Source organism: Flavobacterium sp. S87F.05.LMB.W.Kidney.N (assembly GCF_004366435.1).
Lineage (GTDB): Bacteria > Bacteroidota > Bacteroidia > Flavobacteriales > Flavobacteriaceae > Flavobacterium.
The window spans coordinates 564,002-621,672 of record NZ_SODX01000001.1 but is presented as its reverse complement, the minus strand read 5'-3'; the positions used below and the strand labels follow the sequence as shown (position 1 = coordinate 621,672).

Sequence of the window (57,671 nt, the reverse complement as noted above, 5' to 3'; positions counted from 1 at the left end):
ATTAAATTCTACAACAATTTTGCAATGGATTTTTTATATCCAAATACCAATAATATCTTAGTTTTTGCTGAAAATCATGACACGGATCGTATGAATGAAAAATTCAAATATGATTTACCAAAATACAAACTGGCAATGACTTTATTGGCAACCGTTCGTGGAATTCCGCAAATCTATTACGGTTCAGAAATTGGAATGGGCGGTGATAAAGGAAAAGGCGGTGATGCCGATATTCGTCAGGATTTCCCAGGCGGATGGGCTGGCGACAAAAACAACGCTTTCACTAAAGAAGGAAGAACGGCTGAACAAGCAGCTTACTTTGATTTCAGTGCAAAATTATTCAACTGGAGAAAAACAAACGAAGCAGTTCATTTCGGAAAAATGAAGCATTATATTCCAGAAAATAACACTTATGTATATTTCAGATATACTGATAATAAAACGGTTATGGTAGTTTTCAATAACAATGCAAAAGAGCAAGTTGTGAAAACAAATCGTTTCAAAGAAAGCATCAAAAACTTTAAATCAGGAAAAGATGTTATTAGTGGAAAAACATTTGATTTAAGTTCTGAAATTACTTTAGAGCCAAAATCGGCTTTGGTTTTAGAATTGGAATAACAATATTTTTTTCTCTCGCAGATTTAGGAGATTTAGCAGATAATTTTTAAAAAAATCTGCCGAATCTGCGAGATCTGCGAGAAACTATTTTTTCCGCCACGAATTCACGAATTATTTTTGACAATCTTGAGAATAAAAATTTGTGAATTCGTGGCGGAATCTTTTTATTATAAATCTTCGTTAAATTTAGAATAAATGAAAAAATACACTTTCCTTTTTTTATCTTTAGTATACTTAATAATGGGTTGTTCTGGCTCAAAATCAGTTACAATGAATAATACTTCGAAAACACCTTTCGTTTGGGAAGGAGCAAATGTTTATTTTTTACTTACAGATCGTTTTTACAACGGAGACACTTCAAACGACATCAATTTCAACCGAACCAAAACTCCCGCAAAACTGCGCGGATTTGAAGGCGGCGATATCATCGGAATCATCAAAAAAATCGACGAAGGATATTTTGAGCAATTAGGAATAAATGCGATTTGGCTTACGCCGATTGTTGAACAAATTCATGATGGCGTTGACGAAGGAACTGGACTTAGTTACGGTTTTCATGGTTATTGGGCAAAAGACTGGACTGCTTTAGATCCAAATTTCGGAACGAAAGAAGACCTAGCCAATTTAGTAAAAAAAGCACACGCAAAAGGCATTCGAATAATTCTGGACGGAGTTATCAATCATACTGGTCCAGTAACTCCAGAAGATCCTGTTTGGCCTTCGGACTGGGTAAGAACAGGCGTTGTATGCGACTACAAATCTTTTGAAAACACTACAATGTGTACTTTGGTAGAAAATCTTCCAGACGTAAAGACCGAAAGCACTCAAAATGTAGAACTGCCGCCTTTTTTGATTGAAAAATGGAAAAAAGAAGGCCGTTATGAAAAAGAAATCGCTTCACTAGAAGAATTTTTCAAAAGAACAGGATATCCAAGAAGTCCAAAATATTACATCATAAAATGGCTTACCGATTATATTCTAGAATTCGGAATTGATGGTTACCGCGCCGATACTGTAAAACATACCGAAGAAGGTGTTTGGGCCGATTTTAAAAAAGAATGTGAATATGCATTTGAAACTTGGAAAAAACATCATCCTCTACAAGTTTTAGATCAGAACCCGTTTTACACGATCGCTGAAGTTTATGGTTATGGAATAAGCGGTGGTCAGGATTATGATTTTGGAGATCGAAAAGTCAATTATTTTGAAAATGGTTTTAACAGCTTAATCAATTTTGAATTTAAATGGAATGCCGCTCAAAGCGATTATGAGACTTTATTTTCGAAATATTCAAATCATCTACAGAGTGATTTAAAAGGTTATTCTGTCCTTAATTATATGTCTTCTCACGACGACGGCCAGCCTTTTGATGCCAATCGCACAAGAGGTTTTGAATCCGGAACCAAACTTTTACTTGCCCCAGGAATGTCGCAAGTATATTACGGAGATGAATCGAATCGTTCCTTAGTAATTGAGGGAACTCAGGGAGATGCAACTTTGCGTTCGAATATGAATTGGGATGATATTAAGAAGGATCCCGATACACAAAGAATGCTGTGGCATTGGCAGAAGTTAGGGCAGTTTAGACGAAATCATCCTGCCGTTGGCGCTGGAATTCATTCCAAAATTGAGAGCGAATATTATGTGTTTTCAAGAATTTATTCTAATAAATCATTTACAGATAAAGTCATAATCGGTTTAGATTTACCGGAAGGCAGAAAAGAACTTCCTGTAAATTCAATTTTCGAAAACGGAACGAAAGTAAGAGACTTTTTCTCTGATCAGGAAACAGAAGTTATCGATGGAAAAGCAAGTATTGACAGTAAATACGGAATTGTTTTATTAGAACAGATTTAATTTTTTTCTCTCGCAGATTCGGCAGATATTAAAAAAGAAAATCTGCAAAATCTGCAAAATCTGCGAGAGATATAATTTATCTCATCTTTAAAATCATTTCAATGCTTTATCAAGTGATACTATTATTTTTCCTTTGCTCCTTTGTACCTTTGCAACTCTGAACCTTTATAAAATGAATATTTTAAAGATTGCACATCGAGGCGCCAAAGCCTACGAACCTGAAAACACTTTAAAAGCCTTTCAAAAAGCCTTAGACTTAAATTCAGACGGAATTGAACTTGACGTTCACTTAAGCGCTGACGAACAAATCATCGTAATCCACGACGAAACCGTAGACAGAACCACTAACGGAAAAGGTGTTGTAAACACTTTTTCTTTATCTGAATTAAAATCATTTTTGATTGATGAAAAATACCAAATCCCAACTTTAAATGAAGTCTTTGATTTGGTCGATAAAAAATGTTTTATCAATATCGAATTAAAAGGTTTAGGAACTCCAAGTAAAGTGGTTCAGTTAATTGAACAATATATTTCAGAAAAAAACTGGAGTTATAATCATTTTATAGTTTCGAGTTTCGATTGGAATATGCTGGAAGAAACTTTAAACCTGAATCCAAATATTGCAATTGGTGTTTTAACAGAAGAAGATCTTGATACCGCTATGGCTTTCGCCGAAAAAATAAAAGCAAAATCTATTCATCCTGATTTTCAATTATTGAATATCGAAAATGTAAAGAAAATTCAAGAAAAAGGATTTTTAGTTTTGCCTTGGACAGTAAACTCTGCGGAAGACATTCAAAAAGTAAAAAGTTATAAAGTAGACGGAATTATCTCTGATAATCCAGATAAAATATAAAGTTTAAATAGCCACGACCCGAGCGATAGCGAATAGGCGAAGCAATTCACGAATTTTTATTCTCAAAGATTGTCAAAAAATAATTCGTGAATTCGTGGCAACTCAAAAAATATGATTAAAAATTTCGACATAATAATTGTTGGCGGAGGCGCTGCAGGTTTTTTTTCGGCTATTAATATTGCAGAGAAAAATCCGAAACTAAAAATTGCCATTTTAGAAAGAGGAAAAGAAGTCCTTTCTAAAGTCCGTGTTTCCGGGGGCGGAAGATGCAACGTAACGCACGCTTGTTTTGAACCTAACGAACTGGTTAAATTTTATCCTCGCGGCGAAAAAGAACTTCGTGGGCCTTTTCATCAGTTTTGTTCCGGAGATACAATTGAATGGTTTGAAAAACATGGCGTAGAATTAAAAATTGAAGAAGACGGCAGAATGTTTCCCATTTCTAATTCATCACAAACCATAATTGATTGTTTTTTAAAAGCAACTGAAAAATTAGGCATAAAAGTGCTGACAGGGCAAAGCGTTCAGTCTATTTTCAAAAAAGAAAATCACTGGAAAATTGATACACAAAGTGATAATTTCGCAACAGAAAAATTAGTAATGGCAACAGGAAGCAACCCAAAAATATGGGAAATGCTTCAAGAACATGGACATGCAATTGTAAGTCCCGTTCCTTCCCTATTTACTTTCAACATCAAAGATTCCCGAATTAAAGAACTACCCGGCGTTGCAGCACAGGTTACCGTGAATGTAAAAGATACTAAACTGGAATCTACAGGACCTTTATTAATTACACATTGGGGAATGAGCGGACCTGCAATTCTAAAACTTTCGGCTTGGGGTGCACGCATTTTACACGATAAAAATTATCAGTTTACGATTTATGTGAATTGGCTAAATGATGTTGATTTTGAAGATGCTGAAAAAATCCTGAAAGACTTAAAACAGGAACATGCTAAAAAAGCCGTTTCTAAAAAATCTCCTTTTGATTTCCCTAATCGATTATGGGAAAGTCTGGTTCTGGCTTCAGGAATTGAAACAGAAACTAAATGGGCCGATTTATCTAAAAATCAATTGCAAAATTTAACTTCTCAACTCACAAAAGCCGAATTTAAAGTAAACGGAAAAAGCACTTTTAAAGAAGAATTTGTAACCGCAGGCGGAATCGATTTAAAAGAAATTAACTTTAAAACCATGGAAAGCAAAATCCATCAAAACCTTTATTTTGCAGGCGAAATTGTAAATATCGACGCTATTACGGGAGGTTTTAATTTTCAGAATGCCTGGACAAGCGGGTTTATTTTGGCTCAAAATATTTAATAGAATGAAATTTAAAGGAATTATTTTTGATTTAGACGGAACATTGGTAAACTCATTGGAAGATATTTCAGACGCAATGAATACCGTACTTACAGGTCTAAATTACCCGACTCATACTTACGATACGTATCAATATTTTATCGGTAGCGGTTTGCGAAATCTAGTCAGCAAGGCTCTACCAGCATCCAACAATTCTGAAGAACAAATTGAAAATTGTTTTGATTGTATGATCGAAACGTATCGTGAAGTTTGTACGATTAAAACAAAACCGTACGACGGTATTTTAGAATTATTAGACAATCTATCTTCTCAAAATATCAAATTAGCGGTTTTCTCTAATAAAGCCGATGAGCTTACCAAAAAAATAGCTGCAGAAATATTTCCAGATTATTTTGATGCTGCAGTTGGTTTAAGTACCGAAGAATTAAAAAAACCAAATCCGTTTGAGGCGTTGGAAATTAGCAAGAATTGGAATTTAAAACCAGAAGAAATTCTTTTCGTAGGTGATTCTGATATTGATATGCAGACTGCAGTAAATGCTACTATGTTTCCGGTTGGAGTTTCATGGGGATATCGAACAGAAGATGAATTGATAGCGAGCGGCGCAAAAGTAGTTATTCATAATCCTTCCGATTTAATTCAACTATTATAAAGAACATCAGTCACATTTTTTATTCAAAGTCTTACAAACTGAAAACTTTCAGAATTCGTTTTAACAAGAATTTACAGATTCTGTAAGTTTTCATTAAGACAATTCTAATAATTTTACTTTCAACTAAATACCACTAGATGAAAGTAAAATTACTCACCACAATTTCCTTTTTTACGTACCAGTTTTCTATTTCTCAAACAGAAAAATTACTTCACGGAAAAGTTATTTCTAATAATAATCCAATTAATAAGGTTGAGGTTATTAATAAAACAGCAAAAACCAGCACCAGAACCAATGAATTGGGAGACTTCTCAATTATGGTGAAAGAAAAAGACAGTTTACTATTTTTTGTTAAAGATTACTTTTTTACCAGATTAAAAATTTCTCAGGCAAATATGGATCAAAACAATATTATTGTCAACATGGTTGTGAAAGCAGAAGAATTAAATGAAGTTGTAGTAACCAACATCAAATTTCCTCATGTAGGTACGGCCAATGCCGATTCGAATGTAAACCCTTCTTCCTCTTTGCAAAAATATACTGGAGTTAACGACGGAACCATTGTCAATGGTATGAATTTTATTGCCATAGGAGGTTTCATTGCTGATTTATTCAAAAAAGAAAATGAAGCACCTAAAAAGAAAGTTCCTGAAATAAATTTCAAAAAACTTGTAGCTGCATCAATTCCTTCCTCTTTTTTACCACAGATTTAAAATTAAACGCAGATGAAGTTGATTTATTTATTGATTTTTGCGATGCAGATCCACAATCTAAAAAACTTTTAGAAAACAATAACGTATTAACTACAATGGATTTTTTGTATGCAAAAAGCGACGTTTTTAAGAAATTCAAAACAGAATCCCGTCAATAAAACTATTTATTCAACCACCAAATACCAGCATTCAAAACCGCTGCAAATCCAACCCAGGCCAAATACGGAATCAATAGATAACCAGCTGTTTTGTTGATTTTGATAAACTTTAAATAAGTTTCGTAAATCATAAGCCATAAAAGTGCAATTTCAACTAACGCAAGCATCGGATTTTTAAATCCGAAGAATAAATACGACCAAATTGCATTAAGAATAAGTTGAATTATAAAGAAAAGAAGTGCTTTTTTAACTTCTTCTGTCTGCTCTTTTATTTTATCCCAGACTAATCCCGCAGCAACTGCCATAAAAATGTAAAGAATTGTCCAGACCGGCATGAAAATCCAGTTCGGCGGATTAAAAATTGGTTTTTCAATAGTCGGATACCAGCTTTCTACACTTGGTCTTGTTACCAAACTGGCAGAATATCCTACTGCTAAACAAATGATTACAGCGATTACGATCTTAACTATTTTATTCATTGCATTAAATTTTGTATTCAAAAATAGTCAAAAGAAATTTTTAAACCATATAAGAAATATAAGTTCATTTTAGAAAACCCAACTTATATTTCTTAAATAACTTATATGGTGAAAAAATTTAAAAACTATCTTTGCCAAAATTTTACAATTCATGTTAACAGCAGCTGATTTTATACCAAATTCATATACTTCAACAATCGAAAACGGAAACTTTGAATGGAGCGCTCCAAGCAATATTGCCTTAGTTAAATATTGGGGGAAAAAAGACAATCAGATTCCGGCTAATCCTTCGGTAAGTTTTACGCTTAACAATTGTAAAACAATTACGAAATTGGGCTTTTCAAAAAAAGACAACCACGGAAATTTTTCTTTTGATTTACTTTTTGAAGGAAAACCAAAAGAAGATTTTAAACCAAAGATTCAGAAGTTTTTAGAAAGAATTGAAGTTTATCTTCCGTTTCTGAAAGACTATCATTTTACGATTGACACTCAGAATACATTTCCACATAGTTCCGGAATTGCTTCTTCAGCGTCTGGGATGGCAGCTCTGGCAATGAATTTTATGAGTTTAGAGAAATTACTGAACCCAGAAATGACAGAAGATTATTTCTATCAAAAAGCATCTTTTCTCGCTCGTTTAGGTTCTGGAAGTGCTTGCAGAAGCGTAAAAGGAAATGTTGTAGTTTGGGGAAATCAGGCCAATATTGAAGGAAGTACTGATTTATTTGGAGTTGAGTTTCCATATGCTATTCATGAAAATTTCAAGAATTATCAAGACACGATTTTATTGGTTGATAAAGGCGAGAAACAAGTTTCGAGTACTGTAGGACATGATTTAATGCACAATCATCCGTACGCTGAAAGACGTTTTGCCCAGGCGCACGAAAATTTAGATCAGTTAATCAAGATTTTTGAAAACGGTAATTTAGAAGAGTTCATCAAAGTTGTAGAAAGTGAAGCTTTGACTTTACACGCGATGATGATGACATCGATGCCGTATTTTATTTTGATGAAACCAAATACGCTGCAAATTATAAATGCAATTTGGAAATTTAGAAACGAAACTAAAACTCCGGTTTGTTTTACGCTGGATGCTGGTGCAAATGTGCATGTCCTTTATCCCGAAAACGTTACTGAAAAAGTATTACAATTTATTCAAGACGAATTAGTTGTATTTTGTCAGAATCGTCAGTACATTTGCGACAAAATTGGCGAAGGCGCAATCGCATTATAATTTTGCGTATCTTTAATTAAAATTTTGATTATGGACATTCAATTAGAAAAACTTGAAGCGATGAATATGTTGAAAGAAACTAATGATCCTTCAATCATTATGGCTGTTGCAAAATTGCTAAGAAAAGAGAAAAAAGACTGGTGGAATGAGTTGACAGATGAACAAAAAGCAGATGTAGCTCAAAGTGAATTAGAATTTGAAAAAGGAGAATTTACTAGTTTTGAAGAGGTGATGAAAAAATACAGGTAGTGAATCTTAAAGTAAATATTTCAAAAACAGCTGAAAAGAATTTAGATGCTGTTTTAAATTTTATTGAAAATAAATGGTCTAAGAAATCGAAAGAGATATTTTTGTTGAAACTTCAAAAAGCAATTTCAATAATAAGTATGAATCCTGAAATTTTTCCTAAATCATCAGTAAATAAAAAATATCGAAAATGTGTCATAACAAAACAATCAAGTCTTTTGTATAGTTTTGGCTCAAATGAAATCAGGATTCACAATATTTTTGACACACGACAAGACCTAAATAAAATAAAAAAAGACATAAAATAAATCATGAAAGGACCATTATTTTACTCAAAAATATTACTCTTTGGAGAATACGGAATCATCCGCGACTCTAAGGGACTTTCTATTCCTTATAATTTTTACAATGGTGCATTAAAGAAGTCTGAAGAGCCTTCTGCAGAAGCTATGGCATCAAACAAAAGCTTACAAAGCTTTACTGCTTATCTGGAAGTTTTACAGACACAACAGCCAGAATTGGTTACTTTTGATCTGGAAACTTTAAAAAATGATGTTGAAACTGGTATGTATTTCGATTCTAGCATTCCGCAGGGATACGGGGTTGGAAGCAGCGGTGCACTTGTTGCTGCTATTTATGATAAATATGCTACCAACAAAATCACAGTTTTAGAAAACTTAACACGAGAAAAACTATTACATCTAAAAAATGTCTTCTCTCAAATGGAGAGCTTTTTCCACGGAAAAAGTTCTGGTTTAGATCCGTTAAACAGCTATTTGAGCATTCCGATTTTAATTAATTCTAAAGATAATATTGAAGCAACCGGCATTCCGACTCAAAGTTTTGACGGGAAAGGTGCTGTCTTTTTATTAGACTCTGGAATAGTAGGCGAAACAGCTCCTATGGTTAACATTTTCATGGAAAACCTAAAAGACAAAGGTTTCCGTGCAATGCTAAAAAATCAATTTGTTAAATATACTGATGCCTGTGTAGAAAACTTCCTGCATGGCGATATGAAGTCTTTGTTTACGAATACTAAAAAACTTTCTAAAGTTGTTTTAAATCACTTTAAACCAATGATTCCAGAACAGTTTCATGGAATCTGGCAGCACGGAATTGACACAAACGATTATTACCTAAAACTTTGTGGTTCTGGCGGCGGCGGTTACATTCTTGGTTTTACTGAAGATTTAGAACGTGCAAAAGCATCTTTAAAAGACTATAAATTAGAAGTTGTTTATCAGTTTTAACTCTCTAAAAACGAAGTTATTTGAGTAGATTTTCATAAGTTTTCATCCTAAAAAGTTATTTATTATGAAAAGTATTTTAAAAATAATCAAAGCAACTTTTTTAGGAGGAATTTTGTTTTTAGTGCCTTTAGTTGTATTGCTTGTTATTCTTGAAAAAGGATATGGCATTATTCAAAAAGTCACTCTTCCGCTTGTAAACCATCTTCCGAGAGTACATGTTTTAGGAATTGCACTGCAAGAACTTGTTGGAATAATAATTATAATCATTATTTGTTTTGCTGCAGGTTTACTGGCAAGAACTCCAAAGGCTAAAAAACTGATTCATAAATTAGAAAATGGCATTTTAAGTTTTGTTCCAGGATATTCATTTATGAAAAACATGAATGAAAACATTATGGGAATTGAGTCTAATCAAGATTTAAAAGTAATTCTCGTTCCTACAGATGCCGGCTGGCAATTCGCATTTTTGATAGAACAAATAGACGAAAATACTTTTACAGTTTTTATTCCTGATGCTCCGAATCCGTGGAGTGGTTCTGTTGTTTTTGTTGATAAAAAAGACATCAGAAACATTGAGATTTCTCAAAAAGAAGCGCTCGCCTGCATAAGAAAATTAGGCTATGGCTCTAAAGAATTGTTAAAAAACAAACTGTAAATTTTTATACTCAAAAATATCCTTTAACTTCCCTTATCTAAACCTTTACAAACTATTTTATATGTTAAGCAGACAGCACAAACTTTTAGTAATGAAAATTGTTAGTCTGTTTTCTGTAGTTAGAGGTTATAATATTCCAATTATAGTTTTAGCACAGTATTTATCGGCTATCTTTATTTTGGCGCCAGAAATTAGAGCGCTGGATATTCTTCTTGATTTCCATTTATTTCTAATTGTTTTTGCTTCGGCGATTACGATTGCTTCGGGTTATATTATCAATAATTTTTACGACAGCCAGAAAGATTTAATTAATCGTCCGAACAAATCAATGCTGGACAGATTAGTGAGTCAAAAAACTAAATTATCGGTTTATTTTTCTTTGAATTTTCTTGCTGTTTTAATGGCTTTTATTGTTTCTTGGAGAGCATTTTTATTCTTCTCGGGTTATATTTTCCTAATTTGGTTCTATTCTCATAAAATAAAAAAATATCCAATTATCGGGAATTTAATGTCTGCATTGCTGGCTGTTACTCCGTTTTTTGCGATTTTACTCTATTTCTACAATAAAATTTCGTTTGAAGAAATTGAAAATCATATGAGTCATTTTGTGGTAATTTCGGCACATGCAGTTTTCTTGTTTTTACTTTTGCTGATTCGAGAAATGATTAAAGATTTGGAAAACTTAAAAGGTGATTTGGTAACGGATTATAGAACAATTCCTGTTTTGTATGGTGAAAAAATCTCTAAACAAGTTATTACTGCTTTAACGATTTTAACCATTTTACCTGTTTATGTTTTAATAAATATTTACGATGTGGGTTATATGGATATTTACTTTTATGCCTGCTTTGGGGTTTTGCTTTTTTTCTTGATTTATTTATGGAAATCGAATTCTAAGGAGCAGTTTTTAATGCTTCATAATGTTTTGAAATTCTTAATCGTTTCGGGTGTTTTCTGCATTGTTTTGATCAATCCGAGCGTTTTATGGCATGGGCGTGAATTGATTTCTAATTACTAATTTTTTATTCCACTGAGAACACCAAGAGTTTCGCAGAGATTCACGAAGATTGGTTGAGGTTGCTCTGTGTAAACTTTGTGAACCTTTGTGCAATAACTTATTCCAAAATATTTAAAAGAAGCCAATTGTTTGAAATCTAGCCCCGATTGAAGTGGAAATCTTTTTATTTTTTTCTTTAAAAAATAAAAAATTGGAACGGAAAGCGGGAAATAATGCCTGAAAAAAAGCCAATTGTGATGCTCCTTACTTCTTAAAATTTATTGCTATTAATCTAAGAACATTGAACTTAAGATTTATTAGCAGGAAAAAACTATCTTTGCACAAATTAATGATTTTATGAACAACAAGGAAGGCAATAATAAAAGAGGCGGATCTAGACCAAACAGCTCAAGATCAAACTCTAGTAAGCCAAAACCTCCTATGGCGAAACGTGCGCAAGGGCCGAAAAAAGTGAAACCGGAGGTTAAAGCCGCTAATGCTGCTGCGGAAGAAAAAGTAAAAAAACAAAATCAGGCTCCGAAAAGACAAAAGGCTTCAGATGAAATTCGTTTAAACAAATACATCTCGAATTCTGGTATTTGTTCGCGTCGTGATGCTGACATTTATATTCAGTCTGGAAACGTTAAAGTAAACGGTGTTCCAGTAACTGAAATGGGGTATTTGGTAAAATTGAATGATGTAGTAAACTTTGACGGTGTTACTTTGACTCCTGAAAAGAAAGAATATATTCTATTAAACAAACCTAAAAACTTTACGACAGCTCTGGATGAAGGTCAAGAATATCGTAACGTTCTAGAACTTGTTCGTGGTTCTACAAATGCAAAAATTGCTCCAATTGGAAGAATGGATAAAAATACGACTGGTTTATTGGTATTTACAAACGATACAGATATGATCCGTAAGTTTACTTTACCAAATCAAAAATCGTCTAAAATTTATCAGGTTTCTTTAGACAAAAACTTAAAGTTTGAGGATCTTGAAAAAATCAGCAAAGGTTTGGTTCTTGACGGACACCGCGTTTTTGTTGAGGAAATTAGCTATATTGATAATGAGCCCAAAAGCGAAATCGGACTTAAACTTCGTACTTCGAATGTAAAAGTGGTGCGTTCTATTTTTGAGTCTTTTGAATATAATGTTTTACGAATTGATCGTGTTGCATTTGCTGGTTTGACCAAAAAGAATCTTCCTAGAGGAAACTGGCGCTTTTTGACTGACCAAGAGATCATCAATTTGAAAAACGCTAAATAGTTTTTCAAATTTTGTTATAATATAATGAATCCTGTTTTCTTTGAAAATGGGATTTTTTTATTTTAGAAACTAAAGAAATTATGTCCGAAAAGGGTAAAAATTGATCTTCCGATAGATTGGTTTTTATCTTCTACTGTTTCGTAAGATGAAAAACCGAGTATGATTTTGATTCCAGGAGGAATACTGTTTAAAATGTCTCTTTTTTGGTCTTCGAGAAGTAATTTTAAACTTTCTAGTAATTGAAGATTATTTCTTAAGTAGGAAACTACAAGCAGTGCTGAAAAGTTAAGTATTTCTCTGGCTGTTTCGCTTTTAATACCGACTTCGTTTGAAACCATTTCTGAAATTCTTCCCTTTTTATTCGAGAACAACTCCTTAAGTAATGAATTTCCTTCTAAACGGTAACAATCATCAACTGATAAAATTCTACCTGCGTTAAAGTCAATTTCTTGGTAAAAAGTTGAATCTTCTTTTATCATTGAGGCTATTTCAGAATAAAAATCAGATTCTTCGGCTTTGTTGTAGAGTCCCATTAAAATTGTACCGATCGAGACATCAATTCCTTTTATTAAAAGGGCATCATTTTCAAAATAAAACTTGTTCAACTTGGAGACAACATTAGATGAAATAAAACGTCTAAGTTCAATTTGTAGGTTTGGGGTCATACGCGTTAACTTATTAAAGAAACATTATTTAAATTTGTTCAAAATAACCGATAAAGTGAGGCTTTTTATCGTTTATTGTGATAAAAATATAAAATAAATTAACATTTCCAAAAAATAAGTTAAAAATTTACATAGATAATAACCTCATGTTAACATAAAAAATGCGTAAACACCTGTAAACACAACCCTTTAGAACTCAAACACAAAAGACAAAAAAGTTAAGAAAATTTTGATGTTTTTATAAAAGGCAACGCAGAAGCTAGAAAAATGTTATATAATTAAAACAAAATGTTTCGATATTTCCACATTACGCTTAAAAAAATGCCCAAATAGACTACACAAAACATAAAATTAATAAAGCTCGAAGCAAGAAACCCAAGCAAGGAACCTGTTGCCGCTTTTAGTGCCCGTTTATGATTTTGTGAGTCGTATAACAATTCTCCGACAAGTGCTCCCAAAAAAGGTCCGATGATAACTCCAAAAGGAATTGGCGCCAAAATTCCGATAATTAAACCAATATTTGTCCCCCATATTCCATACGAACTTCCGCCGAACTTTTTTGTCCCCTGCGATGGGATTACGTAATCTAATATTGTTATGATTACCATTAAAACAAAAGTTATTCCTAAAACCCAATAATTATTTTCTACTGCTTTGGTTAGATATAGCAAAAGCAAACCCACCCAGCAGCTTGACAACCCAGGCAAAACAGGAAGAAAACTGCCAAAAATGCCAACAATCATGCATATAAAACCTAGTGTAACTAAAAGTAAATCCATATAGTTTTGATAAATTTGTTCTTACAAATTACTACTTTATTTTTTGCTATACAAACTTTAAAATTGTACCTTTAAAATATGAAGATTCCGCGTAATTGAAAGAATCTCTAAAAAAAATAATTGTATTTTTGTTTATTCATTCAACATTAAAATCTTGAGGCCGTTTTCACTTTTTTTCATCTGTATTATCTTTAATTCTTGTCAATATTTTGAGAAGCAGGTTCCGTCTGAAAAAGAATTACTTCAAAAAGAATTGAAATCGATCAACTGGAAAGAAGTAGACGAATACCCATCTGTCTCAAACTGTGAAAAAATAGCCGATAAAAAACTTCGCCAGCAGTGCTTTTTTGATGTAATGTCTGATCTCATTGAAGAAAAACTTAATGTTGATACTTTATCAATTATGTACCCAGAATTGGACACTATTGAAGTAAAAGTAACAATTTTTCCAAATGCAACTATGAAGTTTGAGCCTCAGTTTCCTAAAGATTCTGTTGCCTATGATACTATAAAAATTGACAGTATTCTGCATGCGCGTCTTGTTGATTTTCCAAAAGTAAATCCAGCTATAAAACGAGGCATTCCCGTAAAAACACAATTTATTCTGCCTGTAATTTTGAAAGCAAAGGAATAGTTTTACCCTTTTATATAAAGTTATTTCATAAAGCGCCTGTCTTTCCATTCGTACGAACCAAATAAGCTATACAAAGCTACACTTGTACTAAAAAAAGGATAAAACAAACTACTCAATAAAAAGCTTTTAAGCCTTGTATTCTTTAAAAACTGATTTGTTTTTGAAAGCAAAACAAAATCAACCATAAACTTTAAAAAAGCAAATAAAACAAAAAACGGATAATTTAAAATTTGGAAGAGAAGTAACAAAAAAGCAATTACAAAACTCAAATTTCCAAAGAAAACAACGTATCCCATAAATTTCCCGTAGCTACTTTTATACGAACTCGTTTTGGCCGCCCAGCGCACTCTTTGATGAAATAATGCTTTCCAGCTTTCTGTTGGTTTTGTAGTTACAATGGCCTCTTGAGCTTTTAGATAATGAACTTCATCTGGGAATTTTTCAATTGCTTTTTGCAGTAAAAAGACATCATCTCCACTTGCAATTTTGTCATTTCCAGTAAAACCATTTAAACTTTCAAACAATGATTTGGTGTACGCAAAATTAGCTCCGTTACACATAAAACCTTTGTTCAAACCAAAACTTCCAATTGTTGCGCCTTGTAAACTTGTCAAATCTAATTGCTGAAAATGATGCAGAAATGAATCTCCACATTCATACGTTACTGCTCCCGCCAGCATCGAAACTTTATTTTCCTGAATATAATTATCAAAAGTTAAAAGCCAGTTTTCTGGAATAAGACAATCAGCATCTGTGGTAATTACCCAATTGTTTTTTACGTATTGCATTGCAGTCGTAATAGCATCTTTTTTGGGCGATTTTGAAACTCGAATATTGTCTATTTGTGAAATGTGAAATGTGAAATGTGAGACTTGAAATTTCTCTCTCGAATTATCATCGACTAAAATTACTTCAAATAAATCTGTTGGATAATTTAGTGTCGAAAAGCTATTTAAAAGCTTTGGCAGGTTTTCTTCTTCATTTCGAAACGGAACTACTATGGTAAAACTTGTCTGTGGCTTTAAATCTTTTTTTTGATATTTTTTGACTTTGAAAAAACCATAAATAAGCAAACTAATGTTTACAATGTAAATAGCTAATATGGCAAACAAAGCAAAAATCATGCTGCTGTTTTCGTTTTAAAATTCAGCACAAAATAACTCCCTAAAAATACTGGTAATACAACATTTAAAAACCACATCAAAGTGCTTATAAAAATGACAATCCATTCGTTAACGCCAAGAATTCCGAAAAAATAAATAGCGACGCTTCCTTTAACTGCAAAATCCAGAAACTGAAATGTGGGCAATGATGAAGCTAAAAAGTATACTGATGTAATCGCCGCCATTAAAGTTAAATAAGGCAGATCGACATCAAAACCTAAAAATAAAAAGTAATATTGGTGCGAAAAAACTAAATATCTTAAAATACCTAAAAAAATGTTTTTTCTATGAATAGGCTTCGGAATTTCGTTGATTTTATGAATTAGTTTTTCAATTGAATATCCTTTGACTTTTATTTTTTTGATTGAAAATAAAATAATCAGAATTAGCAAAAATCCTCCGAACAAGATTAAGACTGTTTGGGTTGTAATAACATTAAACTGTGCATTGAAATAAAGCAAACCAAAAATTCCAAAAATGATCGTTAAAATCATTTGGATTCCGTTGCAGATTAAGTTTAGAAAAACAACTTTTTTAGCTTCCGATTTCGGATAATACAAAGCTTTTCCAGCGTATTCTCCGACTCCGTTTGGTGTAAAAATTCCAGCTGTTAAAGCGGCTAAAACCTGCTTTGTGGCTTCATAAACCGAAATTTGATGAATTACTTTGGCGAGATTCTGCCATTTTAAAATCTCAAAATACCGATTCAAAACACTCAAAAGTAATATAAACGAAATGCCTAAAACCGACTGATTTTTTCGAAATAAAACAATGAACTTATTCCAGTCCAATTTGTCGTTGTTGGCCAGCTGATTGTAAATAAAATAAAATGCACCGCCAACAATCAAAAGTTTGATTAGAAGAACTAGGAATTGCTTAGCTTTGTGAGGAATTGAAATCATGCCGCAAAAGTAATCAATTTGGAAATGTGGCAATTTGAAAATGAGAAAATGAATCGTTTCATTTCAAAAACTTGAAACTTTAAACATCAAACTTGAAACAAAACTCTCTTGACAAAAGAACGCATCATATTAGGTATTGACCCCGGAACTACAATTATGGGTTTTGGATTGATAAAAGTTATCAATAAAAAAATGGAGTTTTTGCAATTAAACGAATTGCAATTGTCCAAATACGATAATCATTACCAAAAACTAAAAATTATTTTTGAACGAACTATCGAATTAATCGAAACGCATCATCCTGACGAAATTGCGATTGAAGCGCCTTTTTTTGGTAAAAATGTACAATCGATGTTAAAGCTTGGACGCGCACAAGGCGTTGCCATGGCAGCAGGCCTTTCAAGAGATATTCCGATCACGGAATATGAACCTAAAAAGATAAAGATGGCGATTACCGGAAACGGAAATGCCAGCAAAGAACAGGTTGCGAAAATGCTCCAACAGCTTTTAGGATTAAAAGAATTACCCAAAAATCTCGATTCAACCGACGGTTTGGCAGCGGCAGTTTGTCATCACTTTAATTCAGGAAAAGTCGTAGCAGGAAAAAGTTATTCGGGCTGGGATGCTTTTGTGAAACAAAATGAGGACAAAATTAGAAAATAGTTTACAGTCGCAGTAACAGCTTAAGGCTGAGACTGAGACCGAAAACTGAGACTGAAAACTAAAAATGAGCGGTATCTACATCCATATTCCTTTTTGCAAACAGGCTTGCCATTATTGTGACTTTCATTTTTCGACTTCAATGAAAAAGAAAGATGAAATGGTTTTGGCTTTGTCCAAAGAAATTGGCATGCGTAAAAATGAGTTTAAGAACGAAATTATAGAGACAATATATTTCGGAGGTGGAACTCCTTCTGTTTTGACCAATGACGAAATCAATTTTTTAATTTTAGAAGTTTATAAAAACTATAAAGTCTCAGATAATCCAGAAATTACACTTGAAGCTAATCCCGATGATTTGTCCGCGGAGCGAATTTTTGAATTATCTAAAAGTCCGATAAACCGATTAAGCATTGGTATTCAGTCTTTTTATGAAGAAGATTTGAAGATGATGAACCGTGCTCATAATTCGGTGGAAGCCATAAAATGTTTACAAGAAGCGACAAAATATTTTGATAATATTTCACTCGATTTAATTTACGGAATTCCTGGATTGACAGATGAAATGTGGAAACAGAATATCGAAACGGCTTTGAGTTTTGGCATTCCACATATTTCGAGTTATGCATTGACGGTTGAACCCAAAACAGCCTTGAGCAAATTAATTCAGACTGGAAAAATCGCTGAACCGCAAGATGAAGCCGCTTCAAATCATTTTATGATTTTGGTTGAAACGCTCCAAAAAAATGGATTTATTCATTACGAATTATCGAATTTTGGGAAAGAGAATTATTTCTCCAAAAACAATTCGGCTTATTGGTTAGGAAAAAAATATATTGGAATCGGGCCTTCGGCGCATAGTTATGACGGTGAAAAAAGAGGCTGGAATATTGCGAATAATTCTTTGTATTTGAAATCGATTCAGAACAATGAACTTCCGATCGAAACAGAAATTTTGACCATTTCAGATCGTTATAATGAATATATTATGACAGGTTTAAGAACGATTTGGGGCGTTTCTTTAGAAAGAATTGAAAATGAATTTGGTTTGGAATATTTGAATTATCTGAAAAAACAATCTGAAAAATTCTTAAACGATGATTTGCTTTCCATTGAAAACAACATTCTAAAACCAACTCCAAAAGGAAAATTTTTAACGGATGGAATTGCAAGTGATCTGTTTTATTTAGATTTGTAATATAAATCTTAAATGAAATGAATTTAGAAACTGCAATATTAGAAATAAAAAAATTCTGGAATAATGATGATGATTTTCCTTTTGGAGAATCACAGAATAAAAGTCATATTCATCGTTTAGAAAATGAATTTAAAATTACATTACCTCACAATTTAAAAGATTACATAAGCAATTTTGCACCTCTAAAAGATTTTTATTTTTCTACGGTTGGTAATCCAATGTGTATTTATGGAGTTGAAAATCTAAAATATAAGCAAGATGGTTACAACTATAATTCAATAAAAAATACTGAAATTGGCGATTGGAACAAGAACTTTTTTATTTTTGCTGATGAAGGTGCTGATCCTGTTATTGTAGATTTTGAGGATCTGGAAAATGGCATTCAAAAACTTATGCATGGCGCAGGAAATTGGGAAACTGGTACAACAGTTGCAGATACCTTAGGACAGTTTTTACTTTGCAGCGCCGCGCTTCATCACGCCTTAAGCAATTTTGAAGATGAGTCTATAATTGATGATGAAAATGGTTTCAACCTTGCTGACAATGCTGCAAAATGGTACTTCAAAAATATGAGAAATTGGGCGGGCAAATATTATGACGAATGGTGTTCTGTTTTTGATAATCATTAATAAAAAATGGAATTAAAAGAGTCGCAAACAATCTTTAATAATCCTTGGCGCCCTTTGCGTAAACCTTAGCGACCCTTGCGGTTAAATCAACATGATAGCAAAAATCAACAACTTCGAAATCGACTTATCAAAACCCATTGATATCTCAATTCCTTTAACCAATACAGACGAAAACCCAATTGCCTGGTATATCGAAAAACCTTCAATAGAACCTGTAATTTTTGGCGATTGGATTGGGAAAGTTTCTGAAGGAAAATCATCAACGAACTTTAATAATATTTTCTTCAACCCGCATGGGCATGGAACGCACACGGAATGTCTGGGACATATTACAAATGATTTTTACAGCATTAATCAATCACTTAAACAGTTTTTCTTTTTTGCTAAATTGATTACCATTGAGCCTGAGAAAATTGGGGATGATCTCGTTATTACGAAAGAAAGCATCTCGACTTCGCTCAATGTGACATCGTTCGAGGCTTTGATTATTAGAACACTTCCCAATCAAAAAGAAAAAAAATCAAGAAAATATTCGAATACAAATCCGCCTTATTTGTCTGAAGAAGCTGCGATTTTCATACGCGAAAGCGAAATTCAGCATTTGTTGATTGATTTGCCAAGTGTTGATAAAGAACATGACGAAGGCAAATTATTGGCTCACAAAGCATTTTGGAATGTAAAAGACACTCATAATCTTAATTCTGATGCACGGTTAAATGCGACAATTACCGAAATGATGTATGTTCCAGACGAAATTGAAGATGGAAATTATATACTAAATCTTCAAATCGCTTCGTTTGAAAATGACGCAAGTCCATCAAAACCAATTTTATATAAGATTTAAAAAGTTTGCCACGACCCGAGCGAAAGCGAATTGGCAAAGCAATTACACTAATTCCCACTAATTTTTACATGCTTGAAGTGAAAAAATTAATTCGTGAAAATTCGTGAAATTCGTGGCAAGAAAAACAATAAACTATGATTAGCGTATCTACTGATAAAACCAAACTCGACGTTCCGTTTATACAAAACTTTTTAAAAGACATTTATTGGGCTGCAGGACGAACTATTGAAGAAGTGCAGACTACAATTGATGCTTCGGTTTGTTTTGGAATCTATTTAGATGACAAACAAATTGGTTTTGCAAGAGTAATTACCGATTACGCGGTATTTGCTTATTTAATGGACGTTTTTATAACCGAAGAACATCGTGGAAAAGGATATTCGTCGATCTTAATTGAAACGATGATGAAGGAACCTCAACTTCAAAATGTCAAAATTTGGAGATTAGCCACAACTGACGCTCACTTTTTATACGGGAAATTCGGATTTACAAAACTCAATCATCCTGAAAAAATGATGGAAAAAATAGTTTAATAAACACTAATTTCACTAATTGCCATGAAACAGTTCAATTAGTGAAATTTGTGTAATTCGTGTTGAATCATAACTTTTTTATAATATGAATTTAGAAACGTTTTACGAATATTGTCTTTCGAAAAAAGGTGTCAGCGAACATTTTCCATTTGATGAAGACACTTTAGTTTTTAAAGTTGGAGGCAAAATGTTTGCTCTATCTTCTTTATCGCAATGGGAAAAGAACGAGCAATCGGTCAATTTAAAATGTGATCCAGACCGCGCACAGGAACTCAGAGCTGAATATGATGAAATACAACCTGGATTTCATATGAGTAAAGTACATTGGAATACGATTGCTTTAAACGGAAATCTTCCAGATAAATTTGTCAAAGAATTGATCGATCATTCCTATGAATTGGTTTTCAAAAGTTTGACAAAGAAAATTCAGAATGAAATTATCGAATTAGAAAATTAGGCATTACATTTGTAACGTCAGTAAAAAAACTCAGCAACTTAAAAGCTCAGTAACTTAGCAACTTAAAAAAATGAAAGAACAATTTAAAAAATTTCTGAACGAAGAACAAGATCCAAAAGCGATTGAAAAAATCACTTCGAAACTTACAGATTTATTAATGAAAGGCGAAGAAGTTGGATATATTGCAGTGCAAAAAAAGCCTGCTATTACTGTTTTTCCAGACAGCATTGTATTAACAAACAAGCGTATCATTATCTGTAAGCCTAAAAATTTAGGTCTTTCTATGGATTTTACAGATTACACTTGGGATGATATTGCGAGTACTTTTGTAAAAGAAAACATTTTAGGTTCTGAATTTTCATTTGGTACCAAAACAGACTTAGCTGTTTCTATTGATTATATTCCAAAAATTCAGGCTAGAAAAATTTATACTTACGCTAAAGAGCAATTGGATTTATTGAAAAATCCTATTTCTGCTGCTGCACCAATTCAAGAAACTGTTGAACCAGAATACGAAGACGAAGCTGAAGAAGTTGAAGAAGTAGAAACTGAAGAAGTAACAAGTTTTGCTGAAATTTTGCCTTCTGCACCAGCTTTTACAGAAACAACTTATGAGCCGCTTCCAACACAGCCAGCTGGAGAACGTAAATTAAGCGACTTATCTAAAGAGGAACTTTTTGATAAATTACAGAATTACAAAAAACTCCTTGATAACGGATTGATCATGCAGGGAGAGTACGATGCTTATAAAAAAGAGATTTTAAGTTATATGTAAGTATTAAAGTATTAAAGTCTTAAAGTCAAAAGTCGAAAGTCGAAAGTCTTAAAGTTTTTTGACATTGCCTAAATAAAAAAGCCAGAAATAGAGATTCTATTTCTGGCTTTGTCTTTTGGTCAACACTTGGACTTTCAAACTTTTGACTTTATGACTTTCGACTTATAAAGTCGCTTTCTGCTTTTCTACAAATTTATGCGATTGCAATTCGAGTAACTCTTTTGCATTTTTACGTTGTAAATCGTACAGGCTTTTATCTTCGGCAATATCTGCATAAACTTTATCGTGCATTTCGGCGCTTGTTTTCACTAGCAGTTCACGTTGGTATTTATTTTGTGCCAAAGTGGCTTTCATTGCTGTTTCGGCTTCTTCTTGTTTGAAATCGAATTCACCTTTTGGAGCTAATAATTTGGCTATAATTGGAGAAGTTTCGATTGCTAAAAACAATAACATAATGAAAAATGACGGAAGCCAAGGCAGTTTATTTAACGCATTGATGCGTGCCATTAATCCGTCGAAACCTTCAATGATAGGCTGAGTCTGTGATACTTTTTTATCTAGATCCGCCTGGAGTTTTACGCCTGCTTTTTCTTTTTCGGCAATTTTAGCTTCGTTTGCTGTTTTTAAAGTTTCAAATTCTTTTAAAGATGCATCGTGTTTCTCGCGTTTTTCTTTATAAACAGGACCTTTTCCTAATTTTTTAGTTCCAGCAGTTCCTTCTGCTTCTGTAATATAAGTAGAATATAAAGCATTTACTTCTTTCTCTTTCTTTACAATATCTGCTTTTAAAACTGCAATCTCAGCCTTATTTTTATCTAAATCTGTTTTGAAATACGTTCCAATTTGTTTTTTATTGGCCAACTCCATTTCGTTTTTCTCTTTCAATAAAACGGTATTGATTTCTTTTTCGAATATTTTAATTTCCAAAGGTTTAGAAATTACGATTGCAATAATAACAGCCAATATAATTCGTGGAGTCGCTTGTAGAAATTCGTCTAAAAACCGATCTCTTTTCTTAATTGTAGAAACGATAAATCGGTCTAAATTAAAAATCAGTAAACTCCATACAAATCCGAAAATTAAAGCGGGATAAATAGAATCGAAAACGGTAAAAAGCGCATAAGCACTGGCTAAGAAAGCCATAACTGCTGTAAAAAATACAGTGGCGCCAATACCAACATATTTAGTTTGTTCGCCTTCTGAGCAGTCTTTCAAGAGGTCTCGGTCGACTCCTGAACATAGGATAAAAAATTGTTTTAACATGATTGATGATTTTTGATTGTGATTGATATGGCAAATTTAGCGCCAAAAATTTAATTCTCAGACAAATAGTTGATTTGTTTTCACTTAACGCTACGAAATTCCTTTTTTTATTGAATGTTATTTTAACATTAATCTATTTCTAATGTTGGGTAGGAATCATAACACTATGTTAATTTTTTTTCAAGGGTTTAGTAATACAAGGGCTTTAGCTTCGCAACCAAAATCAAACTAAACACACACAATGAAAAAATTTTTAGTATTAACACTCTTTTTATTATCTCTAACGGGTTTTGCCCAAAAGGCGATTATATCTGGAAAGATATTAGACGCTGATGACAAACTGCCTCTTCCTGGAGCTATGATTCAAATAGTTGGCGAAAAAAAATATACCGTTTCTGACTATAACGGTCGTTTTGAGTTATTGAATATTAATGAGGGGAGCTATAAAGTTGAAGTAAAATATATCGGTTATTCTTCTTTAACTCAAGAAATAAAAGTTGAACAAGGAAAAAACAATGTAATCGATTTTGCTCTTAAAACCTCTGGAACTGAACTGAATGAAGTTATTGTTGGAGACATCTTAAAAGGTCAGGCAAAAGCATTAAATCAGCAAAAAAACAATAAAAATATCGGAAATGTAATTTCTTCTGATCAAATGGGACGTTTTCCTGATGCCAATGTGGGAGACGCTTTAAAACGTGTTCCTGGTATTACAATGCAGAATGACCAAGGTGAAGCTCGTAATATTATTATTAGAGGTTTGGCGCCATCTTTGAACTCGGTTACTTTAAATGGTGACAGAATTCCTTCAGCAGAAGGAGATAACAGAAATGTACAAATGGACTTAATTCCGTCTGATATGATTTCTACGATTGAAGTAAACAAAACTCTTACATCTGATATGGATGCTGACGCGATTGGAGGTTCTGTAAACTTAATTACAAGAGCAACTCCAAATGGAGAAAGAATTTCTGCAACACTTGCCGGAGGATATCTGCCAATTCGTGACCACGCTTCTTACACTGCTGGTTTTGTATATGGTAATCGCTTTTTTGATAATAAATTAGGCGCAGTTTTCAGCGGTTCTTACAACAATGTTGATTACGGATCTGATAACATCGAAAACGAATGGGTAAAAGATGATTTTGGAAATGAATACCTACAAGCTTCAGAAATTAGAAAATATGATGTACAGCGTATTCGCCGCAGCGGATCTATTGCTTTAGATTACAAATTTGACGAAAACAACACCATTTTTGCTAATGCAATTTACAACTGGAGAGACGATAGAGAAAATCGTTTCAGAACAACTTACGATGATATTGAACCTATTTACGATGGCGAAACAATTACAGGATTTGAAGGTCGTGTAAAACGTCAGACAAAAGGTGGTCTTGATAACAACAGAAACAAAAACAGAAGATTAGAAGATCAAAGAGTTCAAAATTATTCTATTCGTGGAGAGCACTTAATCAATTCTACATTAGATTTAGACTGGTCTGCAAACTACGCAAAAGCTAGAGAATACCGTCCAGGTGAGCGTTATATCGAATACCGTCAAAAAGGTTTAGAAATGTTTGAAGATTTATCTAATCCAAGATTTCCATTAATGACAACTGTTGGCGAATCAACAGACGAATTTAAATTTGATTCTGTTACTGAAAATACAGATGAAACAAGTGAAAGCGAATTTGGTGCAAAAGTAAATATCCGTTTTCCTTTTTCTGTAATTGCAGGTGAAAAAGGAAGATTGAGAACGGGGCTTAGACTTCGTTTAAAAGAGAAAGAAAGAAATAATGTGTTCTATTCTTATACTCCAATTAACGAGGATATGGAGTTATTATCGCAAGTTCCAACATCTTATTATGATGGAAACGGATTTAATCCAGGAAGTAAATATGTGCCAGGAACTTTCGCTTCAGCTTCTTTCTTAGGAAGTTTAGATTTAAACAACGCTGCTTTGTTTGAAAAAGAAGCAGATCCAGCAGAATATTTAGCAGTAAACTATAATGCTAAAGAAAGAATTACTGCTGCGTATGTAAGATGGGATCAGGATTTTAATGATAAACTTTCTATGGTTTTAGGTTTCCGTGTGGAGAATACTCACATTGATTATACAGGAAACCGTGTATTGGACGAAGAAGAATTAGAGAGTAAAATCAACAATACAAACTCTTATACTAATCTTTTGCCAAGCATCTCATTCCAATACAATGCAACAAAAGATTTGATTTTAAGAGCTGCTGCAACCACTGCTTTAGCACGACCAAATTATTATGCATTAGCTCCTTATGTAAATAACATTGCTGCAGACAAAGAAATTACAGCTGGAAATCCTGATCTTGACGCTACTTATTCATACAATTATGATTTCATGGCAGAGAACTATTTCAAATCTGTTGGTTTGATTTCTGGAGGTGTTTTCTACAAAAGATTAAATGATTTCATTTACAACTACAGCGACAATCAATATACTGATGCTAAATTTGCGGCAGATTTTCCTAATCAAGTAAATCCAATTCCAGCGGGAGAAAACTGGTCATTTTTACAATCAAGAAACGGAGACACTGTTGATGTTTACGGATTCGAAGTTGCTTTCCAGCGTCAGTTAGATTTCCTTCCTGGTAAATTCTTAAAAGGTTTTGGTATATATTTAAACTATACTTACACAAAATCTAAAGCTAAAGGAATTGCAGATGAGGATGGAAACGAAAGAAACGATATTAGTCTTCCAAGAACAACTCCTCATATGTTTAACGGATCTTTATCTTGGGAAAACAAACGTTTCTCTGCTAGAATCTCAACAAACTTTACATCTGATTATTTAGATGAATTAGGTTCTGAGTCTTACAAAGACAGTTACTATGACAAACAGTTTTTCTTAGATGCAAACGCTTCTTATAAAATTACTCCAAAACTTCGCTTTTTTGCAGAAGCTAATAACTTAACCAATCAGCCGTTGCGTTATTATCAAGGAGTTGCTGCTCATACGAAACAAGCAGAATACTATCAAGCTCGTTACAATTTCGGATTGAAATTAGACTTGTAAAATCAATACTAAAAACTACTAAATTAGACAGGACTTAGCGGTTCTGTCTAATTCATTTAAAATAAAATACCAAAATGAAAAATAAATCGATACTTGCTTTTTTACTTTTAAGCCTTGCTTTTACAGCTTGTAAAGACGATAAATTAGCTCCTATTCAACCAAATGCCGTAAAACCAACAACTGTTACCGAAGCATTACCTCATGATACAGATGATCCCTCGATTTGGATTAACCCAAACGATGCGTCAAAAAGTATTATTGTTGGAACTGATAAAGATACCGATGGTGGTTTGTATGCTTTTGATTTGAATGGAAAAATCCTTAAAAAATCAATTCCGTTAAAACGCCCAAACAATGTTGACATCGCTTACGGACTGATCATTGACGGAAAAAAAGTAGATATTGCCGTTACAACAGAGCGCGAAAGCAACAAGATTAGAATCTTCAGCCTGCCAAATTTAGAACCGATTGACAATGGCGGAATTCCTGTTTTTGAAGGAGATGCAGAAAGAGATCCAATGGGAGTTGCATTATACACACGTCCAAGTGATCAGAAAATTTTTGCTATTGTAGGAAGAAAAACGGGAGCTTCTGGAAGTTATTTATGGCAGTACGAACTTTCTGGAAACGGAAAATTTGCTGCTGCAAAAGTGGTTCGTAAATTCGGGACTTACAGCGGTAAAAAAGAAATCGAAGCTATAGCAGTTGATAACGAATTAGGATTTGTTTACTATTGCGACGAACAAGCTGGAATTAGAAAATACAAAGCAGACCCAGCTTTAAATGATAATAAAGAACTGGCTTTCTTTGGTCAAAAAGATTTCAAGGCAGATCACGAAGGAATTGCGATTTACAAAAAAACAGATTCTACAGGATATATTTTAGTATCCAACCAGCAGGCCAATTCTTTTATGGTTTACCCAAGAGAAGGTTCCAACGGAAACCCAAACAAACATCCATTGTTAGCTGAAGTTCCAACTTCTACAATTGAATGCGATGGTGCCGATGTTACGAGCGTAAACTTAGGCCCAAAATACAAAAACGGACTTTTCGTAGCGATGAGCAACGGCATGACTTTCCATTATTATGCTTGGGATTTGATCCAAAAACGCATAGACGAGGCTAAAAAATAAAGATTCAGTGTTGATTTGAAATTGCAGTTTTTCAGTACTTTCCTTTAAACTGTGCTGAAAACTGCGTTTCAATGTCTTTAAAAATTACTCATTGTCGGGCTGAGCGAAGTCGAAGCACAGTTTCCTATTGAAGCGCCCTTCGACTTCGCTCAGGGACAAACAAGCAGTAGAAATACACACAAAAAAAAAGCTGTTCAGTGATGAACAGCTTTTTTTAATTTGAATTAACTAATTCCTTTTATTCTGTAATCGGTGCTCCCGCTAAGATTTCAGCGTTTGCAAACTCTTCAAATTTGGCAAAATTAGCTTTGAATTTTTGTGCCAATTCTAATGCTTTTTGATCGTATAAATCTTTGTCTTCCCAAGTATTTCTCGGATTTAAAATCTCTTCTGGAACATTCGGGCAAGATTGTGGTTTTGCAATTCCAAATACTTTATGATCTGCATACTCTACATTATCCAATTCTCCTTTTAAAGCTGCAGTAATCATGGCACGAGTATATTTCAATTTCATACGGCTTCCAATTCCGTAAGGTCCACCAGTCCATCCTGTATTGATCAACCAAACTTTTACGCCGGCATCTTTCATTTTTTTGCTTAACATTTCAGCATAACGAGTTGGGTGCAAAGGCATAAAAGGCGCTCCAAAACAAGCAGAGAAATTAGGCTGAGGCTCTGTTACACCAGCTTCTGTACCCGCAACTTTTGCAGTATACCCAGAAATAAAGTGGTAAGCTGCCTGACCTGGAGTCAATTTTGAGATTGGAGGCAAGATTCCGAAAGAATCGGCCGTTAAGAAAAATATATTTTTAGGATTATGTCCCACCAAACCTGGCTGTACATTATCTATATGAGTAATTGGATAACTTACACGAGTATTTTGTGTGATCGAAACATCGTCAAAATCTACTTCGTTTGTTCCTGCTTTAAAAACCACATTTTCTAAAAGCGCTCCTTTTTTGATTGCTCTAAAAATGTCTGGCTCGTTCTCTTCTGTTAAGTTGATTACTTTAGCATAACAACCACCTTCAAAGTTAAAAACAGTATTTTCATTTGTCCAGCCGTGTTCGTCGTCTCCGATCAATTTACGTTCTGGATCTGCAGATAAAGTTGTTTTTCCTGTTCCAGATAATCCGAAGAAAATTGCTGTATCCCCGTCTTCTCCAACATTCGCACTACAGTGCATAGGAAGTGTATTTTTGAAAACTGGAAGTATAAAGTTTAATGCAGAGAAAATTCCTTTTTTCATTTCTCCAGTATAACCTGTTCCTCCAATTAAAGCGATTTTTTTAGTAAAATCCAAAATTGCGAAATTAGACTGTCGTGTTCCGTCTACAGCAGGATCTGCCATAAAACTTGGTGCACAAACTACTGTCCATTCTGGAGTAAAATTAGCCAGTTCCGATTCTTCTGGACGTAAAAACATATTGTAACAGAACAAATTTGACCAAGCTGTTTCGGTTACAACACGAACATTTAATCTATAATTTGGATCAGAGCAAACATAAGAATCGCGAACAAAAACTTCTTTGTCTGATAAAAATGCTGTTACTTTATTATATAGCTTTTCAAAAGCTTGAGGTTCAAACGGGATATTTACATTTCCCCACCAAACTTGATCCTTTGTAATATCATCTTTTACAATGAAACGATCTTGTGGAGAACGACCTGTAAATTCACCTGTATTAATTGCCAACGCTCCGGTAGAATTCTCAACACCTTGTCCTGACTGCAAAGTAATCGCATGTAATTCATCTGCAGATAGTTGATAACGAACTTTTGCATTTTCAATTCCTAATTCTTTTAACGAAATCGATTGCGCGAAAACTGTGTTAGTGTCCATAAATTTTAAGTTGTGTGTGATATTTATTTCAGAAGCAAAATTACAGATTAATTCTTATTCGTTTTAAAATAATTAAATTTCACTTTGATTTATACGAAAAAAGAGAAATTTCACTTTAAAAATTACAAAAAGAAAAAAATAACTGCTTCTAATTTGTTTATTTACAACCTTATAAGCGAATTTGTTATATTATTTTAGTTTTACAACCTAAAATAGAAAAAATTCACATAACTAAAGTTATATGTTATTTATGAGACAAAATTAAAGATTAATTCTTAGACAGAATTTTTTTTTCGGGATTTTATGATTTTCTCTTCAAAATCGTAAAGAATAATAGCGTCCAAGCGATAATTAATAGAAAACCACCCACAGGAGTTGCGAATACTATAATTTTAAAATCAAACAAAGTGTAGTCTTTTGTTGCCAACAAATAAATCGAACCGCTAAAAAGAACGACTCCGGCAACTACTAAATTATAGATAGCTTTTAATGTTTTTTCTGCAATATCTTTTTGCGTAGATAAAAACAACAGAAAAAGAGCGTGGTACATTTGGTAGCGAACACCAACTTCAAAAGTATTTAATTGATCAACCGAAAGATATTTTTTTAATAAATGAGCTCCAAAAGCACCCAAAATAATAGCTAACATACCTATAAAAGCTCCAGTAAGAACAATTCTTCGTTTCATGATTTATATCTTTTGAAATTTGAAACAAAAATACTTCAAACAAACCAAAAAACCGCTTTAGTTTCTCGATTATTTAGAATAGAATAACATTATTTTTTCACTCAAAACAAAAAATAAAAATTAACTTTATTCAATTAAAATTGTTATAATTGTAACATTTTAATATATTTGTGTTAAATATTTAAAGCATGAGAAACGTTTTAATAATTGGAGCAGGAAGATCTGCATCTTCTTTGATTCGATATTTGTTGTCAAAATCTAACGAAGAAAAACTGCATTTAACTGTAGCAGACCTTTCATTGAATTTAGCGAAAGCAAAGACACAAAATCATCCGAATGCTACTCCGCTTGCCTTAGATATTTTTAATGCCGAAGAAAGAAAAAAAGCTATTGCCAATGCTTCGATTGTAATTTCGATGCTGCCTGCACATCTTCATATCGAAATTGCAAAAGACTGTCTTGAATTCAAAAAACATTTGGTTACTGCGTCTTATATAAGCGATGCCATGCAGGCTTTGAACGAAGAAGCTCAGAAAAACAATTTAATCTTCATGAACGAAATTGGTCTTGATCCAGGAATCGATCATATGAGCGCCATGAAGGTTATTGATGAAATTCGATCAAAAGGAGGAAAAATGCTTTTATTCGAATCTTTCTGCGGCGGACTTGTAGCTCCTGAATCTGATAATAATTTATGGAATTATAAATTCACATGGGCACCTCGAAATGTGGTTTTGGCCGGACAAGGGGGCGCAGCTAAATTTATTCAAGAAGGAACTTATAAATATATTCCGTACAGCGCTTTATTTAGAAGAACTGAATTTCTAGAAGTTGAGGGCTACGGGAAATTTGAAGCTTATTCAAACCGGGATTCTCTTAAATACAGATCTATTTACGGTTTAGACGATATTCTCACTTTATATAGAGGAACTATTCGAAGAGTGGGATATTCTAGAGCTTGGAACATGTTTGTACAACTCGGAATGACAGATGACAGTTATATTATTGAGGATTCTGAAAATATGAGTTACCGTCAGTTTGTGAATTCCTTTCTTCCGTATCACCCGACAGATTCTGTTGAAATCAAAACACGCTTGATTTTAAAAATTGATCAAGACGATATTATGTGGGATAAACTTTTGGAACTGGATTTATTTAACCCACACAAAAAAGTGAATCTGCCTAACGCTACACCTGCACAAATTTTAGAAAAAATCTTAACCGACAGCTGGGCTCTTGAACCAGATGACAAAGATATGATTGTAATGTATCATAAGTTCGGATATGAATTAAACGGAGAAAAGAAACAAATTGATTCTAAAATGGTTTGTACTGGAGAAGACCAGACTTATACTGCTATGGCAAAAACAGTCGGCCTTCCGGTTGCCATTGCAACATTATTGATTCTAAATGGAAAAATAACAACTCCCGGAGTACAGCTTCCGATTAAAAAAGAAGTTTACGAGCCTATTTTAAAAGAGTTAGAAGAATATGGGGTAATTTTTAACGAACAAAAGGTACCTTATTTTGGATATAATCCAGATTTATTTTAATCTGGATCTGCATGTTAATTTTTAGATTTTTTAGTTTGTAATTTTATCCGCTTCCAGAAATTGAAGCGGATTTTTTTTGTTTTTTGAGGGACAAAGAAGCAGAGGTTCAGAGGGACAAAGGTTTTTTTCTTTGTCAAAGTTTTAAACTTTGACAAAGACCTTAGTAGCTTAGAATCTTAGCAACTTAGAACCTTAATAAAGAAAGCGTTCTCTCCACTTCTTCCAAATCAATATAAAAATTCTCCTCTTTTTGAATTCCAACAACAAAGCTGTAATTGATATTCTCCATATCTGTAGTATTTTTAATGACAGCACTAAAACGATTTGGAGGTTGAAGGACCAAAACCGAAGCTCCTGACTCAAGAGTCATGAGTCCGTGAAATAAATGACTGCCTTCAATACCTATAAGAATTTTGGCACCAGAACACGCCGAAAGTATTTCTGAAACACTATTCTTGGTAACATCGACAATTTTAAATCCGTATTTTTCTCGGAGTTGTTCGGCGATTTCGATTTCATTCAACATAACCCGGGAAATTCCGGAATTTCGACGCAGGATGAAAACTCCAGGATGTGAAGCTGCGGGAAACAAAGACAATAATTTGTTTCTATTAGCAGCGAATCGGGTATGTTTATTTTGATTATTTCCCCAATTATCATCAAAGAAAATAGCATTTTTTAAGTAAGCCGCATTTGTTCGAATTGGATTCATTTCTAAAAATGATTCATATTCAAGCATGTGCGAATAAGGAATAATATTCGAAGTTACTGGAACTCCTTCAGCTGCAGCCAAGGCATAATTAGCACAATCATCGGTCAGCCAAAGTCCAAAATATTGATTTCCTTCTGATGTGCTATAAATTGCAGCATCATTAATTTCTGCTTCTATAATAGCGGGCGGAAAATAATTCATCTTTTTAGAAAGTTGAAAAGAAGGATGAAGTCGGAAATTATGAAGTCCTTTATAAATAAACCCATTCATCATCCAAGCATCTTTTAGCCTATAAGCGCGTGTTGGGGCGTGTTCGACAGTAAAACCGCCATGCATTGCAGTATAAGGATCATCGGTATAAGCTGTGCCTGTAATGCGTTCTAACTGGCCGTCGAGAAAATAAGCTTTTGGCGAAACGGTGGTATTTCCAGGAGCAATTTCCCATGATTTTGATGCGAGACTTTCCAAAATTTTTCCTTCCCGAAACATCGAATGAGGTTTTTTTAATCCTCTAAGATATCTCGTGTACCCAATGGGCGAAAATCTAACCTTTTTTTCTATTAAGCCCATTCTTAAACATTAAAGCAACATTAAAATAAAATTAGAAATTTTTAAAACATGGGATTATTTTCAGAATAAAAACAAACTTAATAATAAAAATAACTAAATTAAGTTAATTTATTCAATAAAAAACAAAGAGAAAATTAAAAATTTTAATGTTGAAAGTTTAAACCCCGTATTTATAAGAACAAAAAAATCCGCTCATTTCTGAACGGATTTATATATTAAAGGATTTGATACTCTTTTCCTTTTTTTCTTAACGCAAAGAGCGCAAAGCATTTTTTAAGTACGTTTATAAACGAAAAGTTCGCAAAGCTATATAATGAAGCTTTGCGAACTTTTTTAATTCCTACCTAAAAAATCTTAACGAACTTTGCGATAAACCTTAGCGCTCTCTGCGGTTAAAAAAACTATTTAGAAAGTTCCACAAAATACTTGTAAAACAACGGAATAGTTTCAATTCCTTTCAAGTAATTAAAGATTCCGAAATGTTCATTTGGCGAGTGAATCGCATCAGAATCCAAACCAAATCCCATTAAGATTGTTTTACTTTTTAATTCTTTTTCAAACAAAGCCACAATCGGAATACTTCCTCCAGAACGAACAGGAATTGCAGGAACTCCAAACGTTTCTGTATACGCTTTATTAGCTGCCTGATAACCAATGCTGTCAATTGGCGTTACATAACCTTGACCACCGTGGTGAGGCGTTACTTTTACCGTAACTCCAGCTGGAGCAATGCTTGTAAAATGTTTTGTAAACAATTCTGTAATTTCTTCCCACTCTTGATTTGGAACCAAACGCATCGAGATTTTAGCAAAAGCTTTACTCGCAATAACCGTTTTAGCGCCTTCTCCAGTATAACCTCCCCAGATTCCGTTTACGTCTAATGTCGGACGAATTGAGTTTCTTTCGTTGGTTACATATCCTTTTTCGCCGTAAACATCAGCAATGTTCAAAGCATTTTTATATTTTTCTAAACTAAAAGGCGCTTTTGCCATTTCAGCTCTTTCTTCTGAAGATAATTCCTGAACTTTATCGTAGAATCCTGGAATTGTAATATGATTGTTTTCGTCGTGAAGAGAAGCAATCATTTTTGCTAAAATATTAATTGGGTTCGCTACTGCCCCGCCGTATAAACCTGAATGCAAATCGCGGTTTGGACCTGTAACTTCTACCTCAACGTAACTCAAACCTCTTAAACCAGTCGTAATCGATGGCTGTTGGTTAGAAATCATTCCTGTATCTGAAATCAGGATAACGTCATTTTTCAGTTTTTCCTGATTTCGTTCTACGAACCAAGCTAAACTTGCAGAACCCACTTCTTCCTCACCTTCGATCATGAATTTTACGTTGCAAGGCAGATTATTCGTTTGCACCATATATTCAAGCGCTTTTACGTGCATGTACATCTGACCTTTGTCGTCACAAGCGCCACGCGCGAAGATTGCGCCTTCTGGGTGAATATCTGTTTTTTTAATAACGGGTTCGAACGGTGGTGAAGTCCATAATTCTAACGGATCTGGCGGCTGCACATCATAGTGTCCGTAAACTAAAACCGTTGGAAGATTTGGATCTATAATTTTCTCTCCGTAGATAATTGGGTAACCTGGAGTGTCGCAAGTTTCGACAAAATCGCAGCCTGCTTTTGTTAAACTTTCTTTTACAGCCTCTGCTGTGTCAATAACATCTTGAGAATATGCAGTGTCGGCACTAACCGACGGAATCTTTAATAATTCGATCAATTCATTGATAAACCGATCTTTATGTTGTTGAACGTAGGACTTAATATTTTCCATTTAAATTATTTTTATAGAAACTCAAAAATACAAAAAAGAGAATTAATAATTTTTTTAAAAAAATGCTTTGAAATTTAGAAGTTATGTTTATCTTTGCACCCACAATTGAGCGGATATGGTGAAATTGGTAGACATGCCAGACTTAGGATCTGGTGCCGCAAGGCGTGTAGGTTCGAGTCCTATTATCCGCACTGAAAAAAGCTTCTGAGAAATCAGAAGCTTTTTTGTTTTTACTTTATTTTAGCTTTGTCATTTTTATTTTACAAAGTATAAGATTGGTTATTAATTTCTATATTTATAACCAATTCTAGCCAAAAAAAATGAAAAAACACACAACCAAACTTACATCAAAGAGTATAGAAGGAAGTGGGCTTCCAACTGATTACAAAAGAGCTATAGCTGAATATATCTGGAATGGTTTTGATGCAAATGCCTCTATCATAAAAATTGATTTCACGGCTAATGAAGTTGGCTATATTCATAATTTTTCTATATCAGACAATGGGACAGGGATAAATATTGCCAATATTTCAGAAACATTCGGGAACTTTATGGTCTCTTTAAAGACAAATTCATTTTCAGAAACTGGATTTGTCAAAGGAAAAAAAGGGAAAGGAAGATATTCCTTTTCACTTTTTTGCAATAAAGCAAAATGGGATACTACTTTTAAATCTGATGACGGACGTTTTTTAAATTATAATATTCAAATAAACAAAGACGAAATTCAGAACTTTGAAACTATTGATACAGTTATTACAAAAAATAAGCAAAATGGTACAGAAGTAATATTTGAAGATTTTTTTGCATTAACTAGCGATTTGCTCGACAATGAAGACTTCGAGAATTATTTAGCAAATGAGTTTGGATGGTTTCTCTACTTAAATAAAGAGCGAGATTATAAAATCCTTATAAACAAGCATCCTCTAAATTACAAAACAGTCATTGCTGATTCAGATGATCACGAAATTCCGTTCGGTAAATTCATTTTTAAAATAAGTTTTTTACGATGGAATGAAAAAATTGGAGATAAATACTATTATTATTTCTTGAATAGCAATAAGAAAGAAGCTTACAGAAAGCATACTTCTTTTAACAATAAAACTGCAGATTTTCACCATTCTGTTTATATAGAATCTGACTATTTCGATTTATTTAAAGCCACTAAAAATGATCATCCTGTTCTAGATGATTCTTTTAATCAAAGCAACCCAACATTTAAAGTTTTAATAGACCACCTTAACGAGTTTGTTAGCTCTAAAGAGAAAGAATTTGTAAGAAATTTAAAAGCTGATGCTTTAATTGAGAAATATAATAGAAACAGTATTTTCCCCTTTTTTAGCAACAATAAATATGATAAGCTTAGAAAAGAGGATTTAGAAAATGTTATAAAAGAATTATATAGTGTTCAACCTAAAATTTTTCAAAATCTTAGTATCCCACAAAGTAAAACAATTGTAGGTTTTTTAAATCTATTATTAGATACTGATCAAAGAGAACATGTTTTAAATATTGTAGATAATGTTGTAAAACTTTCCGATGCGGATAGACTGGAACTCTCAAATGTTCTGAAAACAACTAAACTTTCGCATATTACTTCACTTGTGAAATTTCTAGAAAATAGATTTAAGATAGTTGATATACTTAAATTACTAGTCTTTGATTTGAAGAAGTTTACTGATGAAAGAAATCATGTTCAAAATATAATTGAAGATAACTACTGGCTCTTTGGAGAGCAATACCATTTAGTTTCTGCTGATAAAAACTTCGAAATTCTTCTGAATAATTATTACTCTCATTTAGAAAAAAACAAAAAAAAGCCGGAGAAAATAGATAATAAAAATAAATTACAAAGACCAGATATTTTTATTTCTAGAAAATCAGAGATAATTGATGGCAGTGATCCAGACCTGACAATTGAAGAGAATATTATTGTTGAATTAAAGAGACCTAGCGTTATTATTGGCACTGAACAATTTCAACAAGTAGAAAGATATCTGAGATTTATAATTGAAGATGAAAGATTTAATAGTGTTACAAGAACGTGGAAATTCATTTTAGTTGGAATAAAACTAGATGAATACATCAAAGATTTACATGTCAATCAAAAAGAAAAAGGAAAAAAATATTTAATACAGTCAATAAAAAATTATGAAATATACGCCATGACATGGGATGATTTATTTCGAATTTTCACAATTAAACACAAGCACCTAATAGACAAACTAGAATTTAAATCTGTAGTTATTGAAGAATTAGAACAAAAAGGAATAAATTTAAACAAAGAAGCAACAGATTTTCTAACCAAAATTGCTCTTTCAAAAAATGAAAAAATAATTGCGGATGAGCCTGATGACTTACCGTTTTAATGAATATTCTTTGTTAAATTAACCGACTTATCACATAATTATATCATCTAGAATTTAATTTTAGAAACCCTTTCTATCACCTTGACGAAAGGAGATTACAGCAAAACGACGGGTGTACAACATGAAAAAAATTAAGAAACAATATCATTTTGTCGATTTGCTGTTTTCGTTTCTCCTTTCGTCGAAATGAAATGATTCTTCTACTTAATCAACATCCAAATAAGGATCCAGAGCTTCTGCTAATCTATTGAGCCAATAAAAATTATCTTCGAGATTGTTGAATTCAGTTTCTACAGTTTCGCATCCGCGCATGGAACATAACGAAAGAATATAATTTACCTCTCGTATTGTTTTCGCCATGTCTTTTGGATCGATAACATCAGTAAAAAAGGCTTTTAGTCTATTTTCAAGTTCATTTGAAACAATTACTGTAGTCATTATCTTATATTTTGTTCAAATACAATAATTATTGACACAAATTTGTGTCAAAACAAAAAATAATTGTTATGACTTTTGAAATATGAATATTTCAGAAGAAACTTTTATCTCAAATCTTGGCACTCACATAAGACAGCTACGTGAAAAGAAAGGCTTATCACAACAAGCTTTAGCTGATGATTGCGACATTACAAGAAATCAAATTGGGAGAATTGAGAGAGCTGAAATAAATACTGGTATAAAAACTTTAATAAGAATATCAAATGCTTTAGATATTGACCTTAAAGAATTACTTGATTTCCCTTTGAAATAATAATTCGGCTAAAGCCTTTTCCCTTTCAAACATAAAAAAACCTCCAGCTAAAGCAGGAGGCAATTCATCTCTTTTATTTTTAATTTAGTTTGTCATTTCTCGTTCCTCGAAATGAAATCATAAAAATTATAAATAAAGACCAAAAATCCTTTTAATCTTAATAATCTGTGGCAAAAACAGAAACTGCTTCAGAAATTTCTTTAAATCTTTTTGTGTTTAGTCTTTAAATATTCTTATTTTTAAAACACCAAAAACTTAATTCTCAAAATTCGCTTGTTTTTAAATCTCAAAAAAACATTTAGAACACATGAGAAAATACAGATTATTAATTATTCTTTTAGGAATTATTGCGGTTTTTTACTTTGCAAGAACAGTTCGAAGCTTTACCGTTAAACAGGAAATCCGAACTCTTAAATCAGAACATTTTATTATTTCCTACAGCGGAATTTATAAAAGTGAGGCTGAAAAAGTCAGCACTCATCTGGAGAACAATTATGCGAAAATAAGAGAAAATCTAAAAGATGTACAACACGACTTGATAAAGGTTTTTGTTTACGGTTCGCAATACAAATTTAATAGCGCTACTGGTTTAAAAGAAAACACAAAAGGCACGAGCCGTGGTCCAAATGAATTTCATTTTGTGTGGACGAATTGGTTTAATTCTATTTTTCCAGACGATCCGCTCAAAACTGCTCTTCACGAATTTACGCACTGCGTTCAACTCAATATATTAATCGACAGGGCAAAAGAAACAATCATCACCCAAGACCGACTTACTTTTGAAAAGGAATTTGATAAAAAGTTTAAAGCCGAATATCCGCGCTGGCTTTGGGAATCGATCAGTATTTTTGAGGCTGGAGAAGTAAATTCGCTAAGCGTAAAATACGCCAAAAGCAAAAACCTGACTTTAGAAGAGCTTAATAAAAGCAATCAGATTTATAATATCGGCTACACAATCATCGAATATATGACCCAAAAATGGGGAAAAGACAGCCTGCCCAAACTAATTGCTTCATTTGGCAGCATCGAAAAAGCACTTAGCATAAAACCCGAAGAATTTGAAAAAGGCTGGATTGCTTTTTTGGAGGAAAACTATTGATTCGGCTAAAGCCTTTTTCTTTTCAAACAGAAACCTCCAGCTAAAGCAGGAGGCAATGTATGTAATTTATTTTTTTTAAGTCTAGTTTGTCATTTTGATCCCGAGACTTCGGGATCGAATGACAATACTTGGTCGTAATTTGTGATGAGAAATAAAAACACAAAACACTATTAATCAATAAATTAACACTAAAACCAGTTCACCAAAAAGATTTATTCCGTTTGCTAATCCAAAAAAAATCTGCCAAAAACTCTTCTCTTTGCCTATTTGCAGAACAAATTCCCCAAATTTTGTTTCGGTTATAAAATTCGTTTTCAACAACCTAACAATAAACAAAATGGAACCACAACTACAAGAAATTCGGGAACAGCAAAAAGCATCTTGGAACAAATTTTCTCCAGGCTGGAAAAAATGGGATCATGAAATTCTGGATTTTATGAGACCTTTTGCCGATGAAATCATCCGTTCGATAAACCCAAAAGGATCAGACGTAATTCTAGATGTCGCAGCTGGAACTGGCGAACCAGGCTTGAGCATTGCTGCGATGCTTTCTGATGGAAAAGTCATTATTACCGATCTCGCTGACGATATGCTTACCATTGCCCGCGAAAATGCTTTTAGAAAAGGAATTACAAATGTCGAATTTAAAGCTTGCGATGTCACCGAACTTCCTTTTTATGACAATACCTTCGATGCGATAAGCTGTAGAATGGGTTTTATGTTTTTTCCTGATATGCTTTTAGCAGCAAAAGAAATGTATCGGGTTCTGAAACCTGGCGGCAAAATCGCAACTGCGGTCTGGAGCGGACCTGAGAAAAATTTCTGGGTCACCGCTGTTGGCGGAACGATTAACAGAAACATGCAGCTCACGCCTCCGCCTCCCGAAGCTCCGGGAATGTTTCGCTGTTCGAAAAGCGGTTTAATAACCGATATTTTCCAACAAGCTGGGTTTAAAAATACTACCGAAACAGAACTGACTGGCAAATTAAATTGTGGTACTGCAGATGTCTATTGGAATCTGATCACAGAAATTGCCGCACCTTTTGTCGCCGCACTCAGCAATGCCGATGATGCAATGAGAGAAAAAATCAGACAAGAAGTTTTTACTTTAGTAAATGAAAAATTCCCTGACGGAAATGTTATTATTGATGGAAATGCACTTGTAATTGCTGGAGAGAAATAGTCTTAAAAGTTTTGTCAAGAAAAAACCTTTGTCAAAGTTTAAAACTTTGACAAAGGTCTCTCGTATAGTTTGGAATTTGGAATTTATTTATTCGAATTTAATATTTCAATAATCTTATCCACATTAACCTCACTATAATCATTAATATAAAAATCACATACAGGAAGCTGTTCTTTTGTATGTGTACTCAAAACGCCTACAACTTTCATTCCTGCATTTAATCCCGCTGTAACGCCCGAAAAAGAATCTTCGAAAACCACGCAATCAGACGGAGAAACGCCAACACGCTCTGCTGATTTTAGGTATACTTCAGGATTTGGTTTATGAAGTGTTACGTCCTCGCTGGACATCATCGAATCCATTTTGTCTGAGATTTTTAAAGCGTTTGCAATTAAATCCAGATTCGCACGCGGCGCCGAAGTTGCAACAGCCGTTTTAAATCCACGAGATTTTAATTCGCTTAAAAAATCCAAATAATGTGGAATCGTATCGACTTTGTCTTTATAAATTTCGCGAAACATTCCTTCTTTTTCGTCTTCGAGTTTCAGCAGTTCTTCTCCCGCAATTGGGCGCTTGAAGAAATGCGTCATGATGTAACTGTTATGTTTGCCGTACATATGTTCTTCGAATTCTTCATTCGTATAAGGAACTTCATATTTATCGAAAAATGCCTCAAAAGCCTTCACATGATGCGGATTGGTGTGCGAAATCACGCCATCCATATCAAAAATTACACATTGCTGTTTCATTATTGTATTTTGTTTTTTTAACGGTTGCAAGATAGGCTTATTTCGCAGAGATTCACAAAGGTTTTTCACGGAGATTCGCTGAGATTTATTTTTTTCCGCGTATTGTTTGTCATTTCGACGGAGGAGAAATCACACTAGTGAATCTACAAAGAGAATCGCCAATCTTTGTCGAGCTTCTAGTGTGATTTCTCCTCCGTCGAAATGACATAAAATACGGAAAAACTTGAAACTTGAAACTTGAAACAAAAAAACTACCCAATCCAAATCTTACTTTTAACCAAAGTCATAGTCTGTCTCAAATGCTGATTACACGCAATCAAAATAATCAAAACCACCAAACCGTAACCTACGATCGTATAAATTTCCATATCGGCCAATAAAGTAGCTTGTTTAGTAATGGTTCCGAAGACTTTTTTTAGTGCCAAAGTATTCGCATTATCTGCAGAATATCCTTTTGCCATAAAACTCTGCGCAGTTGCAGTTATGGTTTGCTGTGCTTCGGGATTATCGCCTGTTACGAATTGACTTAATTTTAAAAAATGCTTTTTGTTTAAAAATACAACGGCATTCTGCATCACGCAAAAACCAATTGTACTTCCCCAAAAACGACCCGAAACTCCAACAATTCCCGAAGAAACCGCCATTTTTGCCGGAACCGATGATGTGGTAAATAAGATGAGCGGAACAAATAAAAACCCAACACCGATTCCTTGCAAAATATACGGAACGATAATATCTGACAGCGCAACATCGGGCACAAAAAGAAATGTAAACCAAAAGTGAAACAATGCAATAAGCGAAAATCCAATAATGAAAATAACTTTTGTCGAAACAGATTTCATCAGAAAATAAGCAGCTAAAATAAGTCCAATTACATTTCCTAGTCCGTTAATGTATTGCACGCCCGCCACACGCGACGGATCCCAATTCCAAATCGAAAACATCGCTGAATGACAAAGACTCAGCGTTGCCCTGCTGATATAGAAAAGGAAAAATAATAAAAACCCTATTCGCAGATTGGCGTATTTAAAAACTTCAAAATCAAAAGTCGGTCTTTTTACCAAGCGTTCTTTAAAGATGAATAAACCTCCTGTAATGAGTGCAATCATCAGCATTACAACCATGTGCGAAGACTCAAACCAATATTTTTTTTCGGCATAAACAAAAAAGTAAGCACCGCAAAGAATGGCAGTTAAAACCAAAAAATAACTCATCCAGTCGATTTGATACAACGGAATTTTCTTTGTGATTCGGTGCCCACGAAAAGTAACTAAGATTAAAAAGACATTCAAAACCTGCAATCCGCCCGAAACGTACAGCATGTATTTCCAATCGTAATGATCCAGAAACCAAACCGCAATATTCATAATAAATGGCGTTGACAATAACAGCGAACCGTAGTAAAACGAAAAACCTATTATAATGGCATTTTTAGAATTAAACTGCTCAATTAATAATTGTCTGATCGTAATTACCGGAAGAGCCATTAAGATTCCTTCGGCAATTCTCAGCAATAAAAAAAGATAAAAATTGGTAATATAAGCCGATGAAACAATCGTAATTCCGATTAGGGAATAAACCGCCATCAGGTAATTTTTTGCAGGGAAAAAACTCGAAAATCGGCTTTCTATTAAAATTGTGGCGAGCAAAGTTCCATACGTAACGCACATCGCAAACTGCAAATCTTCTGGCTCGATGTCCAGAAAACTCGCTGCGTAGGTTACGTTTGAAGTATAAACTCCCAATAAAATCATGGAATGCAAAAGACAGACAAACAAAATAATAATGATTGCCCATTTTGGAACCCAAGATTTAAAAATACTTTTATCTTCCATTTTAGTGTGCCGCGATCACGGTGATATTCATTCCCGCTCTTAAAAAATCGGTTTGTTTGTCGGTATCTTTTAACTGAATTCGAACTGGAATTCTTTGTTCAATTTTTACGAAGTTTCCTGTTGCATTATCTGGAGGAAGCAATGAAAATCGTGCCCCGCTCGCAGGCGATAAAGAAGCAATTGTACCAACGAAAGTTTTGTCGCTCAAAGCATCGGCTTTTATTTCGACTTCCTGACCAACAGTTAAATACTGCAATTGCGTTTCTTTAAAATTGGCTGTAATCCATTTTTCTTTACTTACAATCGAAAGCAAAGATTGTCCTTCTTTTACCAATTGTCCAGGCTGTAAAGTTCGTTTTCCAACCCAGCCGTCGTAAGGCGCTGTAATTATAGTGTACGAAAGAAATAATGCCGCATTATCTGCAACAGCTTGTTTGGATGCAATATTGGTTTGCGTTGTCGGAACATTAGCCTCGGCCACAGAAGTACTTAAATCTGCCGAATGAATTCTATTTTTCATTTCCTGAAAATGTGCCTGCGCCGATTCGTAATCTGCCCTAACTTTTTCTAATTGCTGAGAAGTTGCTGCTTCATCTTTCACCAAAGCCTGATATCTTTCGTATTCTAATTTTGTTTTCCAAAGATTCGATTTTGCAGCATCTAATTGCGCTTCGTTAATTGCCGTTGCACTGGCTGTGTTTATCGCATTCTTTTGAGCCACAACACTATTTTGTTTCGCGTTTTGAACATCGGCCAAAGCCACATTCAATTTTGATTGGTATTCTCTATTGTCAATTACAACCAAAGTATCACCTTTATGCACAAACTGGTTTTCGTTAAAACGAACTTCCTGCACATAACCCGTTATTCTCGACATAATTGGAGTTACATATTGCTCCACCTGAGCGTCATTGGTTTCTTCGTGATTTCTGTTGAAAACGTAAAACCAAATTCCCAAAATAACACCGCTCGCTACAAGCGCACACGCAATAACCGTTATTAGTATATCAAACGTTTTGTTTCTTCTAGTTTCATTTTTTATCTTAACCATAAACTTTATATCTTTTCTTGTCTATTTTTCTATTATCACTTTTAAATCTTGCCTCTTGCCTCTTTCTTCTAACTTTTTACATCTAACATCTAACTCTGAGGAAGAATCCCCGCCGTATGAAGCAATTCATAATGTTTCAGCACCGCATCCAGTCGGGTAGAAATTTTGTTGTATTTCGCCTGAAGCAAAGCATTGTCAGCATCGACCATTTCCGTTATTAAAACCAATTGATTTAAGTATTTCAGCTTTACAATTCGGTAATTTTCATTGGCTAAATCCAAAGCTTTGTCGACCACCACAAATTTTTCAAGGATTTCCTGATATTGCGTATGCTCTTTATACAGTTGATCCTGAATTTCATCTTTTATAATTTCCGACTGCATTTGCTGCCATTCGATTTTTTTGTTAGCCTGTTCTACTTTGGTTTTGTTTTTATACAAAGCCGAAATATCAAAACGCGCTTCGATTCCCACTTGACCTAAAGTGTACAAATACGGATTCGGTGGAAAAAATTTGTAGTTAGGATAATAAAAACCATAATTCCCAAAGAAGTTTACCGTTGGCAGATAATTTCCTTTCACCAATTGCAATTCCGTTTTTTTGATGTTTAATTCCTGGCTTGCAATACGCATTTCTTCGTTTTGCAAAGCTTTATTCATATAAAAATCGTAGGGATCCAAGCCGTTCAATTCGTCAAGATTAGCTGTTGTATCGATCGCAATTTCTTCATTTTCCGGAATCTGAAGCAGTGTTTTCAGATCGTGAAGCGCAATTTTAATGTTTTTGGAGTTTGTAAGCGCATTTAATTCACGATCCGAAAGCTGCAATTCGGCACGAATAACTTCGTTTTTCGTAACCGTTCCATGCTTTTGAAGCGACTGTACTTCTTTCAATCGGCTTTTTTCTTCTTTGATGTTTTCTTCAAAAATCTTCTGAAGTTCCATCATTTTATAAATCGAAAGATAATTGGCTACCACTTCGAGCTCAATATCATTTTCGGTTTTTTCTGTTTTTATTTTAGCAATTTCGCTTTCCTGATTCGCAATTTTGATGGCGTTGTTGATTTTATTTCCAGCATAAATTGGCATTTTAAAAGTTGAATTCACCTGATAAATTTCAGGAATCGCTTTTGTTACTTCTTTTCCATTCAAGAAACCATTTCCTTTAAATTCGGTAATATTGGTAATTCTGGAATATTCGCCGTTTAATTCGATATCTGGTAAACGGAGTTCTTTACTTTCTTTGATGTTTTGCTCCGAGAGCGTAATCTCCAATTGAGATTGAAGGATTTTTTTGTTGTTTTCTTTAGCCAGTTTCATCGCTTCTTTTAATGAAACCGTATGAATTTCCTGTGCTTGTAAACTATTTAATGCCAATAAAATTAGCAATAGCAACAGTTTTTTGAGAAAACAATCGTCTGTAGAATTTGTTATTTTAAGGAACATGAATACATAAATATTTTATACTGCAAAGTTCCTTCATTTTTACGATGACTGATAATTCTAAAAAGTCAATAACATATTCATTTCGGACAAATGTTAAAATCTTATTTTCCGAAAACGTTATATTAAAACATTGAATAACAATTTATTACAAAATGGATTTGGTTTATGATATTCACGCAGATTTAAAAAACTACAAAATATCCTCCCCATTTAAATAATCGGAAGGTCTTTGTCCTAAAATCTTGAAAAATGTGTTGCTGAAAGTCGGAACGCTATTGTAACCTACTTCTAGAGCTACCTCTTTTACAGAAAGTTTTCTTTCTAATAAAAGTTCGATTGCTTTTAAGATTCTTCGAATGGTATAATATTGAATGAAAGACATTTTGAGATCTTTTTGGAATAAGCGATACAAAGAGCGTTCGCTGTAACCAAATTCATGGGCGACATCGGCAAACAGAATCGTTTCGCCTAGATTGTTTTCAATGAAACGCAAAATTTTACTAAGCCGTTTGTCTTTTGGCTGAGGCAATTCTAACGGAAGATTATTGGTGCAGATTTGCGGCAGAATCGCTTTTATAGCTTTTGCAATGGTAAAGTTTGGAGTTCCTTTTTTAAGATCGCCATTCCAACGATTGGTAAAAAGCATCATTTGCAACAATAAATTATTGACGGGATAAATACCTTCAACCTGATAAAATCCATCTTCTCCTTTTTCAACCGGAAAATATAAATTTCGCATCATCACATTTTCAGATTTCGGCTGAATACTGTGTTCCACTCCACTCGGAATCCATATAAAATGTCTTGCGGGCAGAAAATAGGTTTTGGTCTCCGTTGTTACAAAAACGACATCGCCTTCTGCATAAAGTAATTGGGCTTTATCATGTTTGTGTGTAGGAATAAACAATTCACCCATCAAATCGTGGTGACAGTAAATGCTTTTTTTATCAGCATCTACTTTTTTGATGTAATATTTATCTAATTTCTGACCGGAATGTTCCATTGGTGTGATTTCTCATTATAAAGATAAGAAAGAAATTTAACCGCAAAGTTCGCAAGGTTAAAAACACAAAGTTCGCAAAGCTTAAAAAACTTTGCGAACCTTTTGTGAATCTTAGCGCACTTTGCGGTTAAACCTTAAAGCATAAAAACAAAAAAGCCTTTCCGTTAAGAAAGGCTTCTTCCAATATTGCGGTCTGGACGGGACTCGAACCCGCGACCCCATGCGTGACAGGCATGTATTCTAACCAACTGAACTACCAAACCCTGCGTTATTGCGAGTGCAAAAATACAACAGAAGTTGGATTCTGCAAGGGTTTTTAGGAATAAAAATTGAGAAATTTTTAATTGCTTAAATTCCAATATTTTAAAAATTGCCTGCAAATTAAAAAAAGAAGAACTTTCTTTCTTTTTCTTAACCGAGAAGGTTTTCACATAGAAATATTTATCATTTTTCTAAACACAGCCCACGGTTTCAGCCATCGGCAACGATTTATATCCATTGTGCTTGCCTTGGTTGAAACCAGGCGCTATTTTCAATATATGAGTAGAAAATCTTTATAGAATTGCTTGCGGAGATTTGCTACGCCAGTTCGCTGTCGCTCGAGTCTCCTTCGTCGAAATGACAAACGTTGTGGAATTGGAATTTGGAATTTAATTTTGAGGCTTCAAAATCTTTGGAATTTGCCTTTTATCATAAAGGCTATAAATCAAAAAAGCCATCCACAAAAGTGGAAAGCTTTTCATTGGTCTAACTACTAAACCAGCTACGAGTTACAAAGTCGTAGCAAAACAACACAACTAATCTTAGATACCGTTTTTGGGCAAAAAAGCCTTTCTTAAAAGAAAGGCTTTTCCCAATATTGCGGTCTGGACGGGACTCGAACCCGCGACCCCATGCGTGACAGGCATGTATTCTAACCAACTGAACTACCAAACCTCTGCGTTATTGCGGTTGCAAAGATAGTACAGAATTTCATTTCTGCAAGCGTTTTTGTAAAAAAAATGAAATAAATTTTCAAATATTTATCCAAAGTTTTGTTTTTCAACCAAATATGTAGTCAATATTTTTTCAAAATTGTAACCAACATTTACCGGAACGTACTTAATTTGGTTCTTGGCACAGGTTAAAGCTAGGTTTTTAAAATAGGCTTCTATCCTTTTTTCATATTCTGATTTAACGTTATCTGCAAAAATAGAAACCTCTTCTCCTGATTCTAAGTCAATAAACTTTCTTGGCGTATTGTCAAAATCAAATTTCAATTCGGTTTCATTATCAACAACATGAAACAAAACTACTTTATGTTTATTGTGTTTTAAATGCTGCAAAGCGTTAAAAAGCTTTTCATCATCTTCGGTTTGAAACATATCCGTAAACAAAATAATCATCGAGCGGCGATGCATTTTCTCTGCTATTTGATGCAGATACGTAATGGTATCGGTTGTTTTTTTGACTTTTGGCTGTACTAATAGTTCTTCCAGTTTATTCAACAACATTCTATGATGGCGATCGCTTCCTTTTTCGGGAGCGTAATATTCGTATTTATCAGAGAAAACACTCAAACCAACTGCATCTCGCTGTTTCTTTAAAATATTCATTAAAACAGCCGAAGCCAAAACTGCAAAACCAATCTTCTTTTCATAAAAAGGCTGATTTGATTTGAGTTCAGGATAATGCATGGATGATGAATTATCGACAATTAAATGACAGCGTAAATTGGTTTCTTCTTCAAAACGTTTCGTGTACAAACGATCGGTTTTGGCAAATAATTTCCAATCGATATGTTTAGTGCTTTCGCCTGCATTATACACTTTATGTTCAGCAAATTCAGCCGAAAACCCATGAAACGGACTCTTGTGCATTCCCGATATAAAACCTTCCACAACCTGATTGGCCAGCATTTCTAGATGCTGAAAACTGGAGACTTTCTCTATTTCCGATTCGATTTTCATTCGGTTTCTTTTTTAATATTTTGTGCTTTATAAAGCAAATCTGTCGATTGAAATAATTTCCTTTTTAAAATAGGACTAAAATTAGGGTTTTCTTTTAAGAATCGCTGTACTTCATCAAAGGCAAATTTCGAAGAATATTTTCCAACTGTATTATCCAGCCAGTCTTTCGGGAAGAAAATATCTCCGGTTCGCTGAATTTCATCAACCAAATCTAATGAAAATCTGATATATTTTTGTGCATTTTCCTGACGAAGCGGATGATGAATATTCGCTAATCCAACAGAAACCCACGATTCTTTTTCACGGTTTTTATCCTCTTTTAAAGATTCCATAAAAGCATTACGAAGCGATTCGTCTTTGGATAATGATGGAAGCAGAAACTCAAAACGCTTTTGTTTATCAGGATTTGTAAATGTTGTTCTGGTTTTTTCCAAAATTTCATCTGCTTTTGGATGTTTGAAAATTGCGAGATTCATTGCCATGTTGGTATAATCTTCTTCGTTTAATTTTAAATTCGGAATCGAGATTTCTCTGTTCCAAACTTTATATAAACTGGCTTTCGCCGAATTAGAATAGGCAATCGAACTGAATAATCCGAACAATGTCTTTTTGATATTGGCTGATAAGTTAGCTTGTAAACGTTCGTACAAAATACCTTCAAGCTGTTTCTGAACTTTACTTTGTTGTTTTTCGGTAAAAAATCTCCAATAAATTGTATTTAAATTATTAGAAGCAATTCTCAAAACCAATTCGTTTTCTTCTGTTTGAATTGCTTTCAGAAAACAGTTAAAAGCTTTATCTGGTGAAACATTTCCAAGCAGTGTATTTTCATAAAGATTGCTGTAGCTCGATGCTCTTGCAACCTCATCTTTCAATGTAGAAATATAATCTAAATTGTTTCCGCCAAGCGGAAAAACTCCGTACCCAAAACCATTGTAATTATAAACAACAGCAATTGGTTTTTCAAGTTCGATTACTTCTTTTAAGACGGTATTTTTATCATTAATATTAACCGTTAAAACTTTTACATTATTGGCATAAACCAAACCAATCTGAAAAACCTGAGGCCAGATATTATTGGAGTTGTCTTCTGCTTTTTGCTGAATTTCAAAAGTTTTAATTCGGTTTTTAGAATCGTATTCAATCTTATCCGTAAAAATCGCTCTTCCAGATTTGTTTACCCAAACGTCACTCCATTTTTTCATATCGAGCGGCGTTTCTGCATCCAGAATTTCTACCAAATTATTCCAATCGGCATTGTCATTGGCGTATTTTTGAATGTAGTTTTGAATTCCTTTCTGAAAAGCTTCCTTTCCCATCGAAGCTTCTAACTGACGCATCATAATTGGCGCTTTATTGTAAATAATGGCTCCGTACAGCGAACCAGCGTCTTTTAAATTCGCCAGATGCTGTTTGATTGGATGTGTTCCTAAAGATCGATCTTCCGCGAAAGCGCTAGGATAATGCGCGGTAAAAAACTGCAGATTATGATTGACTTTCGGAAAAATCGGGTTCATGATTTTATCGGCCATGAAATTGGCAAAAACCTCTTTCATCCAAACATCATCAAACCATTTCATTGTGACCAAATCGCCAAACCACATATGTGAGGTTTCGTGTGCAATGAGTTTGGCGCGGTTTAATTTTTCGCTGTCGGTTGCGCTGTTGTCCAAAAACAACGTTGATTCTCGATACTGAATCGCACCAACATGTTCCATTCCGCCATACTGAAAAACAGGAATCGAAGCAAAATCCAGCTTTTGAAATGGAAATTTATAATTGGTATATTTTTGTAAAAAATCTAAGGATTGCTGATGCAGATTGAAAATAGTATCTGCGCTTACGCGGAATTTTTCCGGACTGTTTTCACGATACAGCATCGTCATTTCTAAACCTGGTTTTTGCGTCGTGCTTTTGAATTTCCCTGCTACAAAAGAGAATAAATAGGTGCTCATTTTATCTGATTCTCCAAAAATATATGTGATAAAATTACCTTTATCGATTTTCTCTTTTACATCGGCTCCAGCCAAAACCGACCAATCTTTTGGTACAGAAAGACTCAATTTGTAAGCAGCTTTAATATCTGGCTGATCAAAACATGGAAATAAGGTACTTGCGCGATCTGGAACTAAAAGTGTATATAGAAAATCGTCATTTCTATTTAACGATAAATTACCCGCGATAAAAGAAATTGAAATCGCATTTTTTCCTAAAATTAAACCCGAAGAAGGAATTACAATATGTCCGTTCTGGTGAACAATGGCAAGGCTTTTTCCGTTTATGGCAACTGTTTTTATGTTGGACGTTTTTTCCTTAAAATCAAAAAGTAAAGGCTGACTTAAATCAGATATATTCAAATTTACCGTCAAATGGGCATTTATATTTTCTTCTTTCTGATTGGGAATCTCGAATGACAAATTATACTGAACTTCTGAAATCTGCTTTTTACGAAACTGCGCCAATTGCTCTGAAACCCCATTTTCTAAAAGCACACTTTCTTTTTCTTTTGATTGGGAAAAACCATTAGAAATCAACATAAAAAAACAAAGAAAGGTGTATAGAATTTTCATTTTTAAAGGAATATAAGATTTGCTAAAAATAGAAAATAAATTCCAAAAAAAAGACCTAACAGGTTTTAAAAACCTGTCAAGTCTAAAAAAACAAACTGTATTTTTAACGAAAAAGGCTTGACAACCGCCAAACCTTTTCCTTTACTAATTCAAAGCTATCCAAAAAAAGAATTATTCTGTTTGTTGAAATTTAAATGTAACGTCACCTGCATAATAGGTATTACGTGCATTTGTTGGAAAAATAGTTTCTGCAGCTGTACTTGAGATATACGCATATCCTGTAATAGTGATATTTCCAGCCACAATTGGATAAGTCGCTGCAGATCCATCTGTTTTTGTTCTGTTGATCCAGTCGTCACTATTTACTGTAAAAAAGTACTCTTTATCTTTAGTTAGTGCGATTGGTGAAATTGCTTTTTCGACTGTAACATTAGCTGTAGCTACATTTATAGTTTCAGATTTTATAACTGTTTTGGTTGCAGCATCCCATAGAGTAACTCTTAAAGTTGGATTTACATCTGGAATTTTTACAATCAAGGAGTTTATTTTTCCCGTTACGGTTGGTTTAAAACTAAAACCATATTCATAAATTCCTGAGTTTTTTACATCTACAGCTTTTTGGCTAAATCCAGATCCTGCCATATAAGCATCTAGAGGATTTTCTTCATTATATTTAACAGCATCTTTATCGTCATCGCTGCTGCATGAAACCGTAGAAACGGTAATTAATAAAAGGGTCAAAATAGTTTTTAGAGCTTTCATAATATATATTTTTAATTAATGATTTTATTTGATTTCAGAATTAAGGTTTGATGTTAAAATGTGCGCAAACTTCTTCGTAACTCATTTTAGAATAGTCCTGTTTTGCAGTTTTTGCGGTTGCCGCTACTCCTCCAGGAATTAAAATATATCGCCAGTTAAGCGTTGTTGGCAGGTTTACTGTTCCTCCTCCATCATGTCTAAATCTAAATAATTTGATTTTTTGCAGATTAGAAATAGCCGTAATTGTATTTACGAATCCTCCTGCGGTAGATGTGTATGGCACTGTGTAAGTACCTGATCCAAAAGAAACATACACTAATAGGGTTCCTTTAGAAAGAATGTCTGCTGATAGTTCTGGCGCATTAATAGTTGTAGACATTCCCGAAGTACCGTCTATTGTTTCTGCAGCTGCTGCTGGTGCTGTTAACCATGCGCTGTAAATAACATTTGCTGTCCCGGCTGCTCCTGGCGCTCCGTCTGCCCCATTAACACCATCAGTTCCGTCATCGCCGCTGCATGAAATTGTAGAAATGGCTAGTAAGAAAATTGTAAAAATGGTTTTTGAAAATTTCATAACAATTTGGTTTTAAAAAATTAATTAAATACTTCTTTTTTAATTCAATAGCTTTATTTTTGCAACAATCGACAGGAACTTTTTTTTCCTTGTGATTTAATTACAGGACAAATTTGCACCAAAGAGTTCAAGCTAAAAACAGCCAATAGACGAACAACATTTTAAATAGACAGACAACATAAATTAAGTTTGAATGATGAAAAAATACACTTGTATTATTGTTGATGATGACGAAATTGATAGACTTACAGCAGTTTCTTATGCTAAGAAGTTTCCTGTTCTGGATATTTTAGGGGTTTTTGAATCGGCTGAAGATGCTGTTCCTTTTTTAGAGAAAGAAAAAATCGACATCTTGTTTTTGGATATTGATATGCCAGGTTTAAACGGAATTGAGTTTAGAAAACAAACTCTCGAAATTCCAGTTTGTGTTTTTATTACGGCGCATCCTGAACATGCCGTAGAAAGTTTCCAGATTGAAACTCTTGATTTTATCGTAAAACCTTTAAAACTTGATCGTTTTACACAAACTGTAAATCGTATTGAAGAGTTTATGGAAATTAAACTCAAAGCTTCTTTGTTTGAAGCCAGTATTGGCGGTGATACTATTTATATTAAAGAAGGCCACGAACAGACCAAAGTTAAGCTGCATGAGATTTTGTATCTCGAAGCTTTAAAAGATTACACTTTGGTAGTTACAGAACGAAAAAGACATTGTGTACTTTCGAGTATTGGAAATCTTCTGAAAGAAGATCATTTTCAATCTTTTGTGCGTATTCACAGAAGTTATGCCGTCCAGAAACAATATGTTCAAAAGATAAATTCAACCGAAATTATCTTGAATAATAATGCCGTAATACCAATTGGAAGAAGTTACAAGGAAAACTTAAATTTAATTGCATGAGAAATCTCAAGTTCTTGCTGCTCTTATTTATAAGTTGGAATGCTTTTGCACAGCAGGAACCTAATTTAGCACGTTACAGCACAACCAATGAGAAACTTAAAATCTGGCTTGCATACACTAGAAAAATCTTTGATGCAGAAGATTATCCTAAACTCATAACTGCGGCAGAAAAAGGAATTTCGCTCGCTAAAAATCATAATGCTTATTTAAGCCGATTTTATATTCAAAGAGGACTCGGATATGAATTTACCAACAATCAATATCAGAAAGCTTTAGAAAATTATGAAATTGCCTGGAAGTACGCCCGCAAAGCCAGACATCTAAAAACCGAGACCACTGCTTTGATGCGTCTTAATTATGTTTATTATTCCGTTCAGGATACTGTTAAAGGTAAATCTTTGATACAATATATTAAACGAGTTGTGGATACTACCAAAAGCGATTATACCAAATCTGTTTTAAACGGAAGTATCGCCGAATACTACCAGAATAACTCAGAATATGAAACTTTTATTGATTATCAATTAAAGGCGATTTCATACAAAAAACTGCTTAAAAGAGACATAGCGAGTACTGAAAACATAGGTATATCGTATCTTCAAATTGGGAGCGCTTATACCAAAATGAAGCAGTTTAAAAAAGCAATAGAATATTTTAACGAGGCAAAACCGTATGTAAAAAACTCTCCGTATGTAAGTGCTTTTTTATGCAACTATTACCTGCACAGCTATGTTGCTTTAAAGCAAAAAGACAGCATCCGAAAATATTACAATTTAGTATATACTTATCCAACAGCAAAAGATTCTCTTTTTATCAATTTGAGTTTTGCTAATCGAAGCATGTCGGAGCATTTTGCAGACGAAGGCAAAATAAACCAAGCTTATGATTTTGCAAAAAAATCTGTTTTCTACGCTCAAAAATCGAATGATCCGGATATTATAATGGAAGCAAATACCAATTTCGGAAAGGTTTTGAACGAAAAGGGAGAACATAAAAAGGCCATTGAAGTATTGAAAAAAGCATCTGAAAAGGCTTTGAAATATGACAAAGAATCTTTTGTTATGATTAATAAAAAACTATCTCAAAGTTATGCCGCACTCGGGCAATGGAAAGAAGCTTATTTTTATAACGAAATCTACAGCAAAAACAATGACGAAATGATGGCGCAGTCTGCTAAACAGAATATTGCAAATGCCGAAGCTCGTTATCAGAACAAAACCAAACAGCAGAAAATCAAATATCTTTCTACGGAGAATACAATAAAAAACATCCAAATTGAAGATGCCAAAATACAGCGCATTTTCTTAATTTCTGGAATTACTTTGGTTTGTATTATCGGGTTATTATTATTCAAACAAAATCAAAACAGAAAGAAAACCAATTTGAAACTTCAGGCTTTAAACCAAGAATTGGATGAAGCTAACAAAATTAAGGCAAGATTTTTTAGTATTTTAAATCATGATTTGAGAAGTCCAGTTTCAAACTTGATTCATTTTCTGCATCTTCAAAAAGAAAATCCCGAGTTAATCGACGAAGAAACTGCAATTAGAATGCAGCATAAAATTACAACCGGCGCCGAAAATTTATTATCGTCGATGGAAGATATTCTGCTTTGGAGCAAAGGACAGATGGAAAACTTTAAACCACAGTTTAGAAAAACCGAAATCGCTGTTTTATTTGAAGAAACTAAAAAACATTTTTCGAGTATAGAAAATATTGAACTGGTATTTGAAAATCCAGAAAATATCATTTTAGAAACAGACGAAAATTATCTAAAAACCATTATTCGAAATCTTACTGGAAATGCCATTAAAGCTTTAGACAAAACTCCGAATGCAAAAATCACCTGGAAAGCATGGCAGGAAAATCAAAAAACTTATCTTTCAATTACTGATAATGGACCTGGTGGAACGCAGGAAAAATTTAAAGCGTTATACGACGAATCTGAAGTTATCGGAATCAAATCTGGTTTAGGTCTGCATTTAATTCGCGATTTAGCAACGGCTATTCATTGTAAAATAGAAGTGAATTCTAAACCAGATGCTGGAACTACTTTTACTATTATTTTTAAACAAGTAGACGCATAGTTTTATTTTTGAAAAATTCTGCCAAAAAAATCCAATAAAAAAGGTCTGACTTTCGTCAAACCTTTTTTATATCAATCGTAACCTTTTAAAGATTACAATAAAGCGTCTAAACTATCTGCGTAGGTTTGTTTAGGAGCAACTCCTACTTGTTTTCCTACTACTTCACCGTTATGAAAAACCAAAACGGTTGGTATGTTACGCACACCATATTTTGCAGCAAATTCTTGGTTAGCATCTACATCTACTTTACCAACAACTACTTTACCAGCGTACTCATCGCTTAATTGGTCAATTATTGGACCAACCATTCTACAAGGACCACACCATGCTGCCCAAAAATCTACCATTACTGGTTTATCTGATTTCAAAACTACTTCATCAAAAGTAGCATCTGTTATTGCTAATGCCATAATATATTAAGATTAAAATTATGTTTGAATGATTAACTTTCAAACTACAGTACAAATTTAAAAATTTAAAACAAATCAAACACGATTACTAAATTAGTTTTCATTATAAATGTATTGTCATTTATTATCAACTCTAGAATGTTTTTTGATATCTCAATTTACGACATATTAAACTGAAAACCAAACTAATAAAATGTTAATATTTTTTGTAGTATCTTTAATACTCCAAAAGATTTAATCTAAATGCAGCAAATTTTACTTCAAATAAAAACATTTCTTCAGTCTGATCCTTTTAAAAAATATGCCAAACGGTTTGGATTTTTTATTCTGGGGTTAGTCGCAATACTTTTAATTGCCTGCGGCTGCTTGTCTCTTTATTTCAATCAAAATAAAGCCGAAATTATTGCTAAAGTCAATCATAAAATCAATGAAAACATTAATGGAAAATTTCACGTTACCGATTTTCATTATAAGTTCTTAACTGGTTTTCCGAATTTTACTTTGGCTTTAAAAGAAGTAGAAATAAAAGACAATCAATGGCACAGTCATAAACATACTTTACTAAAAGCCAACGAAATAGAAGCTCGTTTAAATATTTGGAGTTTACTGCACAACGAAATCAACATTCGTAAAATTCTAATTAACGATGCTCAAATTTATATTTACAAAGCCGAAAATGGTTATTCCAACGTAAACATCTTTAAGCCGAAAAAGAAAAAAGCAGAAACCAATAAAGAAAAACCCGAAACAACGATTGATGAAGTAAACCTCAACAATGTTCATGTCATTATTGATAATCATTTAGGACATAAATTATTTGATTTTGATGTCGCGAGCTTGGAATCAAAAGTGGATTACGATGACGAAAACTGGCACACTAATTTATTTTTAAAAACAAAAATTAATAGTCTTGCTTTTAATACGGTTCATGGAAGTTTTGCCAAAGAAAAAATGCTCGAAGGAAATTTTGATATTTCCTATTCAGAAGAACATCAAAAAATAGATATTAAAACCCAGAAACTTAAAATTGGTTCTGATGCTTTTGATATTGTGGCTTTTTTTAATATCGGAAAACAAAATTCGCTTTTCGGAATCAATATTGAAACTAATATTTTATGGAAAAATGCTTCTAATTTATTGTCGGGAAATATCAGTTCCAAACTCAATCAGTTTGATTTAAAAAAACCGATCGAAGTCAACTGCGATATTAAAGGTGATCTGAATGTTGAAGGAGATCCCAAAATTGTGGTTCAGGCTGATATTAGAAATAACGAACTTACAATTCCCGATGGCTTGTTTACCAATTGCAGTTTCAAAGGAATATTTACGAATAATTTCAAACCCGAAAAAGGTTTCAGCGATCCGAACTCGGCAATTATTTTAACCCATTTTAAAGCCGATTATGAAAATATTCCACTGAAGATTCCGCAGGCGGTTATTAATAATCTGGAAAAACCCATTGCAACTGGATTTGTAAATTCTGATTTTGACATTTCAAAACTTAACGGAATGACGAATGAAAAAATACTGCATTTTGAAAGCGGACATGCAAAAGCTAATTTAAATTTTCAATTTGATATTGTCGATTTGTACATTAACAAACCGCGTTTTACGGGCGAAGTAGCTATCGATAATGCCACATTTGATTATATTCCGAAAAATATTCATGCCGAAAAAACGGCTGTACAGTTATCGTTTACAGAACAAGCGCTTTTTATCAAGAAAATAGCTTACAAACATAAAAACAACATCATCCGCATTGACGGAAGAATCGATAATTTTCTAAATCTCTATTACGACGCGCCAGAAAAAATGGTCGTAAACTGGAATATTTACTGCCCGAATATTGATGTCAAACAATTTTTAGGCATTTTGAAAAATTCTCCGTCTCAAAAAATGGCTCAGAAAAAACAAGTGAAAAAGAAAAATGTCAATTTTACGAATCAGCTAAAATCGGTAATCGAGAAATGTACTGCGGTGATTAATCTAAAAGCAGATAAAATCACTTACGGTTCACTTACCGCAACCAACACAAAAGCAACATTGCAAATGCTGAATTCTAAATTGCTTCTTAAAAATGGAACTTTACAGACTTCTGGCGGCAGTATTACCTTTAATGGGGCCATTCAGCCAAGTGGAAACCAATATATTTTTAGTTCGACAGCTCAAGTAAGTCGTGTAGATATTGCGAGTTTTTTAAGGTCTTTCAACAACTTCGGAATCAAATCTTTTAGTCCAAAAAATATTCGCGGCCGACTAACGAGCAATGCTAATGTTGTGGGTTTAATGAACAGCAAAGGCGATTTGATCGTTAATTCCATGAAAGGGAAATTAGATTTTAATGTCAATCAAGGTGCGCTGCTCAACTTTGATCCTATTGTAAAAATTGGCAAGTTTGCTTTTCCACGACGTGATGTTGAGAATATTACTTTCAGCGACTTATCGGGTTCGCTTAATCTTCGCGGAGAGCAAATCGACATTAATAAATTAACGATAAGCTCCAGCGTGTTAAACTTTGACATAGACGGAATTTACTCTTTTGGCCGAGGCACAAATCTAGCGCTTACGATTCCGCTTCGAAATTCCAAAAACGACGCCAGTCTTTCTACTAAAGAAGAACGAAAAGCCGTTCGCGAACGCGGAATTGTACTCCATTTGATTGCCTATGATAATGAGGGAAAAATGAAGATTAAGTGGGGGAAGAAGGATAAGGGGGAGTAAAGCTTCATTTTACAAAATTTCGAATTTGATAGTTAATATTAAGTTGAAAACTAAATATTTTTGAGGTCAAT

The 57,671-nt window shown here is 33.6% G+C and carries 52 protein-coding genes and 3 tRNA genes (1 of these 55 cut by a window edge); 32 read left to right on the top strand and 23 right to left on the bottom strand.

From position 1 onward, the window contains the following. The 6 genes from EDB96_RS02795 to EDB96_RS02770 form a co-directional block, all read left to right on the top strand. On the top strand, window positions 1–618 hold the final stretch of the coding sequence (locus EDB96_RS02795; protein ID WP_134139123.1) for a glycoside hydrolase family 13 protein. The gene continues 1,248 nt to the left of window position 1, outside the view; only the last 618 of its 1,866 coding nucleotides appear in the window; its start codon lies off the left edge, out of view; it ends in the stop codon at window positions 616–618. 195 nt (window positions 619–813) lie between these two features. Further along, window positions 814–2,475 (top strand): alpha-amylase family glycosyl hydrolase, encoded by a 1,662-nt coding sequence (locus EDB96_RS02790; RefSeq protein ID WP_134139122.1) that lies wholly within the window; start codon window positions 814–816, stop codon window positions 2,473–2,475. A gap of 172 nt (window positions 2,476–2,647) precedes the next feature. Continuing rightward, window positions 2,648–3,331, top strand: coding sequence for a glycerophosphodiester phosphodiesterase (locus EDB96_RS02785; protein ID WP_134139121.1), 684 nt, complete (start codon window positions 2,648–2,650; stop codon window positions 3,329–3,331). Between the two features lie 111 nt (window positions 3,332–3,442). Further along, on the top strand, window positions 3,443–4,651 hold the full coding sequence (locus EDB96_RS02780; RefSeq protein ID WP_134139119.1) for an NAD(P)/FAD-dependent oxidoreductase: 1,209 nt from the start codon (window positions 3,443–3,445) through the stop codon (window positions 4,649–4,651). Window positions 4,652–4,655: 4 nt separating this feature from the next. Beyond that, window positions 4,656–5,303, top strand: coding sequence for an HAD family hydrolase (locus EDB96_RS02775; RefSeq protein WP_134139118.1), 648 nt, complete (start codon window positions 4,656–4,658; stop codon window positions 5,301–5,303). A 137-nt stretch (window positions 5,304–5,440) separates the two neighbouring features. After that, window positions 5,441–6,016: a hypothetical protein gene (locus tag EDB96_RS02770; RefSeq protein ID WP_243839301.1), complete on the top strand. Its 576-nt coding sequence runs from the start codon at window positions 5,441–5,443 to the stop codon at window positions 6,014–6,016. A 160-nt stretch (window positions 6,017–6,176) separates the two neighbouring features. Here EDB96_RS02770 and EDB96_RS02765 read toward each other — a convergent pair whose 3' ends face one another. Beyond that, on the bottom strand, window positions 6,177–6,653 hold the full coding sequence (locus EDB96_RS02765) for a TspO/MBR family protein (protein ID WP_134139117.1): 477 nt from the start codon (window positions 6,651–6,653) through the stop codon (window positions 6,177–6,179). Between the two features lie 151 nt (window positions 6,654–6,804). Here EDB96_RS02765 and EDB96_RS02760 point away from each other — a divergent pair, with 151 nt between their 5' ends. The 7 genes from EDB96_RS02760 to EDB96_RS02730 all read left to right on the top strand — a co-directional run bounded on the left by EDB96_RS02760 (window position 6,805) and on the right by EDB96_RS02730 (window position 12,304). Beyond that, window positions 6,805–7,887, top strand: a complete 1,083-nt coding sequence (locus EDB96_RS02760; RefSeq protein WP_134139115.1) for a diphosphomevalonate/mevalonate 3,5-bisphosphate decarboxylase family protein — start codon at window positions 6,805–6,807, stop codon at window positions 7,885–7,887. A 30-nt stretch (window positions 7,888–7,917) separates the two neighbouring features. Further along, entirely contained in the window at window positions 7,918–8,136 is a 219-nt protein-coding gene (locus EDB96_RS02755) for a hypothetical protein (RefSeq protein ID WP_113677295.1), read from the top strand. Next, the gene (locus tag EDB96_RS02750; protein ID WP_134139114.1) at window positions 8,136–8,441 is read left to right on the top strand and encodes a type II toxin-antitoxin system RelE/ParE family toxin; all 306 of its coding nucleotides are present in this window, start codon (window positions 8,136–8,138) and stop codon (window positions 8,439–8,441) included. Before EDB96_RS02755 ends, EDB96_RS02750 begins: the two co-directional genes overlap by 1 nt. Window positions 8,442–8,444: 3 nt before the next feature. After that, a complete protein-coding gene (locus EDB96_RS02745; protein WP_134139113.1) occupies window positions 8,445–9,383 on the top strand; it encodes a mevalonate kinase in 939 nt (312 codons plus the stop codon). Window positions 9,384–9,447: 64 nt separating this feature from the next. Next, window positions 9,448–10,038: a DUF502 domain-containing protein gene (locus EDB96_RS02740; RefSeq protein WP_134139112.1), complete on the top strand. Its 591-nt coding sequence runs from the start codon at window positions 9,448–9,450 to the stop codon at window positions 10,036–10,038. A gap of 61 nt (window positions 10,039–10,099) precedes the next feature. Further along, on the top strand, window positions 10,100–11,056 hold the full coding sequence (locus EDB96_RS02735; RefSeq protein ID WP_057115936.1) for a geranylgeranylglycerol-phosphate geranylgeranyltransferase: 957 nt from the start codon (window positions 10,100–10,102) through the stop codon (window positions 11,054–11,056). Window positions 11,057–11,392: 336 nt separating this feature from the next. Beyond that, window positions 11,393–12,304 (top strand): pseudouridine synthase, encoded by a 912-nt coding sequence (locus EDB96_RS02730; protein ID WP_057115935.1) that lies wholly within the window; start codon window positions 11,393–11,395, stop codon window positions 12,302–12,304. 62 nt (window positions 12,305–12,366) lie between these two features. Here the strand turns inward: EDB96_RS02730 and EDB96_RS02725 are convergent, their stop codons facing one another. Both EDB96_RS02725 and EDB96_RS02720 read right to left on the bottom strand, forming a co-directional pair. Continuing rightward, a complete protein-coding gene (locus EDB96_RS02725) occupies window positions 12,367–12,969 on the bottom strand; it encodes a DUF937 domain-containing protein (protein WP_057115934.1) in 603 nt (200 codons plus the stop codon). 278 nt (window positions 12,970–13,247) lie between these two features. Continuing rightward, window positions 13,248–13,748 (bottom strand): DUF456 domain-containing protein, encoded by a 501-nt coding sequence (locus EDB96_RS02720; RefSeq protein ID WP_134139110.1) that lies wholly within the window; start codon window positions 13,746–13,748, stop codon window positions 13,248–13,250. Window positions 13,749–13,902: 154 nt separating this feature from the next. Here EDB96_RS02720 and EDB96_RS02715 point away from each other — a divergent pair, with 154 nt between their 5' ends. Continuing rightward, window positions 13,903–14,382 carry a hypothetical protein gene (locus EDB96_RS02715; RefSeq protein ID WP_057115932.1) on the top strand — a complete coding sequence of 160 codons (480 nt, stop codon included), beginning with the start codon at window positions 13,903–13,905 and terminating at the stop codon, window positions 14,380–14,382. A 20-nt stretch (window positions 14,383–14,402) separates the two neighbouring features. Here the strand turns inward: EDB96_RS02715 and EDB96_RS02710 are convergent, their stop codons facing one another. Together EDB96_RS02710 and EDB96_RS02705 are read right to left on the bottom strand one after the other, a co-directional pair. Continuing rightward, window positions 14,403–15,506 carry a glycosyltransferase family 2 protein gene (locus EDB96_RS02710; RefSeq protein ID WP_134139109.1) on the bottom strand — a complete coding sequence of 368 codons (1,104 nt, stop codon included), beginning with the start codon at window positions 15,504–15,506 and terminating at the stop codon, window positions 14,403–14,405. Next, window positions 15,503–16,447 (bottom strand): lysylphosphatidylglycerol synthase domain-containing protein, encoded by a 945-nt coding sequence (locus EDB96_RS02705; protein WP_134139108.1) that lies wholly within the window; start codon window positions 16,445–16,447, stop codon window positions 15,503–15,505. The genes EDB96_RS02710 and EDB96_RS02705 overlap by 4 nt, the downstream gene beginning before the upstream one ends. A 108-nt stretch (window positions 16,448–16,555) precedes the next feature. On the opposite strand from EDB96_RS02705, the gene ruvC reads away from it, so the two are divergent. The 7 genes from ruvC to EDB96_RS02670 all read left to right on the top strand — a co-directional run bounded on the left by ruvC (window position 16,556) and on the right by EDB96_RS02670 (window position 21,543). Beyond that, a complete protein-coding gene (ruvC, locus tag EDB96_RS02700) occupies window positions 16,556–17,110 on the top strand; it encodes a crossover junction endodeoxyribonuclease RuvC (protein WP_134139107.1) in 555 nt (184 codons plus the stop codon). A 64-nt stretch (window positions 17,111–17,174) separates the two neighbouring features. After that, on the top strand, window positions 17,175–18,305 hold the full coding sequence (gene hemW / locus EDB96_RS02695; protein ID WP_134139105.1) for a radical SAM family heme chaperone HemW: 1,131 nt from the start codon (window positions 17,175–17,177) through the stop codon (window positions 18,303–18,305). A gap of 17 nt (window positions 18,306–18,322) precedes the next feature. Then, window positions 18,323–18,934, top strand: coding sequence for an SMI1/KNR4 family protein (locus tag EDB96_RS02690; protein WP_134139104.1), 612 nt, complete (start codon window positions 18,323–18,325; stop codon window positions 18,932–18,934). Between the two features lie 91 nt (window positions 18,935–19,025). After that, on the top strand, window positions 19,026–19,778 hold the full coding sequence (locus EDB96_RS02685) for a cyclase family protein (RefSeq protein ID WP_134139103.1): 753 nt from the start codon (window positions 19,026–19,028) through the stop codon (window positions 19,776–19,778). Window positions 19,779–19,912: 134 nt separating this feature from the next. Next, the gene (locus tag EDB96_RS02680; RefSeq protein WP_134139101.1) at window positions 19,913–20,311 is read left to right on the top strand and encodes a GNAT family N-acetyltransferase; all 399 of its coding nucleotides are present in this window, start codon (window positions 19,913–19,915) and stop codon (window positions 20,309–20,311) included. A gap of 85 nt (window positions 20,312–20,396) precedes the next feature. Further along, the gene (locus EDB96_RS02675) at window positions 20,397–20,768 is read left to right on the top strand and encodes an MmcQ/YjbR family DNA-binding protein (protein WP_134139100.1); all 372 of its coding nucleotides are present in this window, start codon (window positions 20,397–20,399) and stop codon (window positions 20,766–20,768) included. Window positions 20,769–20,838: 70 nt separating this feature from the next. Then, entirely contained in the window at window positions 20,839–21,543 is a 705-nt protein-coding gene (locus tag EDB96_RS02670; RefSeq protein ID WP_134139099.1) for a PH domain-containing protein, read from the top strand. 162 nt (window positions 21,544–21,705) lie between these two features. Here EDB96_RS02670 and EDB96_RS02665 read toward each other — a convergent pair whose 3' ends face one another. Beyond that, window positions 21,706–22,806 (bottom strand): DUF4407 domain-containing protein, encoded by a 1,101-nt coding sequence (locus EDB96_RS02665; RefSeq protein WP_134139098.1) that lies wholly within the window; start codon window positions 22,804–22,806, stop codon window positions 21,706–21,708. A gap of 241 nt (window positions 22,807–23,047) precedes the next feature. Between EDB96_RS02665 and EDB96_RS02660 the strand changes: the two genes are divergently transcribed. Continuing rightward, a complete protein-coding gene (locus EDB96_RS02660; RefSeq protein ID WP_134139097.1) occupies window positions 23,048–25,855 on the top strand; it encodes a TonB-dependent receptor in 2,808 nt (935 codons plus the stop codon). Window positions 25,856–25,929: 74 nt separating this feature from the next. After that, a complete protein-coding gene (locus EDB96_RS02655; protein ID WP_134139095.1) occupies window positions 25,930–26,988 on the top strand; it encodes a phytase in 1,059 nt (352 codons plus the stop codon). A gap of 238 nt (window positions 26,989–27,226) precedes the next feature. Here the strand turns inward: EDB96_RS02655 and pckA are convergent, their stop codons facing one another. Beyond that, a complete protein-coding gene (pckA, locus tag EDB96_RS02650) occupies window positions 27,227–28,831 on the bottom strand; it encodes a phosphoenolpyruvate carboxykinase (ATP) (protein ID WP_134139094.1) in 1,605 nt (534 codons plus the stop codon). A 301-nt stretch (window positions 28,832–29,132) separates the two neighbouring features. Continuing rightward, entirely contained in the window at window positions 29,133–29,519 is a 387-nt protein-coding gene (locus tag EDB96_RS02645; protein ID WP_134139092.1) for a DUF423 domain-containing protein, read from the bottom strand. A gap of 188 nt (window positions 29,520–29,707) precedes the next feature. Here EDB96_RS02645 and EDB96_RS02640 point away from each other — a divergent pair, with 188 nt between their 5' ends. Then, the gene (locus tag EDB96_RS02640) at window positions 29,708–31,072 is read left to right on the top strand and encodes a saccharopine dehydrogenase family protein (protein WP_134139091.1); all 1,365 of its coding nucleotides are present in this window, start codon (window positions 29,708–29,710) and stop codon (window positions 31,070–31,072) included. Between the two features lie 184 nt (window positions 31,073–31,256). On the opposite strand, the gene EDB96_RS02635 is transcribed toward EDB96_RS02640, so the two are convergent. Further along, window positions 31,257–32,354 (bottom strand): glycosyltransferase 61 family protein, encoded by a 1,098-nt coding sequence (locus EDB96_RS02635; RefSeq protein WP_134139090.1) that lies wholly within the window; start codon window positions 32,352–32,354, stop codon window positions 31,257–31,259. A 401-nt stretch (window positions 32,355–32,755) separates the two neighbouring features. After that, window positions 32,756–34,144: a dipeptidase gene (locus EDB96_RS02630; RefSeq protein ID WP_134139089.1), complete on the bottom strand. Its 1,389-nt coding sequence runs from the start codon at window positions 34,142–34,144 to the stop codon at window positions 32,756–32,758. Between the two features lie 109 nt (window positions 34,145–34,253). On the opposite strand from EDB96_RS02630, the gene EDB96_RS02625 reads away from it, so the two are divergent. Both EDB96_RS02625 and EDB96_RS02620 read left to right on the top strand, forming a co-directional pair. Continuing rightward, a tRNA-Leu gene (locus EDB96_RS02625) sits at window positions 34,254–34,335 on the top strand. A gap of 129 nt (window positions 34,336–34,464) precedes the next feature. Next, the gene (locus EDB96_RS02620; protein ID WP_134139087.1) at window positions 34,465–36,510 is read left to right on the top strand and encodes an ATP-binding protein; all 2,046 of its coding nucleotides are present in this window, start codon (window positions 34,465–34,467) and stop codon (window positions 36,508–36,510) included. Between the two features lie 204 nt (window positions 36,511–36,714). On the opposite strand, the gene EDB96_RS02615 is transcribed toward EDB96_RS02620, so the two are convergent. Then, complete coding sequence (locus EDB96_RS02615) at window positions 36,715–36,948, bottom strand: hypothetical protein (protein ID WP_134139086.1); 234 nt, start codon at window positions 36,946–36,948, stop codon at window positions 36,715–36,717. A gap of 82 nt (window positions 36,949–37,030) precedes the next feature. Between EDB96_RS02615 and EDB96_RS02610 the strand changes: the two genes are divergently transcribed. The 3 genes from EDB96_RS02610 (at window position 37,031) to EDB96_RS02600 (ending at window position 39,543) form a co-directional block, all read left to right on the top strand. Continuing rightward, window positions 37,031–37,261, top strand: a complete 231-nt coding sequence (locus EDB96_RS02610; RefSeq protein ID WP_134139085.1) for a helix-turn-helix domain-containing protein — start codon at window positions 37,031–37,033, stop codon at window positions 37,259–37,261. A 307-nt stretch (window positions 37,262–37,568) separates the two neighbouring features. After that, window positions 37,569–38,360: a hypothetical protein gene (locus EDB96_RS02605; RefSeq protein WP_134139084.1), complete on the top strand. Its 792-nt coding sequence runs from the start codon at window positions 37,569–37,571 to the stop codon at window positions 38,358–38,360. A 337-nt stretch (window positions 38,361–38,697) separates the two neighbouring features. After that, on the top strand, window positions 38,698–39,543 hold the full coding sequence (locus EDB96_RS02600) for a class I SAM-dependent methyltransferase (protein WP_134139083.1): 846 nt from the start codon (window positions 38,698–38,700) through the stop codon (window positions 39,541–39,543). A gap of 83 nt (window positions 39,544–39,626) precedes the next feature. Here the strand turns inward: EDB96_RS02600 and EDB96_RS02595 are convergent, their stop codons facing one another. From EDB96_RS02595 to EDB96_RS02545, 11 genes are all read right to left on the bottom strand, one after another. Beyond that, a complete protein-coding gene (locus EDB96_RS02595; protein WP_134139081.1) occupies window positions 39,627–40,292 on the bottom strand; it encodes an HAD family hydrolase in 666 nt (221 codons plus the stop codon). Between the two features lie 251 nt (window positions 40,293–40,543). Further along, entirely contained in the window at window positions 40,544–42,127 is a 1,584-nt protein-coding gene (locus EDB96_RS02590) for an MFS transporter (protein ID WP_134139080.1), read from the bottom strand. A 1-nt stretch (window position 42,128) separates the two neighbouring features. Then, window positions 42,129–43,178: an HlyD family secretion protein gene (locus EDB96_RS02585; RefSeq protein ID WP_134139079.1), complete on the bottom strand. Its 1,050-nt coding sequence runs from the start codon at window positions 43,176–43,178 to the stop codon at window positions 42,129–42,131. 89 nt (window positions 43,179–43,267) lie between these two features. Continuing rightward, on the bottom strand, window positions 43,268–44,566 hold the full coding sequence (locus tag EDB96_RS02580; RefSeq protein ID WP_243839300.1) for a TolC family protein: 1,299 nt from the start codon (window positions 44,564–44,566) through the stop codon (window positions 43,268–43,270). A gap of 247 nt (window positions 44,567–44,813) precedes the next feature. Further along, on the bottom strand, window positions 44,814–45,626 hold the full coding sequence (locus EDB96_RS02575; RefSeq protein WP_134139076.1) for a helix-turn-helix domain-containing protein: 813 nt from the start codon (window positions 45,624–45,626) through the stop codon (window positions 44,814–44,816). Between the two features lie 189 nt (window positions 45,627–45,815). Further along, a tRNA-Asp gene (locus EDB96_RS02570) sits at window positions 45,816–45,889 on the bottom strand. A gap of 599 nt (window positions 45,890–46,488) precedes the next feature. Beyond that, a tRNA-Asp gene (locus EDB96_RS02565) sits at window positions 46,489–46,562 on the bottom strand. An 86-nt stretch (window positions 46,563–46,648) separates the two neighbouring features. Continuing rightward, window positions 46,649–47,575 (bottom strand): DUF58 domain-containing protein, encoded by a 927-nt coding sequence (locus EDB96_RS02560; RefSeq protein ID WP_134139075.1) that lies wholly within the window; start codon window positions 47,573–47,575, stop codon window positions 46,649–46,651. Further along, a complete protein-coding gene (locus EDB96_RS02555; RefSeq protein ID WP_134139074.1) occupies window positions 47,572–50,145 on the bottom strand; it encodes a M1 family aminopeptidase in 2,574 nt (857 codons plus the stop codon). Before EDB96_RS02555 ends, EDB96_RS02560 begins: the two co-directional genes overlap by 4 nt. Window positions 50,146–50,316: 171 nt before the next feature. Continuing rightward, on the bottom strand, window positions 50,317–50,907 hold the full coding sequence (locus EDB96_RS02550; RefSeq protein WP_134139073.1) for a DUF4082 domain-containing protein: 591 nt from the start codon (window positions 50,905–50,907) through the stop codon (window positions 50,317–50,319). A 40-nt stretch (window positions 50,908–50,947) separates the two neighbouring features. Continuing rightward, window positions 50,948–51,481: a hypothetical protein gene (locus tag EDB96_RS02545; RefSeq protein ID WP_134139071.1), complete on the bottom strand. Its 534-nt coding sequence runs from the start codon at window positions 51,479–51,481 to the stop codon at window positions 50,948–50,950. A 193-nt stretch (window positions 51,482–51,674) separates the two neighbouring features. Between EDB96_RS02545 and EDB96_RS02540 the strand changes: the two genes are divergently transcribed. Next, the gene (locus tag EDB96_RS02540) at window positions 51,675–52,382 is read left to right on the top strand and encodes a LytR/AlgR family response regulator transcription factor (protein ID WP_057115902.1); all 708 of its coding nucleotides are present in this window, start codon (window positions 51,675–51,677) and stop codon (window positions 52,380–52,382) included. Further along, a complete protein-coding gene (locus EDB96_RS02535) occupies window positions 52,379–54,469 on the top strand; it encodes an ATP-binding protein (RefSeq protein ID WP_134139070.1) in 2,091 nt (696 codons plus the stop codon). The genes EDB96_RS02540 and EDB96_RS02535 overlap by 4 nt, the downstream gene beginning before the upstream one ends. A gap of 92 nt (window positions 54,470–54,561) precedes the next feature. Here EDB96_RS02535 and trxA read toward each other — a convergent pair whose 3' ends face one another. Then, a complete protein-coding gene (trxA, locus tag EDB96_RS02530; RefSeq protein ID WP_012023423.1) occupies window positions 54,562–54,879 on the bottom strand; it encodes a thioredoxin in 318 nt (105 codons plus the stop codon). A gap of 243 nt (window positions 54,880–55,122) precedes the next feature. On the opposite strand from trxA, the gene EDB96_RS02525 reads away from it, so the two are divergent. Beyond that, entirely contained in the window at window positions 55,123–57,600 is a 2,478-nt protein-coding gene (locus tag EDB96_RS02525) for an AsmA-like C-terminal region-containing protein (RefSeq protein ID WP_134139069.1), read from the top strand. Window positions 57,601–57,671 lie beyond the last annotated feature (71 nt).

Coding starts and splice junctions, on each gene's coding strand:
- EDB96_RS02790 (WP_134139122.1), top strand. CDS start 814: ATGAAAAAATACACTTTCCTTTTTTTATCTTTAGTATACTTAATAATG.
- EDB96_RS02785 (WP_134139121.1), top strand. CDS start 2,648: ATGAATATTTTAAAGATTGCACATCGAGGCGCCAAAGCCTACGAACCT.
- EDB96_RS02780 (WP_134139119.1), top strand. CDS start 3,443: ATGATTAAAAATTTCGACATAATAATTGTTGGCGGAGGCGCTGCAGGT.
- EDB96_RS02775 (WP_134139118.1), top strand. CDS start 4,656: ATGAAATTTAAAGGAATTATTTTTGATTTAGACGGAACATTGGTAAAC.
- EDB96_RS02770 (WP_243839301.1), top strand. CDS start 5,441: ATGAAAGTAAAATTACTCACCACAATTTCCTTTTTTACGTACCAGTTT.
- EDB96_RS02765 (WP_134139117.1), bottom strand. CDS start 6,653: ATGAATAAAATAGTTAAGATCGTAATCGCTGTAATCATTTGTTTAGCA.
- EDB96_RS02760 (WP_134139115.1), top strand. CDS start 6,805: ATGTTAACAGCAGCTGATTTTATACCAAATTCATATACTTCAACAATC.
- EDB96_RS02755 (WP_113677295.1), top strand. CDS start 7,918: ATGGACATTCAATTAGAAAAACTTGAAGCGATGAATATGTTGAAAGAA.
- EDB96_RS02745 (WP_134139113.1), top strand. CDS start 8,445: ATGAAAGGACCATTATTTTACTCAAAAATATTACTCTTTGGAGAATAC.
- EDB96_RS02740 (WP_134139112.1), top strand. CDS start 9,448: ATGAAAAGTATTTTAAAAATAATCAAAGCAACTTTTTTAGGAGGAATT.
- EDB96_RS02735 (WP_057115936.1), top strand. CDS start 10,100: ATGTTAAGCAGACAGCACAAACTTTTAGTAATGAAAATTGTTAGTCTG.
- EDB96_RS02730 (WP_057115935.1), top strand. CDS start 11,393: ATGAACAACAAGGAAGGCAATAATAAAAGAGGCGGATCTAGACCAAAC.
- EDB96_RS02725 (WP_057115934.1), bottom strand. CDS start 12,969: ATGACCCCAAACCTACAAATTGAACTTAGACGTTTTATTTCATCTAAT.
- EDB96_RS02720 (WP_134139110.1), bottom strand. CDS start 13,748: ATGGATTTACTTTTAGTTACACTAGGTTTTATATGCATGATTGTTGGC.
- EDB96_RS02710 (WP_134139109.1), bottom strand. CDS start 15,506: ATGATTTTTGCTTTGTTTGCCATATTAGCTATTTACATTGTAAACATT.
- EDB96_RS02705 (WP_134139108.1), bottom strand. CDS start 16,447: ATGATTTCAATTCCTCACAAAGCTAAGCAATTCCTAGTTCTTCTAATC.
- hemW (WP_134139105.1), top strand. CDS start 17,175: ATGAGCGGTATCTACATCCATATTCCTTTTTGCAAACAGGCTTGCCAT.
- EDB96_RS02690 (WP_134139104.1), top strand. CDS start 18,323: ATGAATTTAGAAACTGCAATATTAGAAATAAAAAAATTCTGGAATAAT.
- EDB96_RS02685 (WP_134139103.1), top strand. CDS start 19,026: ATGATAGCAAAAATCAACAACTTCGAAATCGACTTATCAAAACCCATT.
- EDB96_RS02680 (WP_134139101.1), top strand. CDS start 19,913: ATGATTAGCGTATCTACTGATAAAACCAAACTCGACGTTCCGTTTATA.
- EDB96_RS02675 (WP_134139100.1), top strand. CDS start 20,397: ATGAATTTAGAAACGTTTTACGAATATTGTCTTTCGAAAAAAGGTGTC.
- EDB96_RS02670 (WP_134139099.1), top strand. CDS start 20,839: ATGAAAGAACAATTTAAAAAATTTCTGAACGAAGAACAAGATCCAAAA.
- EDB96_RS02665 (WP_134139098.1), bottom strand. CDS start 22,806: ATGTTAAAACAATTTTTTATCCTATGTTCAGGAGTCGACCGAGACCTC.
- EDB96_RS02660 (WP_134139097.1), top strand. CDS start 23,048: ATGAAAAAATTTTTAGTATTAACACTCTTTTTATTATCTCTAACGGGT.
- EDB96_RS02655 (WP_134139095.1), top strand. CDS start 25,930: ATGAAAAATAAATCGATACTTGCTTTTTTACTTTTAAGCCTTGCTTTT.
- pckA (WP_134139094.1), bottom strand. CDS start 28,831: ATGGACACTAACACAGTTTTCGCGCAATCGATTTCGTTAAAAGAATTA.
- EDB96_RS02645 (WP_134139092.1), bottom strand. CDS start 29,519: ATGAAACGAAGAATTGTTCTTACTGGAGCTTTTATAGGTATGTTAGCT.
- EDB96_RS02640 (WP_134139091.1), top strand. CDS start 29,708: ATGAGAAACGTTTTAATAATTGGAGCAGGAAGATCTGCATCTTCTTTG.
- EDB96_RS02635 (WP_134139090.1), bottom strand. CDS start 32,354: ATGGGCTTAATAGAAAAAAAGGTTAGATTTTCGCCCATTGGGTACACG.
- EDB96_RS02630 (WP_134139089.1), bottom strand. CDS start 34,144: ATGGAAAATATTAAGTCCTACGTTCAACAACATAAAGATCGGTTTATC.
- EDB96_RS02620 (WP_134139087.1), top strand. CDS start 34,465: ATGAAAAAACACACAACCAAACTTACATCAAAGAGTATAGAAGGAAGT.
- EDB96_RS02615 (WP_134139086.1), bottom strand. CDS start 36,948: ATGACTACAGTAATTGTTTCAAATGAACTTGAAAATAGACTAAAAGCC.
- EDB96_RS02610 (WP_134139085.1), top strand. CDS start 37,031: ATGAATATTTCAGAAGAAACTTTTATCTCAAATCTTGGCACTCACATA.
- EDB96_RS02605 (WP_134139084.1), top strand. CDS start 37,569: ATGAGAAAATACAGATTATTAATTATTCTTTTAGGAATTATTGCGGTT.
- EDB96_RS02600 (WP_134139083.1), top strand. CDS start 38,698: ATGGAACCACAACTACAAGAAATTCGGGAACAGCAAAAAGCATCTTGG.
- EDB96_RS02595 (WP_134139081.1), bottom strand. CDS start 40,292: ATGAAACAGCAATGTGTAATTTTTGATATGGATGGCGTGATTTCGCAC.
- EDB96_RS02590 (WP_134139080.1), bottom strand. CDS start 42,127: ATGGAAGATAAAAGTATTTTTAAATCTTGGGTTCCAAAATGGGCAATC.
- EDB96_RS02585 (WP_134139079.1), bottom strand. CDS start 43,178: ATGGTTAAGATAAAAAATGAAACTAGAAGAAACAAAACGTTTGATATA.
- EDB96_RS02575 (WP_134139076.1), bottom strand. CDS start 45,626: ATGGAACATTCCGGTCAGAAATTAGATAAATATTACATCAAAAAAGTA.
- EDB96_RS02560 (WP_134139075.1), bottom strand. CDS start 47,575: ATGAAAATCGAATCGGAAATAGAGAAAGTCTCCAGTTTTCAGCATCTA.
- EDB96_RS02555 (WP_134139074.1), bottom strand. CDS start 50,145: ATGAAAATTCTATACACCTTTCTTTGTTTTTTTATGTTGATTTCTAAT.
- EDB96_RS02550 (WP_134139073.1), bottom strand. CDS start 50,907: ATGAAAGCTCTAAAAACTATTTTGACCCTTTTATTAATTACCGTTTCT.
- EDB96_RS02545 (WP_134139071.1), bottom strand. CDS start 51,481: ATGAAATTTTCAAAAACCATTTTTACAATTTTCTTACTAGCCATTTCT.
- EDB96_RS02540 (WP_057115902.1), top strand. CDS start 51,675: ATGATGAAAAAATACACTTGTATTATTGTTGATGATGACGAAATTGAT.
- EDB96_RS02535 (WP_134139070.1), top strand. CDS start 52,379: ATGAGAAATCTCAAGTTCTTGCTGCTCTTATTTATAAGTTGGAATGCT.
- trxA (WP_012023423.1), bottom strand. CDS start 54,879: ATGGCATTAGCAATAACAGATGCTACTTTTGATGAAGTAGTTTTGAAA.
- EDB96_RS02525 (WP_134139069.1), top strand. CDS start 55,123: ATGCAGCAAATTTTACTTCAAATAAAAACATTTCTTCAGTCTGATCCT.